This window comes from Stappia sp. P2PMeth1 (assembly GCF_900185735.1).
Classification (GTDB): domain Bacteria; phylum Pseudomonadota; class Alphaproteobacteria; order Rhizobiales; family Stappiaceae; genus Stappia.
The window spans coordinates 1-57,671 of record NZ_FYAW01000061.1 but is presented as its reverse complement, the minus strand read 5'-3'; the positions used below and the strand labels follow the sequence as shown (position 1 = coordinate 57,671).

Below are 57,671 nucleotides of genomic sequence, written 5' to 3'. Positions count from 1 at the left end.
CGCCGCTGGACGGCAGCTCGCCCTGCCTGCTCTACGGTTACGGCTCCTACGGCATCACCATCCCGGCGAGCTTCAACACCAATTGCCTGTCGCTCGTCGACCGCGGCTTCGTCTATGCCATCGCGCATGTCCGCGGCGGCAAGGACAAGGGGTTCCGCTGGTACAGGGACGGTCGCCGGCAGGAGAAGATGAACACGTTCACCGACTTCATCGCCGCCGCCCGATATCTGGCGGACGAGGGCTTCACCTCGTCCGACCGCATCATCGCGCAGGGCGGCTCGGCCGGCGGCATGTTGATGGGCGCGGTCGTCAACATGGCGCCGGAGGCCTTCGGCGGCATCATCGCCGAGGTGCCCTTCGTCGACGTGCTCAACACCATGCTCGACGACACGCTGCCGCTGACGCCGCCCGAATGGCCGGAATGGGGCAATCCCATCGCGTCGCAAGAGGACTATCGGACGATTGCCGCCTACTCGCCTTACGACAATGTAGCGGCGCAGGCCTATCCGCCGATCCTGGCAGTGGCCGGCCTCACCGATCCGCGAGTCACCTATTGGGAGCCGGCCAAGTGGGTCGCGCGCCTGCGCGAGCGACGCAGCAACGAGGCCGCCCTCTTCCTGAAGACCAACATGGAAGCCGGCCATGGCGGCGCCTCGGGCCGCTTCGACCGGCTCAAGGAAGTGGCCCTGGTCTATGCCTTCGCGCTGAAGGTGGCCGGCGCCACGGACTGAGAAGCGATCCGGCGCGGGCCAGCCGCCGTAAACGGTATCAAGGGCAGCAGCAGGCTGCCCAGGCCGGTTACGGAGGTTACCATGCCCGCGCTGATCTTCTGCCGCGAGGCGGCCCGCGCCAACATTCCCGCTCTGGCGGCCGTGCTCGCGTTTCTCCTCCTGCTCCCGGTGCTCGCTGCCGGCTCTGCCCATGCAGACGGCAAGCCACTGGTGCTGGAGGAGTTTTTCCGGGGACGCACTGTCGGGGAAGGCGTGTTCGAGAGCCGGATCGCCGGCATCCGCCGCCCCTTCACCGTGGTTACCCACGGCACCTGGAACCCGAAGACCTTCACGCTCCGGCTTCGCGAGGACTTTCGGTTCGCGGACGGCGAGCGTGACACCAAGGTCTGGTTCTTCCAGAAGGTGGCGGAGAACCGCTATATCGCCACCCGTTCAGACGTGCTCAACCCGGTGACGATCACCACCGGCGGGTCGAGCATCCGCTTCGACTATGCGGCCAGGCTGGAGACCGAGAGCGGCCCGGTGGCGGTGCGCTTCTTCGACACGCTGACCCGCGTCGACGCCCGCACCTTGCGCAACACGGCAGAGGTGCGGAAATACGGCATCACGGTCGGCACCGTCGATCTGACTTTCCGCAGATAACGCGTTCCCGAGCAAGACGCGTCACGTTGCTGTCACGAAAGGGGGGAAGGATTCTTTTCCCGAATCCGACCTGCCTTTCGCCAATGCCATCTTTCCAGTCCTACATTCTCTGCACCTCACCGCGCAGCGGCAGCACACTGCTGTGCCGGCTTCTGGCCGCGACCGGCGTCGCCGGCAGGCCGGCATCCCTGTTTCATGAGCCGTCGCTGGACGACTGGCGCGAGCGCTTCGGTCTTTCCGGCGAAAAGGAACGCGGCGAGCGCGACATGCTCGCCCAGATCTTCACCTCTGCCCTCGAGCGTGGGCGCGGCGGCACCGGCCTGTTCGGCCTGCGCCTGCAGCGGCACAGCTTCGCCTTCTTCAGCGAGAAACTCGCGGTTCTCCACCCGGACCGACCGGACGATGCCGCGCGCCTTGAAGCGGCCTTCGGCCCGACGCTGTTCATTCACCTGACACGTCTCGACAAGATTGGCCAGGCGGTTTCCTATGTGAAGGCGCAACAGAGCGGGCTGTGGCACAGGGCCTCGGATGGCACGGAGTTGGAGCGGTTGTCGCCGCCGCGCGAGCCGGTCTACGACGCCGCGCTGCTGCGCAGCACCCACGACACGATGGTGACCGCCGACCGGGATTGGGAAGCCTGGTTCACGGGCCATGGCATCGCCCCGCTGCGCCTCACCTATGAGGCGCTTTCGGCCGATCCGCGAGGGACGCTGCGCCATGTTCTTGAAGCGCTCGGTCTCGATCCGGCAACAGCGGACACCGTCACGCCGGACGTCGCCAAGCTCGCCGACGCAACGAGCCGGGAGTGGGCGGAGCGGCTGCGCACGGATCTCGGGTTCGCGTGACGGCACGGCTCCCGCCGCAGATGCAGCCGTGCTAAACCTGAGGTGGCAGGTGGAGGGTTTCCCTCGGAAGTCGGGTGGTTGCAAGATCAGGCAGGAGTCGCCATGCCCCTGAACATCGTCCGCCGCCTCATTCCCGACTGGGGCACGACCTATGGCCCGCCGGGCGATGGACCGTTTCCTGCCGTCATGATCCTGCATGGGTCGGAAGGCGCCTGGTCGGGCTGGAGCCATCGCAATGCGGTCCTGCTCGCCGCCCATGGCTTCCTGGCCTTTCCCTTCCCCTATTCGAAAGGCGGCAACGCGTGGAACGCCGGCAGCATCGCCGACGTGTCGCTGGACCGGACCGCCGAGGCCCTGGCGGCGCTTCGGGGATTTGCCCCATCGGGCGGCAAGGTCGGCATCTACGGCGTGTCACGCGGGGCGGAACATGCCTTGCTGCTTGCATCGCTGATGCTGCGGGACGGCGTTGCCGGCGTGCCGGATGCCATCGCCGTGCACAGCGCGCCGGATGTCATTTGCGGTGCCTTCGATGCCCGCCGCTGGCGGGATGCGGGCGACCCCGGCTGGCAGGTCTGGGACCCTGGCGAGCGTGCCTGGTCCTGGCGCGGATCGAGCGACGACCTTCTGCCCACAACGCCGATCGAGATCGAGCGCTATGGCGGACCGTTGTTTCTCAGCCATGGCACGGCGGACAAGGTCTGGTCGGTCGAAACGACCAGACGGCTCGCCGAGCGGCTGCGGCGCCACGGCCGCACGCCTGAGGTTCACTATTATCAAGACGAAGACCACCTGCCGCGGAGCGAGGCGGAAAACCGGCACCACGAGAAGCTGATCGCGTTCCTGGAGCGCAATCTGACCTCTTGCGACTGACCCGGCCCTCGTCTGGCCTTCCTACTTGCCGCAGGTATTGATGCCGAGCAGCGTGTAGGCCGGGCACCATTTCAGGAAGGCGGTCAGCAGCGGCACGACGCCGATCCAGCCGACCCATTTCCAGGTGATGTCCGCCGGTCCGAACAGGGCAAAGGCGATCAGTGCCAGCCCTACGACGATACGGGCGATCCGGTCGGCACTGCCGACATTGGTGGTGATCATCGACATATCAGCTACTCCTTCGGGGGCTGCGGCAGGAGGCGCCTCGCGCTTTCCCGCAGCGTTCCCCTGCCCCACTTCCTGTCCGGCGGTCCACGTGCGGCACGCCGGCAGATCCGAAATTTTCTATTATTCGAATATACTTGAAGCCCCTACCCGCCCGCAAGCCACCCTGCTGCGGCAGGTTGGCGCGCGATCTCGCCGAGGGGCGGCCGGCGGCAATGGACAGGAGCATCATGCCTCGGCTATGCGGAGGCATGCAATGCTCGCCTCCTTCGACACGTCCCACCGCGATGCCCGCCGTGACCGATCCAGTACCCACCCACGACCTGCGGATCGAGACCGGCCGGGGCGCACTGTTCGTGCGAACCTGGTGGCATGAGCCATCCCTGCGAGACGCGCCGCCGCCGGTGCTGCTGTTTCACGACTCGCTGGGTGCCGTCGAGCTCTGGCGCAGCTTCCCCCAAGCGCTTTGCGAGGCGACCGGCCGGCCGGTGATCGCCTATGATCGGCTCGGCTTCGGCCGCTCGGATGCCTTTCCCGGCGCGCTGCCTGCGGATTTCATCGCGGCGGAAGGGCGGGACACGCTGCCGCTGCTGCGCGATGCCTTGGGCTTCACGCAGTTCATCGCCTGCGGCCATAGTGTCGGCGGCGGCATGGCGGTGGAAACGGCTGCAAACCACCGCGCGACCTGCCTTGCGGTCATCACGATGGGCGCGCAGGCGTTCATCGAGGAGCACACGCTGGCCGGTATCCGCGCGGCGCAAGCGGTCTTCGAGCGGCCGCAGGACCTGGCGCGGCTCGCCCGATATCACGGCGACAAGGCGCGCTGGGTGGTCGACGCCTGGATCGGGACCTGGCTCTCCCCCGCCTTTGCCGGCTGGACGCTCGATGACGCGCTGGCGGGCGTCACCTGCCCTCTTCTGGCAATTCATGGCGAGGCGGACGAGTTCGGCTCGCCCGAACACCCCCGCCGGATTGCCGGGGCGCAGGGGCGTTTCGTGCTGCTGCCGGCGATCGGTCACAATCCCCATCGCGAGGCGGAAGCGGAGGCGGCCGGGCTGATTGGATCGTTCCTCGCCGAACGCCTCTGAGTTGCGTGCGAGGATGCTGCCCCACATATGCCAGTGTCGCGTAACCGGCCTTAAACGAAAGACGATTACACAATGGAGTGACCCGCCGCCGGTACCGGCGCATCATCATCATTCCGCCCCAGTCCTTGCGCCAGATGGCAAGGATGAGGGACCGCAGGGCACAGCTTGCAGGACCGGTTACCTGACATTGCCGCCCCCAGAAGACAGTCGAGGATCGTCATGCCCGCTTCCAGCCTCTCCTTCCGCAAGACCGGAACCAAGCCCGGCCGCGCCGTGGCCCTCGCTCTGGCAGCCACGCTTTGCCTGTCCCAGGCGGGACCAGCGCAGGCAAGCTTCCTCGGCGACCTGCTGTTCGCGCCGACCTATAACGAGGAATATGTGCCGGGCACCTACGGTACGCGGGCCGACTGCCGCAACCCAAATTCCGGCCCCTGGCGCGGCATTGTCGGCGGACGCAAGAGCGTCGACCTGCGCACCGTGCAGTTCTCGCGCGAAGGCTGCTTCCAGACCGAAGCCGAGTGCCGCGCATTTCTCAACTATATTTCCGCGTACCTCACCCTGGTCTTCACTGCCCAGTGCAGCCGACGCTGACGAGGACATCACGCGCGCAGGAATTGAAAAAGGCGGGCCCGCGCGGACCCGCCTTTTCCGTTTGATGCGTTGCGCCAAAGCTTACGAGGCAGCCTGGAACAACTCGTCGACATAGTCCCAGTTGATCAGGTTGTCGACGAAGGCCTCCAGATACTTCGGGCGGGCGTTGCGGTAGTCGATGTAGTAGGAGTGCTCCCACACGTCGACGCCGAGCAGCGGCGTTGCGCCATGCACCAAGGGGCTCTCCCCGTTCGGCGTCTTCATGACGGCCAGCTTGCCGTCCTTCAGCGCCAGCCAGGCCCAGCCGGAGCCGAACTGCGTGGTGCCGGCGGCGATGAAGTCGGCGCGGAACTTGTCGAAACCACCGAGATCGGAGTCGATACGCGAAGCCAGGCCGCCCGGCAGCTTGTTGCCGCCGCCATTCGGCTTCATCCACTTCCAGAAATGGATGTGGTTGTAGTGCTGACCCGCATTGTTGAAGAGACCGGCGTTCTTGCCGAAGCTCTCCTTGACCACGTCCTCCAGCGACTTGCCCTCAAGGCCGGAATCCTTCAGCAGATTGTTGCCGTTGGTGACATAGGCCTGATGGTGCTTGTCGTGGTGATACTCCAGCGTCTCGGCCGACATATAGGGTCCGAGCGCATCGTAGGCATAGGGCAGGTCCGGGAGTTCGAAAGCCATGAAAACCTCCTCAGGGCGGAACGAGAGATCAATGCCGTCCGGGCGGACAGCACCCGCAGGCGGAAGCCGAGGCGCCTTTGCCACGGCGGCCTTGCACGGGTTGTAAACCATTCGGTCCGACAGCCGGATGACGGCCGGGCCGGGATGTCGGCATCTTCCGCGAAACGCGGTTGCTGCCTGTCACACAAGGCAAAATAGGCACGTGACCGGCAATCGGCAACGGGCTTATACCCCTTTTTCCCAAGGCCCTGATCCGGCCCCGCCGACCATGGCCAGTTCTCTCGATGCCCCGCCGGTTACCATCCGCTCACCGCTTTCTTGGGCTCCGAGGCGATTTTTCCTCTCGGCGATCTACCACCCACGCTAGATTTGCCTGCCCGCCTTTCTCGCCACGTTCCCAAGGCCGTCTCCGCATGCCCGCCAAGCCTCGCCCTGCCTCCGCCTCCCCCGTGCTGCTCGCCTTCGGAGGCTTCTGCGCCTTGGCCGCAGCCATGGGCATCGGCCGCTTCGCGCTGACGCCGGTGCTGCCGTTCATGAGCGAGGCCATTCCGCTCTCCGCCTATGAGGCCGGCCTCATCGCCTCGTCCAACTATCTCGGCTACCTGATCGGCGCGCTGGCGGTCATGGCCGTCGACAAGGAGCGGATCGGTCTCGGCTTCCTGTTGAGCCTTGCCGGCAGCGTCGCAACATCCGCCCTGATGGCGATCGACGGCGGCCTCGTCTGGCTGGCTCTGGTGCGCTTTCTCGGCGGCATCGCCAGCGCGGGCGTGTTGGTGTTCTGCTCGGTGCTGGTGCTCGACCGGCTCGCCGCCGCCGGGCGCGGCGACCTTTCCCAACTCTACTTTTCAGGCGTCGGCATCGGCATCGCGCTCTCCGCCGTCACCGTCGGCTGGCTGGCCCGCGAAGGCGCCGGCTGGCAGGGCCTGTGGGCGGCCTGCGGCCTCGTCTCGGCCGTCCTGTGCACGGGGGCGGCCACCTTCGTGGTCACGCGGGCGCCGCGTGGCGCGGCGGCTCCGGCCTCAAGCCCGCCCCCGCCCCGCGCCCACATATCGCCGGCGCTTGTGCGCCTCGCCACCGCCTATGCGCTGTTCGGGATCGGCTATGTGGTGACCGTCACTTTCCTAACCTCCATCCTGCGCCAGTCGGAAACCCTGGCGCCGTTCGAGGCACCGGCCTGGGCGGCGGTGGGACTGGCGGCGGCCGGTTCCGTCTGGGTCTGGGGACGGGTGTCGGCCTGGATCGGAGGAGCCTGGGCCTTCTCGCTCGCCTGCCTCGCTGAGGCCATCGGCGTTGCCGCCAGCGTCCTGTTTTCCAGCATGGCCGGCATGGCGCTCGCCGCCGTTCTGCTTGGCGGCACCTTCATGGGCATCACGTCGCTGGGGCTGATCGAGGGGCGGCGCCTGGCCGGCGGTGATCCGCGCAAGGTGATGGCGCTGATGACCGCCTGCTTCGGCACCGGCCAGATGGTCGGCCCGACCCTTGCCGGGCTGATCGCCGATGCAACCGGCAGCTTCTACTGGCCATCGATGGCGGCGGCTGCCCTGCTGGTTGTCGCCGCCGCGCTGGTCGGCCCGCTGTCGGGCCCGCGGCCGGCGCGCCCTTCGTGAAATGAAAGCGGCGGCGCAGCCCATGCTGCACCGCCGCTTCGATCGTCCGTCCGGTTCGCCCGACCCGTTCAACCGTGGGCGAACTCCCAATAGAGGTCGCGGGCGCGCTGAGCGACCGGGCCCGGCTGCAATTCGCGATCCTCGATGCGCTTGACCGGGACGACCTTGTTGTAGTTGCCAGTCGAGAAGATCTCGTCAGCATCCAGGAAGTCGCCATAGCCGAGCGTGCGCTCATAGACCTCGGTGCCGGCATCGCGCAGCAGCTTGATGATCCGCTGGCGGGTGATACCGTTGAGGAACGTTCCGTTCCAGGCCGGGGTATGGACCGCGCCGTCCTTGACCATGAAGACGTTGGCGGTGGTCAGTTCCGCGACATTGCCGAGCATGTCGAGCACGATGGCATTGTCGAAGCCGCGAGACTTGGCCTCGACGATCGCCCTCGCATTGTTGGGATAGAGGCAGCCGGCCTTGGCGTTGACCGGCATGGTCTCCAGCGTCGGCCGGCGGAACGGCGAGAGCGTCAGGGTGATCGCCGCATCCTTCGGCGCCAGCGCCGCCTCGAACAGGCAGAGCGCGAAACGGGTCGAATCGGCGTCGCCGGCGATGGTGCCGATGCCATCGCCCTCGGCCCAGTACATCGGCTTCACATAGACCGGCGTGTTGGGAGCAAAGCGCGACAAGCCGTCCTTGGTGAGTTCCATCATCTCGCCCGCCTTCATCACCGGCTTGAGGCCGAGGGCGCGGGCGGAATCGTTGAGCCGCTGGCAATGCAGGTCGAGGTCCGGCGTCACTCCCTCGAAGGCGCGCGCACCGTCGAACACCGACGAACCGAGCCAGGCCGCGTGGGTGCGCGTCCCCATGATCGGAGCATTGCCCTCGATCCAGTTTCCGTCGATCCAGTTCCAGGTCTGCGACCACTCGCTCATCTTGTGCTCCCGATCCGTTTTCTCGCGATTGGAGGGGGATCGAACGCCCTTCGCCGGCGAAGGTCAAGGCCTCGCCTCGGTGTCTCCGGAAAAGGACAGATTTGTTCCACCGGTCCGGCGCTCCCTTTCAGATCAATCCGGATTCAGCAGATTTTCGGAATGTTGTTGCGCCCCCTTCCGCTTCATCACCAGGCCGCCACACGCAGCCTCTGGAATTATCGTTCTCGATATGTTCTAAATTCACTGCAACACACGCAAAAGGCCCAGAACTCATGGAACAGCGACTGACCCTGGTAACACTCGGCGTCGATGACGTCGCCGAAGCGCGGCGCTTCTTCGAGGAGGGGCTCGGATGGCGGGCGGCAGCCGTTGACAGCGACGAGGTCGCCTTTTTCGACTGCGGCTCCTGCGCGCTCGCCCTGTTCGGTCGCGGCTCGCTGGCGCATGACGCTACGGTCACGGATGACGGCGGTCGCTTCGTGCCGGTCTCTATCGCCTGGAACGGACGCAGCCGAGCCGAAGTGGATGCCGCCTTTGCCAAGGCGGTTGCGGCGGGCGGCGACCCGGTCAAGGCGCCGGAGGAGGTCTTCTGGGGCGGTTACTCGGGCTATGTGCGCATCCCGGGAGGCCATCTGCTGGAGCTTGCCCATAACCCGGACTGGTCTCTCGACGAGACCGGGCGCATGCAGCTTCCTGAGCCGGCTTCTTGTGCGCCGCACAAGAAGCCTTGACCTGCGGGCGGGATGGCTGTTTGCTTGGCAGGTGAACAAAATTGCGGCACCGCCGCCGCAGAGCTCCCGCCATCGGGCGCTCGTCCCGCCAAGGCCCCGACCTCATGTCCCGTTCTGCGACCCGCCCCGTCTCCGCCTATGTCTTCGATGCCTATGGCACGCTGTTCGATGTGCATGCGGCAGTGCGCCGTCATGCCGGCGACCTCGGGCCCGAGGCGGTGCACCTGTCGACCCTGTGGCGGCAGAAACAGCTCGAATATTCCTGGACCCGGGCGCTGATGGGCCGCTACCTGGATTTCTGGACCCTCACCGAGCAGGCCCTCGATACGGCGATGGCGATGACAGGCAAGAGCGATGCCGACCTGCGCCAGAGGCTGCTCGACGCCTATTGGAAGCTCGATTGCTACCAGGAAGTTCCGACCGTGCTGAAGCGTCTCAAGGACGACGGCAACCGGCTGGCAATCCTGTCGAATGGCTCCCCCGCGATGCTGGAGGCGGCCGCGCGCGCTGCCGGCATCGAAGACCTGCTCGACGAGGTGTTTTCCACCGATCTGCTGAAGACCTACAAGACCCGGCAGGATGTCTACGAACTGGTGACCAACCACTTCCGCATCTATCCCGAAGCGGTGTCGTTCCAGTCGTCCAACCGCTGGGACATTGCAGGTGCCACCGCCTTCGGCTTCCGGGGCGTGTGGATCAACCGCATCGGCGCGGCAGACGAATACGCCGATCTGCCGCCGGTCGCGGTGCTGGCGGATCTGGACGGCCTGCTGGCACTCGCGTGAGTGGGACGCCCCCCCGGCAACGCGCGGCACCGGCAACCGCGCGGCAAGCGCAAGCCGCCCCGGCCCTGATTGAGCCGGAGCGCGCGATGCACACGGGCCGCTGCCCGTCAGCAGGTCCCGTCGGTACGTCCGTCCGTCAATAGGTCATGGTCGGGGGCAGGCTCTTGGCCTGCTCCACCCATTTCTCCACCGCCGACTCGCTCGGAAGCTGACGAACGAGCTTCTTGGCCTCGTTCACTTCCTTCATCTTCGCGTGGAGGTTGGCCGGAACCCGGTGCTTGAGTTCCTTGACCGTGTCGACGCCGGCAGCCTCGAGCAGCTCGGAATACTCCTCGCCAACGCCGCTGATGCGCATCAGGTCGGCCATGTTGGCCCATTTGAGGATGCGCTTGTCGTCGATGCCAGTCTCCTCGGCCAGCGCCTTGCGCCCCTTCGGATCCTTCGCCCGCTCCAGATAGGCGTCCGTGGTCCTGATGCCGATGGCCTGAAGCTTGCCGGCATAGACCGGGCCGATACCCTCGATCTCGTCAATGGAATAAGACATCACCACCTCCACATTGCCCCGGCACTGATCGCCGAGCTTGACTCCGAGCCGCGCGGGGACCGCGAACCTCTCACAGAACCTGGCCGAGCCCCGGGATCGAGGCGACAACCCGGTCGACCACATCGGCCCCCACATGTTCGCGTGCCGCCTGGATCAGTTCCCGCGTGACGGCCTGAACCTCCCCCATGTCGAGGCCGGCGTCGGTCAGTTCGTTGAGGGCGGCCATGGCTCCCATGCCACCGCCAATGCTGCCGCCGAGCTTGCCGGCAAGACTGCCGAGCAACCCGCCACCGCCACCCTGCTCCGCCATCAGAGCAGATGCTCCCGGCAGCGCCGCAACGATACGGGCGACCGCGTCCTGCGGCCCATCTCGATTGAGAAAATTGAGGATGATGCCAATGGCCTGGCGCGCGAGGTCCTCGCTGATGCCGGCAGCCGAGGCAATGCGGCCAATAAGCTCGTCCATCTGTCCTCTCCCCCTTGAGGAATCATCGAGCGTCTGCCTGCCAATCTGGCACGAGAGCGCGCGCCGCGACAACCGCTATACACAGGTCCGTCCGCGGGTTACATGAGATTTCGGGCGCGCTGCCAGGGTTGGCGGTGCGCACGCCACGCAACGCAGCGGAGACGGCAAGGTGCAGCAGGACGCAGACAGGATCTTCATCGGCGCTTCGGACAAGCCGGAATATCTGACGCTGAAGCTCGCCAACCGGCACGGACTGATCACCGGCGCCACCGGCACCGGCAAGACCGTGTCGCTGCAGATCCTCGCGGAAGGCTTCTCCAATGCCGGCGTGCCGGTCTTCTGCGCCGATGTGAAAGGCGATCTCGCCGGCATCGCCGCGGCCGGCGACCCCAAGGACTTCCTCGAAAAACGCGCCGCCCAGATCGGCTTTCTGGAAGATTACATCTACGAAGACTTCCCCACCCTGTTCTGGGACCTGTTCGGCGAGCAGGGCCACCCGATCCGTGCCACGGTCTCCGAAATGGGCCCGCTGCTGCTGTCGCGTCTGATGGATCTCAATCCGACGCAGGAAGGTGTCCTCAACATCGCCTTCAAGCTGGCCGATGACGAGGGGCTGCTGCTGCTCGACCTGAAGGACCTGCAGGCGCTGCTCGCCCATGTGGCCGAGCGCTCGTCCGAACTCTCCGGCCTCTACGGCAATGTCACCAAGGCCTCGGTCGGCGCCATCCAGCGCCAGTTGCTGGTGCTGGAACGCCAGGGCGGCAACGCCTTCTTCGGCGAACCGGCCCTCGACATCCGCGACATGATGCGCACCACCCGCGACGGGCGCGGCGTCGTGTCGGTGCTGGCCGCCGACAAGCTAATGGGCGCACCGCGCCTCTACGCCACCTTCCTGTTGTGGCTCCTGTCGGAACTGTTTGAAGAGTTGCCCGAGATCGGCGACCCGGAGAAGCCGAAGCTCGTCTTCTTTTTCGACGAGGCGCACCTGCTGTTCTCGGAAGCCCCCAAGGCGCTGCTGGAGAAGGTCGAGCGGGTGGTCCGCCTGATCCGCTCCAAAGGCGTCGGCGTCTATTTCGTCACCCAGAACCCGCTTGACGTGCCGGACACGGTGCTGGCCCAGCTCGGCAACCGGGTGCAGCATGCCCTGCGCGCCTACACACCGCGCGAGCAGAAGGCCGTGAAGGCGGCGGCGCAAACCTTCCGCCCCAATCCGGACCTCGACACCGAGCGCACGATCATGGAGCTCGGCGTCGGCGAGGCGCTGGTCTCCATGCTGGAAGGCAAGGGCGTACCCTCCATCGTGCAACGGACCCTGATCCGCCCGCCCTCCTCGCGGCTCGGTGTGCTGAGCGCCGAGAAGCGGGCCGAGATGCTCAAGGCAAGCCCGCTTGCCGGCGTCTATGACGAGACGATCGACCGCCATTCCGCGTTCGAGATGCTGCAGCAACGGGCGGAGGAATCGGTGATGCTGGAGGAGCGCCAGCGCATGCGCGAGGAACAGGAAGCGGCACGTCGCGGCGGCGTTCCGCGCCGCACCCGCTCCGGCTTCGAGATCCCCGACTTCGACCGGGCTCCGCGGCCAATGCCGCAGGCGCCGGAGCCGGTGCGAACCCCGTCACGCACGACGTCGCGGCCGCCGGCCACCCGCCCCACCCGCTCGCGAACCGACAGCGTCGCCGATGCCGCGGTGAAGTCGGTGGTCCGCTCGCTCGGCTCGGCGCTCGGCCGCGCGCTGGCCCGGGGCGTGCTCGGCTCCATCAAGCGGGGAAGCTGAGCCGCACACTGTCCACACCTTCGTCACGCCCAGAAACTCCTTCACCCCCTGAAAACTGACTGCCGTTGCGGCGCCGCGACGGCAGTCGCGTGCCGCTGGCTGGCAGATTGCACGAGGCAGCGCAGGCCAAAACCAGACTTATTGACTCATGTTTTTGCAGGGGTTATGCCTCCCCTTGCCGAGCGGACCTGAGGTGTCCGCTCCCGATCCTCCGGCCCGCCCGAGCAAGCGATACGCAGCAAGGTCTGGCCCATCCCGGACATTTCAAAAAGAAGACCGCGCGGACCTGCGCGCCGCGGCCGGGCGTGTCTGCCCGGGCGCAGTCGCGCCCGTTTGCCCGGAAAAGGTGAGGCATGACGTCAAGCAGATCGAAGCTCATGCGCGCGACCGCGCTGTGCACCGCCCTGTGCGGTTCCCTCCTCAGCGCCATGCCGGCCGGCGCCCAGCAGGCAGCAACGCCGCTGCCCGAGGCTCCGTTGTGGGGACCGCATCTGGAGATCGGCGGCAAGGCAGGCACGAAGGGCAGTTCCAGCACCGGCGAGACGACCCTGTTCGTACCGCTGTTCCAGACCTTCGACCGGCTGATCTATACCGATATTCGCGGCACGTTCGGCGCGGCAGGATCGCAGGAAGTCAATGCCGGTCTCGGCATCCGCCAGATCATCGACAACCGTTGGATCGTCGGCACCTATGGCTTCCTCGATTACCGCCGATCGCACTACAACAACCACTTCCTGCAGATGACACTCGGCGCCGAGCTGATGACCGAGCGCTTCAACCTGCGGGCCAATGCCTATCTGCCGGTCGGCAAGACCAGGCATCAGCTCGCCTCCCACGACACGGCTCGCGTCGGCCCGGCCTCGATCACGGTGCGCGGCGGCGAAGAGCGCGCCCTGCGCGGTCTCGACCTGGAAGCAGGCGCGCTGACCGGCCTCAGCCTGCTGGGCAACGGGCGCGACGAGTTCTGGGTACATGGCGGCGGCTATGCCTTCTGGGAGGACAAGGCCGAGACGGTGTGGGGACCGCGCGTGCGGGCCGAATACCGAATGAACGACGTGCTTGTCGAAGGCAGCCGCGTCAGCCTGCTTGCCGAATATCAGTATGACAGCCCGCGCGGCTCGCAGGGCTTCTTCGGTGCTCGGCTGCGTCTGCCGCTGCAGCGGGTGATCGGCCGGGAGGAGAGCGGCACTCGCCTCACCGCACTCCAGCGCCGGATGACCGAAACGGTGGTCCGCGATGTCGACGTGGTCACTCAGGCAGGTGCCTTCGGGGCCGAGGTGACGGGCGTCGACGCCCGCACCGGAGCTGCGCTCGACAACCTCGTGGTGATCGATCCCGCGACAGGCGACATCGGACAGGCCATCGGAGCGGCGGCCCCCGGCCAGCAGGTGTTCGTCAACGGCACTGGCGCGGTGATCGAGATCGACGACACCATCTCGCTTGCCGCCAACCAGAGGGTTGCCGGCGCCTTCGATGTGCGCAACCCCTTGACCGGTCGCATCCTTCGCGTCGGCGACACCCGCCTGCATGGCAGCGACGCCACGCGCGACCTGTTCCAGATGGCCGACGACACGGCACTTTCGGGCTTTTCCCTGTCCGGCGGGCGCCATGCCATCACTTCCAACGGTGCCAGCAGGGTCTCGCTCACCGACCTCAGCATCTCGAACGTTGCCGGCGCGGGCATCAACTTCGAGAACGGCTCGGATCTCACCATCGCCCGCCTCGCCTTGTCGGAGATCGCCTTCGACACCGCCCATGGCTTCAGCAACTTCTCGCCGACCGCGACCCTAAGGGGTGTCGGCATCCGCCTCAATCGTGCCAACGGCGTCGCGGTGGAGGACGTTACCGCCGACCGGGTCGGCATGGGCATCTTCGCGAATGTGTCGCAGGACCTTGCCTTCAAGAACGTCAGCATCTCCAACACCGCCAAGGAAGGTCTTGTCTTCCATTACGTGCACCGCGCCGATCTCGACAAGGTCGACATTGCCCAGACCACGGCGGACGGCGCAGCCTTCGTCGCCTCCGGCGAGATCGCCTACCGAAACTCGGTGCTGACAGGCCTTGGCGCCCTTCCCAGTCTTGGGGTTCGCAGCGGCGTCAATATCAGTTCCTTCAGCGGCGACTGGTCGATCATCGTCGGATCCGAATCCAACCATGGCTACCGCTTCGACAACCTGACCATCGATGGCGCCACCAATAGCGGCATGATGATCATGGGCATCCGCGACTCCAGCTTCACCAATATCGACATCGCCAATGTCGACATGATCGGCATTCAGCTCATGCAGATGCTCAACCCGTCCGACGCCCTGACGTTCGAGACTGTCGCCATCGATCAGGCGGGCCGAGCCGGCTTCTGGCTGATGGGTGACTTCGCGGCTCTCAATGGCAACGTCACCGTGACCGGAACGGCGGAGGCCTGCGGCCGATCGCCGTTCATGCCGACGAGCCTGGCTCAATCGGGCGGTGCCGCCCTGGTGATCAACGGCGCGGAAATCACCACTGCGGACGTCATGAGCGCCTGCGCGCCGGTCAACAACTACTGACCCCTTCCGAGCGCCGTCGCACCCTTGCGGCGGCGTTCGCGGGCGCTCATCTGATCGAGTGCGACGACGGCACGGCGCAGGCTGCCCGGAGTGCGGGACAGCGACGCGCCGTGCCTTGCCTTGGCTCCTGATCTGTGTCCATGCTGGGCCTCCTCCTTGGCGTGCCGGCGGCAGTCATGCCGGCCCAACGCCCACCCTTTCACAGCGGAGCCCAACCATGTCCCATCTCGACCGGGTCCTGTCTCGAATCGACGCCGATTTCGACGCCTCCCTCACCCGCCTCTTCGATCTCGTTCGGATCAAGAGCATCTCCACCGACCCCGCCTTCAAGGCTGACTGCCGGCAGGCGGCGGAGTGGCTGGCGAGCGAACTGACGGCGATCGGCATTCCGGCAAGCGTGCGCGACACCACCGGCCATCCCATGGTCGTCGGCCATCGCAAGGAGGACGGCAAGAGCGGCCCGCATGTGCTGTTCTACGGCCATTACGACGTCCAGCCGGTCGATCCGCTCGACCTGTGGGAGCGCGATCCGTTCGATCCGGCCGTGGTGACCCGGCCCGACGGCTCGAAGATGATCGTGGCCCGCGGCGCCGCCGACGACAAGGGCCAGCTCATGACCTTCGTCGAGGCCGCGCGTGCCTGGATCGCCGAGACCGGCAGCCTGCCGGTGTCGGTCTCCGTGTTGCTGGAGGGCGAGGAGGAGTCCGGTTCGCCGTCGCTCCATCCATTCCTGACCGCCAACAAGGACGAACTCGCCTGCGATCTGGCGCTGGTCTGCGACACCGGCATGTGGGACCGCGAGACGCCCGGCATCACCACCATGCTGCGCGGCCTTGTCGGCGAAGAGATCACCGTCACCGCCGCCGACAAGGATCTGCATTCGGGCATGTATGGCGGGGCCGCGCGCAACCCGCTGCATGTGCTCGCCGATATTCTCTCCGGCCTGCATGACGAGACCGGCAAGGTCACCCTGCCCGGCTTCTATGACGGCGTCATAGAGATGCCGGAGGACGTGCGCGCCCTTTGGGACAAGCTCGGCTTCGACCACGAGGCCTTCCTCGGCGGCGTCGACCTGAAATACCCGGCCGGCGAGAAGGACCGCACCGCGCTGGAGCAGATCTGGACGCGCCCGACCTGCGAGGTCAACGGCGTGTGGGGCGGCTACAACGGTGCCGGCTTCAAGACCGTGATCGCCTCGCAGGCCCATGCCAAGATCTCCTTCCGCCTGGTCGGCGACCAGGATCCGGACAAGGTGCGTGCCGCCTTCCGTGCCTATGTGGAGGCAAAACTGCCGGCCGACTGCACCGTCACCTTCCAAAAGCATGGCGGCAGCCCGGCCCTGCGCCTGCCGTTCGACAGTCCAGCGCTCGCCAAGGGCCGCAAGGCGCTGTCCGACGAGTGGGGCCGCGAGGCTGCGCTGATCGGCTGCGGCGGTTCCATTCCCATCGTCGGCGACTTCAAGACCATGCTGGGCATGGACTCGCTGCTGATCGGCTTCGGTCTCGACGACGATTGCGTCCACTCGCCCAACGAGAAATACGAGATGACCAGCTATCACAAGGGCATCCGCTCCTGGGCCCGCGTGCTCGACGAACTGGCGAAGGGCTGACGGATATCAATGGCGACGGACATGAAATCCATCTGCGTCTTTTGCGGCTCCAGCATAGGATCGAAACCCGCCTATCGCGAGGCGGCCATCGCAACCGGCGCAGCCATTGCCCGCTCCGGCCGGCGTCTTGTCTATGGCGGGGCGAAGGTCGGGCTGATGGGTGCGGTCGCTGACGGCGCGCTGGCGGCCGGCGGCGAGGTCATCGGCGTGCTGCCGCTCTCCCTCCAGGAAAAGGAACTGGCCCATCCAGGCCTCAGCGAGTTGCATATCGTCGCCTCGATGCACGAGCGCAAGGCAATGATGGCCGACTTCTCCGACGGGTTCGTCGCGCTTCCGGGCGGCGCCGGCACGCTGGAGGAACTGTTCGAGATCTGGACCTGGGGCCAGCTCGGCTACCATCGCAAGCCCTGCGGCTTCCTCAATGTCGATGGCTTCTACGACGGACTGCTGACCTTCCTCGACCTGCAGCGCGACGAGGAATTCGTCAAGCCGGTGATGCGCGACATGGTGCTGGTGGCAAGCGATCCGGCCGAGCTGATCGCCAGGTTCGAGCGCTACGAGCCGCCGGCAACGCCCAAGTGGATCAAGCGCGACGAGACCTGACGCACCGGCACCGATCCGCGCGGACACAAATCAAACGGCCACCTGGAGGATCCTCCAGGTGGCCGTTTTCGTTCCGCTTATCGGCCGCCTTTCGGCAGAGCCTGTCGGAGCCGCCTCCGGCGTCAGAGCCGGATCTGGCCGTAGCGCAGGGCCTCGACCACCGTATGGGTCTTGTTGGAGGCGTTGAGCTTGGCGCTGGCGTTCTGCAGATGCGCATGCACGGTGCGCTGCGAAATGTCGAGCAGGCCGGCAATGTCGCTCGCCGTCTTGCCGAGCGCAGTGAGTTCCAGCACGCGCCGCTCACGCGCGGACAGATCACCGGGACGCTGCGTCGACAGCACACCGAGGTCGATCAGACGCCGGAAGGCGGTGTTGCAGAGCAGTTCCAGGTTGGACAGTTCCACCGACCCCGCCTCGAGGTGGACGCCGCCGCCCATCACCATGGCCTGGAAGGGATGCGTTTCCGTCACCGGCACCACCACAACGCGGGTGTCCCGCCCCAGCGAGGCGAACAGTTCGGAATGCTCCATATCGCCCTGGGTCACGTCCCAGAGGAACGCGCGGGTCCGCATCAGGCCGAGCATCAGCGCTCCATCTTCAGTATCGAGGTCGCTGCGCTCGATGCCGCCGGCCCGCTCGTCGGCCCAGCGGAAGCGATGCACCAGCCCGTCGATCGGCCTGTTCGGCATCGGCAGTCCGGTCACCAGAATATGTGTTGCCCCCAGTCTGCGAAGCTGGGCCTCGACAATGTCGAGAACATGCTTGCCCGTCTGGGCTTCGGCAATCGCCGCCGCCTTGGACTGCGTCTCCATCGGGTCAGCCATCTCTTCCCTGCCTTTCGTCTTCACAAGTGCCTTACCAGTTCGGGCTTGGCATCTTCGACCATGCATACAGCCGCAAATTGCGCCAGTTTGAAGGCCCGAGGCCGTCCGACGGCTGTTCGCGCCAGATTGCCTCGGTCAAACTGGCAAGAACTTCACCGCCTTACGGTCGTACTCCCTCGTCGAAAATCCCTGCCCCGAGAGACGAGAAAGCGACCGAAACATGGATATGCGTGCAGCACCGAGTGCCCTCCCTCCCCCGGGAAAGCGACCGGTCCCGATTTTCCGATTCCATGCCGAGCGGCGAACCTTGTCCGACTTGATCAGACCACGGAATACCGGAGCTCTGCAACCCTCTGTTACCAATAGTTTTTACTGCAACGACAGAAAAGCGCGAAGAACGCCTCGCGTTTCAGTCGCAACGCCACCTTTTCAAGAGGCGCGACAACCGAAACAGCCGCGAGCGCGGGCAGCCACTTTTCAAGGACTTGTCAATTGCGCGAAGGACAAACCCGCCAAGGGCTGCGACAGAAGGAACAGGCTCGAGGCTGCGCGAGGGGGTTCCGTGTCGGGCTCATGAATGCTATCTGCCGGGCCGGGCACAGTCGAGGAGATCCTGTTCAAGATGAAACTGCCATATCCCGCCCTCTGCCTTCTCCTGCCACTGCTTGCCGCATGCTCGCCGAGCGCAGATCTCGACACGGTCAGTTCGGTGCGCACGCAGCCCGGCCCGCAGGTGCGGATCACCGAGGCCGGTGCCGGCGGCATCAATGCCAGCACCCCCTACTCCGCAAAGGCCATTGCCGCCGCGCTGCCCGGCTTCACCACCGAGGGCTTCCAGGCCGCGACCGAGGACAACACCGAATGGGCCATCGGCGCCTATAACGCGCAAGGGTTCCAGGTCCTGCATTTCTACAAGGGCAGCGACGGGAAGCTGCGCGAGATGCATGGCGTGACCCATCACCTGCAAGGCCCCAATGGCGAGCGTATCGGCATGAGCTTCGCCGAGATCGGCACCGCACGCAGCGATTGCCGGGTCGGTCGCAACCTGTGGCGCGGCATGGCGATCTGCAAGGCGCGCGGCGCCAGCAACATCACGCTCGTCTATGCCATCCCGCAATATCCCGGCCCGTTCGATCAACTGGCACCTGGCGACCAGTTGCGCGAGGCCGTGCTGCAGCGGATCATCTGGACCCCCCTCGGCAGAACCTGACCGGTCGCATCTCCGCGCCATGACCTGCGTCCCATTTCGGGACGCAGATGTCGGCATGCCGCTTGCGTGGCTGCCGGCGGGGAGAGTGGATGGGCATGAAACGAGACAGGCAAGCACGAGTGCGGCAGGCGCCCTCCGAGGCGCAAGCGGAACCGACGCGCCGCGGTTTGCTGCGCGGCGGACTTGCTCTTGCCGGTCTCGTTTCACCTCTTCTTTTGCCGCAGGCCGCAAGGCCCGTGGCGGCTGCGGTGCGGGTCGCGGACCTGCGCGGCACCATCGAGGCGAGCGAGTTCGGCGTGCGCCCCGGCGCAGCCGACGACCAGAGCGCCCTGCTGCAGCAGGCCATCGATGCGGCGGCCGATCGCGGCCGGGCCCTGTTCCTGCCCGGCGGCCGCTATACCGTTGCCAATCTCCGCCTGCCCCCCGGCACCCGTCTTGTCGGCCTGCCCGGCCAGACCCGGCTCGACTACCAGGGCGGCGGCCATCTGGTGTTCGCGCAAGGGCCGGGCACCATCGGCATGGAGGGCATCCATTTCGACGGCGACAACCGGCTGCTCGGCGAATACACGCCGGCTCTGCTGCATTTCGCCGATGTCGACGACCTGTTGATCGAGGGCTGCGCTATTACCGGCAGTTCGCAGGCCGGCCTGGCGCTCGATCGATGCGGCGGGCGCATCACCGGCAACGCGATCTCCGGCGCGCGCACGGCGGGCCTGCGCTCCATCGAGGCGCGCGGCCTGTCGATCACCGACAATCACGTCCATGACTGCGCCAATGGCGGCATCCTCGTGCATCGCTGGAGCGAAGGCGAGGACGGCAGTATCGTCTCCGGAAACCGGATCGAGCGGATCTCCTCGCGCGATGGCGGCACGGGCCAGAACGGCAACGGCATCAACATCTTCCGCGCCCATGGCGTCATCGTTAGGGGCAACCGCGTTGCCGACTGCGCCTTTTCGGCGATCCGTTCCAACGCCGGCTCCAACGTGCTGATCGAGGGCAATTCCTGCCTCCGCTCGGGCGAGACGGCGATCTATTCCGAGTTCGCGTTCCAGGGGGCGGTGATCGCCAGCAACCTTGTCGATGGCGGCGCCATCGGCATTTCCATCGCCAACTTTCTCGATGGCGGCCGGCTTGCCACCTGCTCCGGCAACATCGTCCGCAACATCGCCGATACCGGCCCCTATCCGGCCGAGGTGCAGGGTTTCGGCATCGGCATCGCGGTGGAAGCCGACACCGCCGTCACCGGCAATGTGGTGGAAAAGGTGGCCCGCTTCGGTCTGAACCTGGGCTGGGGGCCTTACCTGCGCGACGTCAGCATCGCCTCCAACGTCATCCGCGACTGCCCCGTTGGCGCGGCGGTGACCGTGGTGGAGGGCGCCGGCACGGCGCTGATTTCCGGCAATATCTTCTCCGGCACGCCGGGCGGTGCCATTATCGGACATCGCTGGAAGGAGGCCGTCACCGGCGATCTCACAGGGCCGGACGCCGCAGACGGCTTCGGCCACCTCGCCATTCAGGGCAACATGGTGCGGTAAGGCGGCCTTACGGCCTCGGGCAAGGCGCCGGCCGCCAGATCTCTCAGGTCAGATCTCTCAGGCCAGATCTCTCAGGTCAGATCTCTCAGCGGAGCAAAGGCCTCCTCAACGGCGCGAATGTCGCCGACATGGCGGCCGTTCCAGTTCTCCAGCCGCGGGGCACGCCAGCGGGCAAGCGCCTGTGCCTCGTCCTCGTCGAGATCGAGCAGCGCGTCGATGACGGCCGCCATCATCGTCTCGGCCGCGCGCGTTGCCCCGTCGTCGCATTTCAGCGCCACGCCGAAGCCAAGTTCCGGGATCGCGGCCGTGAACACCCCTTCGGCGCCGGTCTTGACGAAGACGCGCCCGCCGAGCGCCGCCATCACCTCGGTGCAGAAGCGCCCGGTCCCCGCCACCATGAACGGGTTCCCGACACAGGCATTGTAGATCCGCTTCGCCGCCTCGGCCCGCAAGGGCTCCAGCCCGTCGCCGGTGCCGAGACAGGCGAAGCCGCGCGCCAGCGGCGCCAGCGGCATGGCATAGGTGGGGATCGAGCAGCCGTCGGTGCCGCGCGCCATGTCCGTCAGATCGACGCCGCAGATCTCGCCGATGGCCGCCCGGACCTCCCGTTGCACGGGATGGTCCGGCTCGACATAGCCGCGCGTCGGCACGCCGAGCGTGCGGGCCAGCCCGAGGAATCCGGCATGCTTGCCGGAGCAGTTGTTGTGCAGCGGACAGGGATTGGCGTCGGCGCGGTGCAGGACGGCGACGTCCTCCATGCGCTGCGGCCAGTGGCTGCCGCATTCCAGCGCGTCCTCGTCGAGGCCGGCCTTCATCAGCATCACCCGGGCAGCGCTGACATGCACCGCCTCGCCGCTGTGCGAGGCGCAGGCGAGCGCCAGTTCCGCGTCGTCGAGGTCGAGCGCATCCGCCGCCCCCGACTCCACCAGCGGCAGCGCCTGCAGCGCCTTCACCGAAGAGCGCGGGAAGACCGGGCGCGCGTGGTCGCCAAGCGCAGCAACGACACGGCCCGCCGCGTCGACCACCACCAGCGCGCCGCGATGCCGGCTTTCCACCGTCTCGCCGCGCAGCACCTCAACCAGCACGGGATTTCCCATTTCAGGCCCTTTCGGCTGCCGCCTGCACGGACCCGGGCGCGGCCAGCACGGCGGAGACGCCGCCGCCGCGCGCCGACAGGAAGGCGCCCAGCCGTTGCAGCGCCCCGTCCAGCACCTCGTCCTTCTTGCAGAAGCAGAAGCGCACGAAATTGGTTGGCGCATCGGCGACATAGAAGGCCGAGACCGGCACAGCGGCAACGCCCGCCTCCTCGACCAGTTGCCGGCAGATGTCGACGTCCGTGCCCTGAAGCCCGAGAGTGGAGACATCGCAGGTCAGGAAATAAGTGCCCTCGCAAGGCAGCACGCCAAAGCCGAGCGCGGCGAGCCCGCTGGCGAAGCGATCGCGCTTGGCCTGCATCTCCTCGCGCAGGGAGACGAAATAGCTGTCTTCCTTGCCGAACCCATAGGCCACCGCCTTCTGCAGGTTGGGCGGCGTCGTGAAGGTGACGAACTGATGCGCCTTGGCGATCGGGTCGAGCAGGTTCGGCGCGGCCGTGACATAGCCGACCTTCCAGCCGGTCAGCGAGAAGGTCTTGCCGGCGGAGCCGATCCGCACCGCGCGCTCGCGCATGCCCGGAAACGCCATCAGCGGCAGGTGCTGGCGACCGTCGAACAGCAGGTGCTCATAGACCTCGTCGCAGATCGCATAGACGCCATGCTCGTTGCACAGCCGCGCGATCGCCGCCAGTTCCTCCTCCCCGAACACCTTGCCGGCCGGGTTCATCGGATTGTTGATGAGGATCGCCTTGGTGTTCTCGGTGAAGGCGTCGGCGAGCTTGCCGAGGTCGAGCTTCCATTGCGGCGGGGTGACGCGCAGACGCACCGGAATGCCGCCCGCCCGCTTCACCAGCGGCAGGTAGCAGTCATAGAGCGGCTCGATCAGGATGACCTCGTCGCCCGGCTCCAACAGCGCCAGCAGCACGTCGGCCAGCGCCTCGGTCGCGCCCGAGGTCACCATCACCTCGCTCTGCCAGTCGACATCGAGGCCGTAGAACCGCTTGGTCGAGGCGGCGACCGCCTGGCGCAGTTCCGGCAGGCCCAGCATCGGCGGATACTGGTTGGGGCCGGCCATCAGCGCATCGGCAGCGGCCTGTCGCACATCCTGCGGTCCGTCCACATCCGGAAAGCCCTGGCCGAGATTGATCGCCCCATGGGCGATGGCGAGCCGCGACATGGTCTCGAAGATCGTCGTCGGCAGTCCGGTAAAGACGGGATTTGTCGGCTTCATGCTGTGCTTGCGTTCCCACATGGCGACGGTATCCGGGGGTTGTAGCCATTCGCGGCGGCTGCGTCGAGTGAGGATGCGCGAACGGCCCGCGCCGCCCTTCCTTCTGGAAAGATCGGCACGGGCCGCCGGAGTGTCCGTCCTGCTGCGAAAAGGTCAGCGCACCAGGATGTTGCGGAACTGCCAGGGATCGCTCTCGTCGAGATCCTCCGGGAACAGGCCCGGACGATCCGTCAGCGGCGTCCAGTCGGTGTAGTAGCCCTTGACCGGACCGAGATAGGGCCGCTGGACCTCCAGGCAGCGCCTGTAGTCCATCTCATCGGCCTCGACGATGCCCGAGGTCGGGTTCTCCAGCGCCCAGACCATGCCGGCAAGCACGGCCGAGGTCACCTGCAGGCCCGTCGCGTTCTGGTAGGGAGCGATCTCGCGGGTCTCCTCGATGGAGAGCTGCGAGCCGTACCAGTAGGCGTTCTTCTCGTGGCCGTAGAGCAGCACGCCGAGTTCGTCGATGCCGTCGACGATCTCGTCCTCGCCGAGCACATGCAGCGTCTCCTGCATCTTGCCGGCGGCGCCGAACAGTTCGTGCAGCGACAGCACCGCGTCATTGGCCGGGTGGTAGGCATAATGGCAGGTCGGGCGGTAGACGACCTTGCCGTCCTCCTTCAGCGTGAAGAAGTCGGCGATGGAGATCGACTCGTTGTGGGTGACCAGGAAGCCGTACTGGGCGCCCGGCGTCGGGCACCAGGTGCGCACGCGGGTGTTGGCGCCCGGCTGCTCCAGGTAGATCGCCGCCTTGCAGCCCTTCTTGTGCTTGCGGGCGTTCTTCGGCATCCAGGTCTCGTGCGTGCCCCAGCCCAGTTCGGACGGCTGAAAGCCCTCGGAGAGGAAGCCCTCGACCGACCAGGTGTTCCAGAACGCGCCCATGGGCTTCGGCTTCCTGGCCCGCTGGGTGTCGCGCTCGGCAATGTGCACGCCCTTGACGCCGACCTTCTTCATGAGCTTCGCCCAGCCCTTGCGGGTGGTCGGCTCCTCGAACTTGGTGCCGGTATCGCGGGCAATGTCGATCAGGGCCTGCTTGACGAACCAGGAGACCATGCCGGGGTTGGCGCCGCAGCAGGACACGGCGGTGGTGCCGCCGGGGCTCTTCTTCTTCTCGCGGCGCACGGTCTCGCGCAGGGCATAGTTGGTGCGCGAGGCGTTGTCGGCATTCTCGTCGAAATAGAAGCCGAGCCACGGCTCGACCACCGTATCGATGTAGAGGACGCCGAGTTCGCGGCACAGCTTCATCAACTCCAACGACGAGGTGTCGACCGACAGGTTGACGCAGAAGCCCTGGCCCTCGCCTTCCGTCAGGAGCGGCGTGAGAACCTCGCGGTAGTTGTCCTTGGTGATCGCCTGCTTGAGGAACTTGTAGCCGCGCTCGTCGACCAGCTTGCGGTCGGCATCGACCGGGTCGATCACCGTGAAGCGGGACGTATCGAAGCGGAAATGCCGCTCGATCAGCGGCAGCGTGCCCTTGCCGATGGAGCCGAAGCCGATCATCACGATCGGGCCGGAAATCGTTCCGTGAACGGGCCAGGACTTCTCCGCCGCGGTGGCGGTCGCGGCCGCCTCGAGCGCCGGGGCGGGCTTCGTCGTCTTCTTCTTCGCCGCCGGCTTCTTCGCTTCGGTCATGGCGGGTGTCCTTCTACTTGCAACTGTCTGCCTGGCGGCACCGGGCAGGCACCGTCCGGGCTGGACCATAACGCCGGCCGGCCGCTTTCGCGACCGGCCGGCCCGGATTTGTCAGGGGATTTATTGGGCCCGATTCGGGGTGACCGTCAGATGACGTAAGAGCGCAGGGGCTCGAAGCCGTTGAAGGCCACCGCCGAATAGGTGGTGGTATAGGCGCCGCAGGACTCGATCAGCACCTTGTCGCCGATCGAAAGGCTGACGGGCAGCTCGTACGGGGTCTTCTCGTAGAGCACGTCGACGCTGTCGCAGGTCGGGCCGGCGAGCACGCAAGGGGTCTTGCGGTCCGCATCCTTGTCCGTGCGGATCGGATAGCGGATCGCCTCGTCCATGGTCTCGGCCAGACCGTTGAACTTGCCGATGTCGAGGTAGACCCAGCGGATCTCGTCCTCGGCTTCGGACTTCTTCGAGATCAGGACGACCTCGGCCTCGATCATGCCGGCATCGCCGACCATGCCGCGGCCCGGCTCGATGATGGTCTGCGGGATGCGGTTGCCGAAATGCGTCGCGAGACCGCGCAGGATCGCCTCGCCGTAGCGCGGCACGCCCGGCACGTCCTTCAGGTAGCGCGCGGGGAAACCGCCACCCAGGTTGACCATCGACAGCATGATGCCGCGCTCGGCCATCTCGCGGAAGATCGCGGCGGCAGAGCCCAGAGCCGTGTCCCAGGCCTCGACATTGGCCTGCTGCGAACCGACATGGAACGACACGCCGTGGGCGATCAGGCCGAGACGGTGGGCGTGCTCCAGCACCTGCGGCGCCATGGAGGGCGCGCAGCCGAACTTGCGAGACAGCGGCCAGTCGGCGCCGGCGCCATCGCACAGGATGCGGCAGAACACCTGCGCGCCGGGCGCGGCACGGGCGATCTTCTCGACCTCGACCTCGCAGTCGACGGCGAACAGGCGCACGCCCAGCTCGAAGGCGCGCGCAACGTCGCGCTCCTTCTTGATGGTGTTGCCGAAGGAAATGCGCTCGGGTCCCGCGCCGGCAGCCAGGGCCATCTCGATCTCCGGCACCGAGGCGCAGTCGAAGGAGGAGCCGAGGCTGGCGAGCAGCGCCAGGATCTCGGGAGCCGGGTTGGCCTTCACCGCGTAGAACACGCGGGTGTCCGGCAGCGCCCGCTCGAAGGCGACATAGTTGTCCTTGACGATGTCAAGGTCGACGACAACGCAAGGCCCGTCGCCTCGTCGCTGCCGCAGGAAGTTCTTGATGCGCTCGGTCATGGCATTCACCCGCAAGTCCGAATTCCGGTACAGGTGCATATGCGATCGCGTCTCCCGCCCGCGTTGGAGACGGGGAGAAAACGGACGCCATATGCAACGGTCGGGTTCGACGCCTGCATACGCGCAAGCGTGTCGCCGTTCCGCGATTGCTGCCTTGGATTGGATCGGGTGTCCCGAACCGCACGGCCGGCAATGATGTAACAAGTGCCTCTTCAGTGACCCCGGGACTTGGAAACCCGGCAGAGACCAAAAAAGCCCTCTTACGTCGTTGCTTTAAGCCATCCGTTTTGTCGCTCTATTCCGGACAGGTCCGGGCCCTTTTGAGCGACTGCCACCTTTCGGTTGGACGACCACGGGCACGTGCGAATTTGGGCAAGCGGAGATATGAATCAGGAGCCTGTCTTAATCAAGGGGAAAATCCTCCGGCCGGGCGCATTTTTTGCGCTTTCCCGATGCATTCCCGCTTTTCGCTGTGACTTTTGCCGATAGGCGAAACGGGCCGGGCTGCACGAGACGGGCGCGGCGCCGGCGCCGCAGGGGAATCAGGCTCTCCCGGCCGGCACAGACGCCTCCTTGCGGACGTCTCCTTGCAGATGCGAACGGCGGGACACGAGGTCCCGCCGCTTGCACGGTTCAGTGACGAGGTCGCGCGGGGAAGGCGCGTCCTCAGTTGTTGCCGCCACGCGGGCCTTCACCACGCGGGCCTTCACCACGCGGACCGGCACCACGCGGGCCTTCGCCCTGCCAGCGCTTGCCGTCGCGATCCCGCATGCCGCCGCGCGGGCGGTCTTCACGCGACAGGGCACCGTCGCCGTTGCGGTCCATGCGGGCCACGAGGCCTGCGAAGGGACGCGCTGCTTCCTCTCGGGTGATGGCAAGGTCCCCATCGCGGTCGAGGCGCTGGAAGGCCCGAACCATGCGCCCGTCGATGCGCTCGGCCCACAGCGTTGCGAACTCCTCGAGCGTCAGCGCCTTGTCGCCATCGGCATCAGCCTTGGCGAAGGCCTCGGCGCGGGAGGCGCGGATCTCGTCGGCGGTCACGTTGCCGTCACCGTCCATGTCGAAGCGCTCCATCATCCGTCCGTGACCGCGCGGCCCCGGGCCGCGCTTGCCGCTGTCGTCGCCGCGTCGCTCCATGCGCGCCGCCATCCGATCCATCGGACGGTTGTATTCCGCCTCGGTGATTTTGCCGTCGCCGTCACGGTCGAGGCGCTGGAAAGCGCGCACCCGCTGCTCGCTGAACTCGTTCTGGTAGGCGACCTTGAACTCGTCCAGCGTCACCTTGCCGTCGCCATTGGTGTCGGCGGCTGCGAAGGTCGCCTCCACCTTGGCGTCGATCTCGGCCTGGGTCACCTTGCCGTCGCCATCGGTGTCGAAGCGCTCCATGAACATGCGCGCCATGTCGCCGCGGCGGCCGTGATGCCAGCCCTTCTTGCCACCACGATGGGACTGGTGCCAGCCCGGCTTGCCGCCATCGCGGCCCCAGCCGTACTTGCCGCCGTCGCGGTCGGCAAAGGCGGGCATGGCGGTGGTCCCGACCAGCGCCGCGGCGAGGGCGGCGAGCGTGATCTTCCTGAAAGTCGTCATCGCGTCATCTCCTTGTCGGTCACTGCGATGACACCGGTCTAGCGGCCGCTTGTCGCTGAAATGTGCCCGCAAGACCGCCTTTGTGTCGCAAGCTGTCACGTGCCGCGCACCCGTTACATCTGGATACAATTGCGGTTTCCCTGCTCGTTCGGGCGGAGATATCTAGAGTGGGAGGCAGACAGTCGAAGCGGAAGCAAGCATGAGCGAAAGCGGGCCCCACATTCTCGTCGTCGACGACCACCGCGACATTCGCGAGTCGCTGGCGCGCTACCTGCGCAAGAACGGGTTGCGCGCCTCGGTCTCGGAAAACGCCGCGCAGGCGCGCAAGTTTCTGAAGGCGGCGGCGGTGGACCTTGTCGTGCTCGACATCATGATGCCCGGCGAGGACGGCCTGTCGCTGTGCCGGTCGCTGGTGGAAAGCGGCACCATGCCGGTGATCCTGCTCACCGCCATGGCCGAGGACACCGACCGCATCGTCGGACTGGAGATCGGCGCCGACGATTATGTCACCAAGCCGTTCAACCCGCGCGAACTGCTCGCCCGCATCCGGGCGGTGCTGCGCCGCTCCTCGCAGGTGCCGAAGCCGCGCGATCCGGTCGAGGCCGAGACCCTGGCCTTCGCCGGCTGGCGGCTCGACGTGCCGCGGCGCCTGCTGACCGGCGAGGACGGCGTCGCCACGCCGCTGTCGAGCGGCGAGTTCCAGCTTCTCATCGCCTTCCTGAAACGCCCGCGCATGGTGCTGTCGCGCGACCAGTTGCTCGACATCACCTCGGGCCGCAGCCCCGCCGCCTTCGACCGCTCCATCGACAATCAGGTCAGCCGGCTGCGCCGCAAGATCGAGCCCGATCCGAAGAATCCGGAGCTGATCAAGACCGTGTGGGGCGGCGGCTACACCTTCACCGCCGAGGTGGAGGACATCGGAGCATGACGACCCGCTTTCGCCCCTGGCCGCGTTCCCTCGCCGGCCAGCTCGTCGCCCTGCTGCTGATCGCGGTGGTCCTTGCCCAGGCGCTCACGCTGTGGCTGTTTGCCGGCGAGCGGCGGGTGGCGCTGGTGGAGCTCGCCCGCAACACCATCGTCTCGCGCACCGTCTCCCTGGTACGCCTGGTCGAGGCCGCGCCCGAAAGCCAGCATCCGGACATGCTGCGGGCCATCTCCAGCCGCTTCCTCTGGTATTGGATCGACGAGACCCCTGCCCTGGCCGAGGCCGGCCGCGGCAAGACCGACCAGCGCATCGCCACCGTCCTTGGCGAGGAACTCGGCACCGACAAGACGATCCGGGTCGACGTATCCCGCCGCGAGGTGTCGCATGCGCCCCCCGCGCGCCGGCGCATCGATGTCGGCGACGGCGAGGGAGAGGACGACGAGGGGGAACTCTACGGAGATGACGGCGCGCGCGGCCATCCTGGCCCGCATCGCCACGGCCAGTGGCGCTCGGCCCCCGTCTCGCTGACCCTGTCCGTCCAGCTCTCGGACGGGCGCTGGCTCAACGGCGCCAGTCGTTTCCGCGTGCCGCGCAACACCATGCTGCCGGTGTTCGTCACGGTGGCGCTGATGGCGGCGGCCATCGTCCTGGTCATCGGGCTCACCGTGCGCCGCCTCACCCGCCCGTTGCGGGAGCTGGCGGCCGCGGCCGAACGGCTGGGGCGCGGCGAGGATGTGGAACTCTTGCGCGAGGGGGGGCCGCTGGAGGTGCGCGGCACCATTCACGCCTTCAACGTCATGCAGGATCGCCTGACCCGCTTCGTGCGCGACCGCACGCGCATGCTGGGGGCCATCAGCCACGACCTGCGCACGCCGATCACCTCGCTGCGGATCCGCGCCGAGTTCATCGACGACGACGAGAACCGCGAGAAGATGATCGAGACCCTCGACGAGATGCAGCGCATGGTCGAGGCGGCGCTTGCCTTCGCCCGCGACGAGGCTTCTCGCGAAGTCGGCGCGCCGACCGATCTCGGCGACTTCATCGATGCCATCGCCGAGGACTATCGCGATATCGGCCGGCCGGTCGCCTTCGATCCTCCGCAGCGGCGCTGCGTGGTCTCCTGTCGGCCGCTCAGCCTGAAGCGGGCGCTACGCAACCTGATCGACAACGCCGTGCGCTATGGCGGAGACGCTGAGATGGCGCTCGCGGTCGAGGGGGGGCAGGCGATCATCACCGTGCGCGATCACGGCCCCGGCATCCCCGAGGAGCGGCTCAAGGACGTCTTCGAACCCTTCGTGCGGCTGGAGGAATCGCGCTCGGAGGAAACCGGCGGCATCGGCCTCGGCCTCTCCATCGCCCGTTCCATCGTGCATGCCCATGGCGGCACGCTGACGCTCGGCAATCACCCGGCGGGAGGTCTGGAGGCGCGGATCGCGCTGCCGATGGACGACTGGCCCGGCCGCCGCTGAACGCCCGCCACCGCTGCTCGTCCAGGCGAAGGAACGCGCTCGCGGCAGTTTGCCACGTCGCCCCCGCCCAGCGTCGATTCCGCAGGGGAAAATATCGGATTCCGTCGCGGTAATTTAAAACTTTAGCTCAATTTTAATCTATATACGCCCCCAATATCAGCATTAAGTGAGCTTTCGCGCCGCTTAATCTCCAACGCACGGGTCAACCGGGAGGGAGCGCATCCCAGGCGGGAGAACATTCTCTCCTTTTCACAGTGCCAGGACATGGGAGGGCGGGGGCCCTGTCACCACGAAACCGCTACATGCCATCGACGATGGCGCAAAAGGAACGCCGACAGTCACCCAGGGTGGCAGGCGAGGTTCGGGTCGTCATCATGACCATGCGCGGGCCAATGGCTGCGAGCATGACCGATCTCAGCCTGACGGGATGCCGGATCCGTTGTGCCGACCTGCCGAACTTCGCGCTCAGCGTGCGCATCTCAATCTGCGGGCACGGGCTGGACCTGCGCGCCGAACAGCGCTGGCGGCGGGGCAACGAGACCGGCTGGCGCTTCATCTACAGCGACCGCGAGCAGGAGCGCCTGAAGGACGCGCTGCATCGGATCGAGAGCGGCCGCAAGACGGGGCAGACCATCGTCCAGCCCTTCCGCCCCTCCGGACGCTAACCCCTCGCCGGACTCAAAGCGCCTTGAAACGAAAAAGCCTCCCGACCTGTCGGCCGGGAGGCTTGGCGGGTTCTCGTGTCGTGGGACGGATCAGGCGCCGGCAGCGGCCTTCGCCTCCAGGCGGCGGGCATGCAGCACCGGCTCGGTGTAGCCGGACGGCTGCTCGCGGCCCTTGAACACCAGGTCGCAGGCCGCCTGGAAAGCGATCGAGCCGTCGAAATCCGCAGCCATCGGCCGGTAGAGCGGGTCGCCGGCGTTCTGGCCGTCGACCACCTTGGCCATGCGCTTCATCGTCTCCATCACCTGCGCCTCGTTGCAGACGCCATGGCGCAGCCAGTTGGCGATGTGCTGGGAGGAGATGCGCAGCGTCGCGCGGTCTTCCATCAGGCCGACATTGTTGATGTCCGGCACCTTGGAGCAGCCGACGCCCTGGTCGACCCAGCGCACCACATAGCCGAGAATCCCTTGCGCGTTGTTGTCGAGCTCGGCCTGGATCTCCTCCGCCGACCAGTTCGGCCGTTCGGCGACTGGGATCGAGAGGATGTCGTCGAGGCTGGCGCGGCCGCGCGCCCGCAGTTCCTGCTGACGGGCGGCGACGTCGACCACATGATAATGCAGCGCGTGCAGGGTGGCGGCGGTCGGCGACGGCACCCAGGCGGTGTTGGCGCCGGCCTTCGGGTGACCGATCTTCTGCTCCAGCATCGCCTGCATCAGGTCGGGCATCGCCCACATGCCCTTGCCGATCTGGGCGTGGCCCGGCAGACCGCATTCCAGGCCGATATCGACATTCCAGTTCTCATAAGCCTGGATCCAGGCGGCCTGCTTCATGTCGCCCTTGCGGATCATCGGCCCGGCCTCCATCGAGGTGTGCATCTCGTCGCCGGTACGGTCGAGGAAGCCGGTGTTGATGAAGCACACGCGCGAGGAGGCCGCACGGATGCACTCCTTGAGGTTGACGGTGGTGCGCCGTTCCTCGTCCATGATGCCCATCTTCAACGTGTCGGCGGCAAGGCCCAGCGCCTGCTCGATCCGGCCGAACAGCCGGTCGGCGAAGGCGACCTCGTCGGGGCCGTGCATCTTCGGCTTGACGATGTAGAGCGACCCGGCGCGCGAGTTCATCCGCCGTCCGCCGCCAGCCGGGCCACCCGTCCCGATGTCATGCATGGCGATCAGCGCCGTCATCATGCCGTCGAGAATGCCCTCCGGCACCTCCTTGCCGTCGCGGTCGAGGATCGCCGGCGTCGTCATCAGGTGACCGACATTGCGCACCAGCATCAGCGAGCGGCCGTGCAGCACCGTCTCGCCGCCCGTCGGCGTCGTGTAGGTCCGGTCGCCGTCCATGCGGCGCACCATCTCGCGTCCGCCCTTGGCGAAGGAGGCGGTCAGGTCGCCCTTCAGCAGGCCGAGCCAGTTGCGATAGGCGACGACCTTGTCTTCCGCATCGACGGCCGCGACGGAGTCTTCGCAGTCCATGATGGTGGAGACGGCCGCCTCCAGCACCACGTCGGAGATACCCGCCGGATCGGTCCTGCCGATCGGATTGTTCCGGTCGACGGCGACCTCGATATGCAAGCCGTTCTTGACGAAGAGCACGGCCTCGGGGGCGGAGGCCTCGCCGCGATAGCCGACGAATTGCGCCGGATCGGACAGGGCAAGGGCTGCACCGCCCTCGCCCGCGACGGTCAGCTTGCCGCCCTCGACGGAAAACCCGGTGACGCTCGCCCAGGGCGCCGACAGCGGCACGCGCGCATCGAGCAGTGCCTTGGCATGAGCGACCACCTCGGCGCCGCGCGCCGGATCGTAGCCGCCGCCCTGCGGCAGGCTGCCCATGGCATCGGTGCCGTAGAGCGCGTCATAGAGCGAACCCCAGCGGGCATTCGCCGCGTTCAGCGCGTAACGGGCGTTGGTGATCGGAACGACGAGCTGCGGGCCGGCGATGGCGGCGATTTCCGGGTCGACATTCTCCGTCGTCACCGCGAAAGCCTCGCCCTCCTCCACCAGATAGCCGATCTCGCTGAGAAAGGCCTTGTAGGCGGCAAGGTCGACCGGGCCGGGATGGGCACGGTGCCAGTCGTCGATCTTTGCCTGCAGCGCATCGCGCCTTGCCAGCAACTCGCGATTTTCCGGCGCCATATCGTGAACGATGGCCGACAAGCCCTCCCAGAACGCGTCCGCCGTCACGCCGGTGCCCGGCAGGGCCTCCTGCTCGACGAAATCCCGCAGTTCCGGGGCGATCTTCAGGCCGGCAATCTCGATACGGTCCATGGCGTCGGCACTCCCTGATGACATCTGGCGCGGGTGGCAACGCCAGCCCCGCGATCCTTGTTCGAACGGGCCCCGCACGGCAAGAGGCCGAGGCAGAGGAGCCCGCGCGAAACGGTTCGCCATGAAACCCAAGCCCCCTCACCCGGTCAATCTTGCACAAATCGAAAAGACTTGATCCTGAAAGGAAACAATCGCGAGATCCTCGCCGCCCCTGCTCATCCGGCAGGCAGAAGCGGTTTGCATTTCTCGAAAATACCGGTCCAAATTTCCCCATGGTGTGATCGCCGGATCATTGCCGCGGGGGGAACTGGATCGTGGAAGACGGGAGGCCGGATGCCAAGCCGGATAGGGCCGGGAGCGTCCTGAAACATATCGACAGCGTGCTGAAACTGTCCGCCGCAGCGCTGCTGCTGGTGGGTCTCTCCTCGGCCGTTCCTGGAGTGTCGGGCGCGGTCAAGGTCGTCTATGGCACGTTGTTCGGCATCACCGGTGCCGTCTTCTATGAGATCGGCCAAAACGGCAATCCAACAGGAGGCACCGAAGGCAGCCACCTGCATCTGCTGCGCGGCGGGGCACGCAGCTACGACGATCTTCGTTGGGGCGATGTCCTGCAGGCCGGTGGAACCCAGTATTTCCGCGATCTCACCACGCCCTCCGACAGCCCCTCCTATCGTGACCGACCGCGCATTTTCGTACTGAGGAGGGGCGAATGCGTCGTGGTTCGCCGCAGGATCAACGATGCTTCTGTGTCGACGTCGCCGAACTCCGGCGGCTGGCTGAAAGTGTCGACCGTGGCCTGTGGCCTCTTCAACTGAACCTGCTCCCGGTCCAGAAGCCCCGCGTTTCGCGCAATCCCCCCACCCGGCCAGGCGGCTTGCAACGCCTGCCGCAATTCGTCATACGATAGGGCTGTTTCTTCGCTCCCGCGCCGGCACGCCACGCCTACGGTGCGGGCCACCCCAGCAAGTCCGGAAGACGGAATGCCCCGGCACAACGGCCGGCGCGAATCCTGCTCCGGCGCGGATCCATCGGCCCATGTCGCACTCCGGTTCCTCCCTGCTCGCGCGCTTCTTCGACCGGCCGATCCTGCTGCTGGTGCTCACCACGATATTCTGGGGCGGCAACACCATCGCCGGGCGGCTCGCCATCGGCGAGGTCTCGCCGATGGCGGTGGTGCTGCTGCGCTGGATCGGTGTCACCGGGCTGCTGCTCGTGCTCTATGGCCGCCAGATGCAGGCCGAATGGCCGACCCTGCGGCGTCACCTGCCGCTCCTCATCGCCACCAGCGTGTGCGGCTTCACCGGGTTCAACGCCCTGTTCTATATCGCCGCCCACGGCACCACCGCGGTCAATCTCGGCATCATCCAGGGCTCGATGCCGATGTTCGTGCTGCTCGGCGCGCTGGTGATCCTGCGCAGCCCGATCCGGCCGTTGCAGGCGGCCGGCGTGGTGGTCACGATGGCCGGCGTCGCCTTCATCGCCGCCCAGGGCGACCTGTCGCGGCTGGCGGGTCTTCAGGTCAATATCGGCGATGCGCTGATGATCGTCGCCTGCGTTCTCTATTCGCTCTACGCGGTGCTGCTGCGCAAACGCCCGCAAGTGTCCGCCATGGTCTTCTTCACCTTCCTGGCGGTGATCGCGGCCATCACCTCCCTGCCCCTCTTCGCCATCGAGGTGGCGCAGGGCACATTGCAATGGCCGACCCCGAAGGGCTGGCTGGTGATTGCCTACATCGCGATCTTCCCCTCCTTCCTGTCGCAGATCTTCTTCATGCGCGGGGTCGAACTGGTCGGGCCGGGTCGGGCCGGCGTCTTCATCAACCTGGTGCCGATCTTTTCCTCGCTGCTCGCCGTCGGCCTGCTCGGCGAGCCGTTCCACCTCTACCACGCCGCCGCCCTGTGCCTGGTGCTGATCGGAATCGCCCTTTCGGAGCGTAAGCCGCGCAAGATCGCCCCAATCGGGTGAGCCTTCGCAAAATCAACATGGAAAATCTCGGGGGACGACGCGAAACCGTCGCGCGCTTGTCGAAATGTGGCAAGATAGAGAGGACATGCAAGCGCCTCTCTTCATCGCCGCCATCGCCGGCCTCCTCGTCGTCATCTCGCTCATCCAGCCGCTCGCACGGCGGCTGAAGGTGGCCCCGTCCGTGGTGCTGGCGCTTGTCGGCACCGCGATCGGCGTCCTGGCGAGCTGGCTGCTCTACACGCCCAGCACGGACGCCTTCAACCAGATCGCCTCCGTCTTCGTGAACCTGCCGCTCAACTCGCAGGGCATTCTCCACCTGTTCCTGCCGGTGCTGCTGTTCCAGACGACGCTGACCCTCGACGTCCGCCGGATGGCCGACGACGCCGGCGTCATCTTCGTGATGGCCGTGGTCGCGGTGGTTGTGGCGACTGCCTTCATCGGCTTCGCCCTTAGTCCGTTCACCGCCGTGCCGCTGGTCGCCTGCCTGCTGCTCGGCGCCATTGTCGCCACCACAGATCCGGTCGCCGTCGTCGCGATCTTCCGCGACATCGGCGCGCCCGCACGCCTCGGCCGGCTGGTCGAGGGCGAGAGCCTGCTCAACGACGCGGCCGCCATCGCCCTCTTCGTCATCCTGCTCGGCTCGCTGACCGGCACGTCGGCGCCGACGCTGGCCGGCGGGCTGGAACTGTTTCTGTGGAGCTTTTCCGGCGGCATCGCGCTCGGCTATATCGGCGGACAGGTCCTGGTGCGGCTGCTGCCGCTGGTGCGCGACTTCCGCCTCGCCCAGGTGACGCTCAGCGTCGCCATGCCCTATCTGGTCTACACGATTGCGGAAAACCTCGTCGGCGTGTCGGGCGTCGTCGCCGTCGTCGTTGCCGGCATCGTCATCAATCTTGCCGGCCCCTCGCGCGTGACCCCGGACGGCTGGACCTATCTCAACGATGTCTGGGACCAGATGGCGTTCTGGGCCTCGTCGCTGATCTTCATGCTGGCCTCGATCCTGATTCCCAAGCTGCTCGTGGATGTCGGCTGGTATGACATCGCGCTGCTGGCCATCGTCGTCGTCGCGGCCCTTGCCGCGCGCGCCGTGATCCTGTTCGGCCTGCTGCCGTTGATGAGCCTGCTGCAACTGTCCCAGCCGGTCAGCACGCCCTTCAAGACGGTGATGCTGTGGGGCGGGATGCGCGGCGCCATCACGCTGACGCTGGCACTCGGCGTCACCGAGAACCTCGCTATCGACCCGCAGGTGAAGCGGTTCGTGGCCGTGCTCGCAACCGGCTTCGTGCTCTTCACGCTGCTCGTCTACGGCACCACGCTGAAACCCTTGATCCGTGTGTTCGGCCTCGACAAGCTGCCGCCGCTCGACAGCGCGATGCGGGCGCAGGTTCTCGCGCTGGCGCTGACCAATGTGCGCGAGGGCGTGGCGCGGGCGGCGGCCGAGTACCATATCGCTCCCGCGGCAGTGGAGGAGACCGACCGGCGCTACCGCGACCGCCTCGCCGAGTCCTCCGGCGCCGGCAGTGGCCTGGACGAGATCCTCGACCGTGATCGGATCACTATCGGTCTCGTGTCCATCTCCAACCGGGAACGGGAGATCGTGCTGCGCCACTTGCGCGAGCGCACCGCCTCGATCCACACCGCCGAGGAACTGCTGGCCCGTATCGGCCGCATCGCCGACCGCGCGCGCGCCGGCGGCCGGATCGAGTACAACCGCGCCGCCCGTCAGGCTCTCGCCTTCCCGCGCACCATGCGGCTTGCGCAGTGGTTCCAGCGATCCCTGAAATACGACCGCTGGCTCGCCCGCCTGCTCGGCGATCGCTACGAGATGCTGCTGCTCAACCGCATCGTCCTCGATGAACTGATCGCCTTTACCGGCGAAAAGATCGAGCCGCTGCTCGGCCACCGCGTCGTCGAGATCCTGACCGAGATCCTGCTCGGCCGGCGCGAGGCGACGACGACGGCGCTGGAAGCCCTGCGCCTGCAATATCCCGACTATGCCGACAGTCTCGACCAACGCTTCCTGCAGAAGGCGGCGCTGCGGCTGGAGGAGGACGCCTATCGCTCGCTGCACGCGCAGAACCTCATCGGCACCGAGCTCTATTCCAACCTGTCGCAAAGCGTGCGGGACGGGCGCGAGGAGGCCGATGCCCGACCGCAGCTCGACATGGGCATGCGCACCGAGGACCTCACCGCGCAACTGCCGCTGTTCCGCGACCTCAGCGAGGACCGCATCCGCGCCATCTCCAAGCTGATGCGGCCGCTTTTCGCGGTTCCCGGCGAGGTGCTGATCCGCAAGGGCGAGCGCGGCGACACCGCCTATTTCATTTCCTCGGGCGCCGTGGAGGTCATCACCGAACACGTGCGCGTGCGCCTCGGCCGCGGCGATGTCTTCGGCGAGATCGCCCTGCTGACCGGTCAGCCGCGCACGGCGGACGTCCGGGCGCTCGGTTACTGCAACCTGCTCGTCCTGTCGCGCAGCGATTTCCGCAGCCTCATCGACAAGGATCCGGCACTGAAACAGCACATGGCCAACATGGCGGCCGAACGCCGGCAGATGAATGCCAGCGCCCTGGAGGACGACTCCGCGGACGAGGTAAAAACCATCGAGAACCCGCGCAAGGACAGTTGAGCCAAGATTTCCCCCAGAAGTTGCAACGGTACAACCTGAAACCTCGTCCCAATATTTTTGCGCGAAAGGTTGTATAAGCTAATCACTTCAAAGCAGCACCTTGACGGATCGACAGCAAGCGAGTCTAATTTCAATTGTCATGAAGTGATTTGCATGACTTTCGTGCGCCTCTGCGCCGCCATGTATTTGTTATCCGGTTTCCGCGTCGAAGGCGGCGGCAACTTTCGCCGTCCAAGGGGCCGGGGCGGCCGGCTGGCGTTTCATATTCGCAACTGTTTTCATGGGGCAATACATGACCGACGAACTCAAGAAGGTCGAGATCCACGATTACCGGGCCTTCGGCCGGTTGATCGCCGACTACGCCACCGGCGAAAAGCCGTGGCCCGAATCGCTGGAAGGGCTGAAGCGCGCCACGGAAGGCATTGCCACCATTCCCGATGACTACAAGGCGTTGCAGGTGATCCAGGCCAGCGAGGAGGTGCTGCTGCTTCGCCTGCCGCCGCAGCGCATGGTCGAGCAGTCGCTCGCCAAGTACGGCGACGGGCCGGCGGCGGACTATCCGCTGCCCGGCTTCTATGGCGACAAGGACGAGATGACGATGCGCGACTTCTTCCTGAGCCGCGTCGCCGACTACACGATCGCCGTCTGCACCTGAGGCCTGGCCTCGGGTCCCTTGCGACACTCCTGGGCCGCGAGATCTCGCGGCCCTTTTCAGTCCTGCGCGCCCGGCGGCGCCAGATCCGCCGGCAGCACGAGGCCCGCCAGCGCCAGACCGTGATGGATCTCGTCCCATGTGCGCGGCGAGGAGATCGGAAAGCAGTTGCCGATCCAGCGGGCAATATCCGCGTCATCCGGCGGTTGCGACAGCACCCAGCGGTCGGTGACCCGCTGCCGCAGGTGCCGGGCCTGCGCCTTCGCCTCTTCCACATCGCCGGTCAGCGCCAGCGACGCCACATACCAGGCCTCGACCCCGAGATAGCCGTCGCTCAGATAGCGGAACGCGGCAATCGAACCGGCATGGTCGCCGCACAGGCAGGTGATGCCGACGAAATAACTCCAGTGCAGCGGCGAGGTCAGAAGCCCGTTCTCGCGATGCCGATAGGCGATCGCAAGCGCCTCCTCGCGGTGACCGTAATAGGCCAGCCCATGCGCCGCGGACAGCGCCGTCCAGGGATCGTTGTCGTTGAGTTCCAGCGCCTGGCGGTGATGCGCCTCGGCCTGTTCGAAACGGCGTTGCAGGGCCAGCGTCCAGGCCGCGCACAGATATCCGCGCGAGTCGAACGGATCGAGCGCCAGCGCCGTGCGGGCCAGACCCGCCGAGCGCTCCAGCGTTTCCGGCGTCTGGACCTGGCCGGGAAAGACGATGTGGCGTGAATTGATGATCTGGGCCAGGCTCGAATAGGCCGGGCCGAAGCGCGGATTGTCCTTGATCAGTCGGTTCAGCACCTCTTCCGCCCGGTGCGAATCCTCGATCTTCCACGTGTAGTGCAGCCGCTGGCCCATCAACAGCCGGTCGTACTGGTCGAGCGAGGCGTTGGGAACGCGCGACATGTTGGCCAGGCGTTCGGCCGAGATGTTGACGTTCATCGCCATGGCGATCTCGGCGACCAGGGTCGACTGGCGGGCGAACAGTTCTCCGATCTCCACCGCCGAGTTGCGGCCCCACACATAGGCATTGGTCCGCGAGTTCTTGACCGTTACCGAATAGGAGACGGCGCGGTCCGCCCGCATGGCGCTGATCGAGACCCGGTAGATCGGCGCGGCGGAGCCCGAAAGTTCCTCCGTCACCTCGTCAGCGACAGACCATTCGCGGAAGCGCACCAATCGCGAAATCAGGTCGTGGCGGAACACCTTGGCGAGCCGGATATCCTCGTCAGCCTCGGTGACCTGCAGGATCTGGTCGACCACGATGACCGGGTTGACATGGCGGGCCGCGGCTTCCGCCCTGGTTCCGGCGGAAACGGCGGGACGGTCCCCCTTGCGCTCCGCCTCCTCGGCAAGCCGGGCACGCTCGCGCTGCAGCCAGTCGGAGAACTTGCCGAGCTTGATGTCGACGATCAGCGACTGGGTCTCGCTGGACGGCTGGGTATCGAACTCCTCCTCCAGCACGTTCCACAGGTCCTCGTAGGCTCGCAGCGCGCCCGTGTAATCGCCCTGAACCGCGCGGGCGGTGATGAAGGCGCGGCAGGCCGGCTCATGCGTCGGATCCAGGTTGAGCAGCGCCACCGCCGCCTGTTCCATCCGTGTCCAGTTGCCGCTGTCGAGCCGCACCATGGGCTCCAGAAAGGAGCGCAGGTGATCGTGAAACTGCTGGCGCCGCAGCCGCAACCAGTTGTGAAACGGCTCGGCCAGCATCTCGCCGCCCTCGAACAATCGCTCCGACAGGCGCTTTTCCACGAGCAGCCGAGCCGGCACCGCATCGGCGGTGCCGGAGATCAGGTCGTCCATGTCCAGCCTCACCCGCGACAGGTCGAGGTGGATGTTCATCTTGTCGCTGTCCAGACCATCGAAACCGGCATCTTCCAGCGCCCTTCGCAGGATCAGCAGGGTCTGCCGCAGCGAGGAGCGGGAATGGTGCTCGGAACTGTCCTGCCAGAACAGGTTCGCGGCCATCTCGCGCGACATGCGCCCGTCGCCGGTCAGGCACAGGCGCGCCAGCAGCCCCTCCGCCTTGCGCGAGCGGAAGGCGACCGCCTTCCCGCCCACGAGAAAACGCGGAACCCCAAGTATGGTGGCGTCAAGGCGAGATTGCCCCGATGCGGCATCCCGCAATCCGCCAGCGGATCCACCATGGCCCATCTCATCCACGTCAACCAGCCCCTGCCTTGTACGTCAGACCCCGAAGGACCCAGCCCCTGTTCCGAAACCTGGAAAAGACATGAAAGAAACAGCTTTCAGTAGAGCCGAACGCCGTCGCCGGGAAACCCCGCGCTTGGCCGCAATCCCCGCTGCCGTTCAAGGCGCGGCGTGGTCAGCGCGGCCGGATCGGGTTGCAGCCCGGGAACGAGCACCCGTGCAACGCTTATACCCGGATCGGTACGGGTAAGGTCAATTGCCAACACGCGAAAATTACGCAAGGACAAGCACGACAGCGGATCGACCGCGCCGCCGCTGGCTTCACGCAAACCGGCGGCACCTGCAGCGCCCGATCCAGGTGCCGCCGCCGGTTGCAGGGCGTCCCAGTCCGGCTTCACCAGGCTGCGGCGGGCCAGATGCAACCGGTCCGTGTCGTTGAGCCTGCCCTCGCCCGCTTCGGCGAGCTTGGCGTCCACCACCCGGTCGGCCAGTTCCACCTGCGCCAGTTCCGCGAAGGCGGAAACCAGCGCCTGCTCCAGGGTCGGGCGCGCCGAGAACCCGTAGGCGAAGCGCTTGCCCTCCCGGTCGACCGACAGGGCCGCGGCAACCGGCACGCCGAGATCGGTCGTCAGGTCGAGAAACCAGCTCAGCCGTCCGTCGCGCCCGCCGCGCCAGCGGGCGATCCGCCCCGCCACCTCGGGTGCCGTCAGGGTCTCCAGCGCCACTGCCCGCCCCTTGCGTCCGCCGCGCCACCACAGGGCGACCGCATCGCGCTCGATCCACTCCAGCATCGCGTGGCGGCAGGCCTCCCGGAAACTGCGCCCCGCCGCAACGCCAAGGCCTCGGGCCAGTGGCAGGGCATCGCCCGGCCGGCGGCGCCAGCACAAAGCCGCGGGCACCGTCCCCCGTGCTCCGCTCGCCAGGTCGACCGCCGGCACCCGCTCATCCGGCAGCAGCCGGCTCCGGTCCCCGTCGCCCTCCGCTGCCGCGCGCGAAGCGTTGCCTTCAGTGCCAGGACCAAGCCCCAGGGCCCGGCTTTCGGCCTCGGTCCAGAAGGCTCCCCCTGGCGCTGCAGCCAGGACATCGTCCCCGGACGTCGCCTCGGCCTCGGTCACCGCCGCCCCGGCCGTCTCTGGGCGAGGCTCGAATTGCGCAAGGTATTCCACCGCTTCGCCGACACAGGCGCGGAAGGCGGCAAGGCGCGTTTCGCCGACGCCGGAGAGCGAACCGCGCGCGCCCGGCGCCGCGCCGAACTCCTCCGGCCGCACCTCCGCGCCGAAGCAGTACAGTCCCGGCGCGTCGGGCAAGGCCAGTTCGAACAGGCGCTCGAGCCGCGCGGCCACCGCCAGCAGAGCCGCCAGGTCCCGGTCGCCGGCAAGCCGCGCCGGATCCCCTTCCGCCAGATAGGCAAGGAAGCGCAATGCCGCCTCGTCCCCATCCATCGGGCCATCCGGTGCTGCAAGATGCCCGGCCGCTGTCGCCAACGTCCGGCGGGTTTCGTCCCGCATGTCTCCGTCCCACGCCTCGCTGGTCCGGCGCGCCTCCCATCCGGAGAGCCCGGAAAGCGAAAATCACGCAAAGATAACGCTAACTGGTGTTGCATCGAAAAATCAATCGGATGGATGTCCGAAGCGGCAGGGTGGGCCGATTTTTGGACGCTTTCGATGACACCCGGTTGAAGGCCAGGCGGACAGGTGATCCGGAGCCTTCGCGCCAGAAGCGGGCGCGGCTCCGGTGAAGGATCGGTGACCTCGCCGGCCTGACCGGAACGGAATTGACGAGTGCCCTTGCGGCGCCTTCTCGGCCTGCCTTGCGCGGCCATTTCGGCAGTTCGCCCTGCCGTGCGGGCTCTGCAAGTCACAGCGGGCTGCCCGGAGCTTTTCAGGCTGCGGATCGCACGTGACCCAACTGGCCGGGTCCGCAAGATGATCCGGCCCATTTTTCCCGCCTTTGGGCGGGACGGGCACATGCCGGATCGGTTGGCGGGCCTGCTTGTGACGGGGCAAACGTGGTGCGGGACCGAAAGTGCGGCGCGGTCCCTTAGGGGTCCGACCGCTGACGCACGGGGTTCCGATCGCCGATGCGCGGGGGCCAGATTATTGACGCTGGGAGCGCGAACGGGGGATGCGTTCCGGCGGTTGCTTTCGCCGACCAAGCGGTCGGTACGTGGTTTGCGGTGCTTCGGTTTCTGACGCTACGGCGTCCAAATCATTCGGCCTGGCGGCACAAGAATATAAGAAGACCTAGTTCAGTGCTTTTTTAACGACTCCCGCCCGTTCGCGCCTGCACGCGGACGGGCGGTTTCGTTAGAAGCTCGCTGCTGCGACCTCGGGCGATCCGATATGACCGGAGCACTCCGAAGTCGCTGCCGCGGTCACGCGACGCGCTGTCTCGCGGTTCCGCCGACGGGCGTGGTCGCGGTATCTGCCCTGGCGCGGTTCTCGGTCGTCTGGCGGATTTCGGCGAAAAAGCCGCGGATCTGCTCGGAAATCTGGCCGGACTGGCCACGCAGGTCGGAGGACACCAGCAGGAAGTCGCGCGCTGCGCGCTCGGTCTTCTCGATCGCCTCGTTGACCCCGCCGACATTGCGGGTCAGCGTCTGCGTACCGGTTGCCGCCTGCTGAACGCTCATCGAGATTTCGCGGGTCGCCGCCCCCTGCTGCTCGATGGAGGAGGCGATGTTGGAGGTCAGCGTATCGATCTCGCCGACCGTCGCGGCGATCGAGCCGATCGTGTCGACCGCCTTGGTGGTCGCGGCCTGGATCTCGGCGATCTGCTGGGCAATGTCTTCGGTCGCCTTGGACGTCTGGCCGGCCAGGTTTTTGACCTCCTGCGCGACGATGGCGAAGCCGCGCCCGGCATCGCCGGCGCGTGCCGCCTCGATCGTCGCATTCAGGGCCAGAAGATTGGTCTGCTCCGCAATCGCCTGGATCAGGCCGATGACATCGCCGATCTTCTGCGCGGTCACCGACAGTCGCCCAACCTCGTGCGAGGCGCTGTCGGTCACGCTATTGGCCCGGCGAGCGACATCGGAGGCGCCACTGACCTGACGGGCGATCTCTTCGATGGAGCCGGCGAGTTCCTCGGCCGCCGAGGCAACCGTCTGAACGCTGACCGAAGTCTGCTGCGAGGCAGCGGACGCGGAGACCGCCTCCTGTGAGGCGGCACCTGCGACCGATGCCAACGTGTCGGCCTGCGACTGCATCGTGTCGGCCGCCTTGCCGACATCGGCGAGCGAGAGTTCGACCCGGCCCTTGAACCGGTCGATCGCCTCGCTGAGGCTGCGGGTGCGCGCCTCCTGCTCCTCCATCAGGATCTGCTGGTAGGTCGAGATGGCGTAGTCGAGATCGAGCAAAACCGCCTTGTTGAGCGCCTGCAGCGCCGCTGTCGCGGCGGCGGGCGAGAAGCGGTGGCGGCGAATGACAACGGCGGTCAGTTCGTTGAGCACGAACTGGTAGCCGGCGATGTACCAGCGGGGTTCGAGGCCGATGCGGCCATGCGCGCGGCCGATCCGATTGATGCTGCTTTCGTAGTCTTCGTCGAAGCGCGCGCTGAACAGACGCTGCCAGTGAGCTTTCTGCGCTGATTCCAGCGCCGCCTGGCGGGTTCCAAGAAGTTTCGCCAAGCTCGGCTGCGTCAGGAGATGCTTGTAGAAGCTTGAGAGAATACCATCCAGTTTTGGCTCGACGTCCTTCCAGAGCGCGCGAAGTTGCCGCCTGGTCTCCTCATCGATCCTCGCAAATCTTAATCTCTCCCCCGAATTCGATCCATCCACGCCCGACATGGGACTCATCCTCTCAGCCAAAACCGCTCGCATCTTGCGCAGCAGCCATAGGGTGAAGCGATTCCGCTTAACGAACGCTAACCGGGATAGGCAGATCTGCGAATTGCGGCGAGGGCCCGCTGGCAACAACCTGAAAACACGGGAGAAATCTCGCGCAAGACCTCCGCGACATATTGGCGCAATCGCTCGCCGGCCTGCCATGGGAGGGGGACACCGCACCGTCAGGCGCGCGAAACGCGGCCGCCGAGCCGCGCCGAATTTCGAGAAAAATTTTGCAAAATCCCGCCGCAAAAACGCTCGAAATTGAGAATCGCGCGCCAATCGCCCCAAAAATCGCCCGGCACAGTCCCCTGCCCCGGACAGCCACGGTCCGCCTGCGCCATCGCACGGATATCCCCGTTGCCCGGCGGCGCAGACGCGGCGCGAAGGGGCTGCTCCTCCCAAGGGCGGAGACGGCGGATGTCGAACAGGGAGCGGAAGGAGGATGCGCCGCGCGCGATCCGGCGGGGCGGATGCGATCTGGCTGGGGCGGCAGGATTCGAACCTGCGCATGGCGGTACCAAAAACCGCTGCCTTACCGCTTGGCTACGCCCCAAATCGCAGGCCGCCTGTATAGCGAGCGCGCCGATGCCGCGCAAGAGCGCCGCGCCGGCGGGCGGGCCGCCGCGGCGTTTTCCGTGCCGCCCGCCGCTCATCCACAGCCGAAGCAAAATCGCTGCAAGGACAGGGTTGCGGAGGCCGATGGCCGGTGATATGAACCCGCCACACCACGGATGAGCGCCGGTCTCCCGGCCCGGACAATCGCTCTCCACCCGACCGGCCACGCCGGTGGGTCATCGGTTCGGAGTGTAGCGCAGCCTGGTAGCGCACCTCGTTCGGGACGAGGGGGTCGCAGGTTCAAATCCTGCCACTCCGACCATTCAGTTTCATGACATCCTTCAGTTTAATGGCGCGTGTCCGACCGGCGACGGTTTCGGATGCATCCGGCGCGCCTCACCCGGCAGGCAGCGTCGCCACGAAGCCGGCGACCTGGAACCGGCGAGCCACGGCGGTTGCGGAAGCGTCCGGGAGCGCGGCCGAGAGGCCCCCGGCTCCCCGATCCCGCATCTCCGCTTCGCTGCGTGCGGGATGACGCGGGGAGATGTTGACGCGTCCTCGCCACCGCTCTGGCAGCCAATAGGCCCCGGCTCTGCGCTGCGCGCGGCCGGGGTGGCGTCCGAGGAGATGGTGTGACGACCGAGGGGATGCGAGGCGGCGCCTCTCACTCAGGATGTCGTCCCGGACGAGGCCGAAGGCCGAAGAGCCGGGAACCAATGGCAACCCCGGCAGGCGTGAGGCGGGAGAGCGTCGCCACCGCCACGGCTGTCATACCTGCGAAGGCAGGTATCCAGTATCCGCCGGAGCTGGCGGTGGGGCGAAGCTAGCCGCCTCCGGCCATCGCGAGGGTCGTTCGCGGCAGCGCCGAGGCTTCAGTCGCGACCGATCGTGGTTACTGGGTCCCTGTATGTCCGGGCTGTGTCATGATGCTTGCGGGACGGAGGCCGTTGGGCCCCTGGTCGTTGTGAGACCGTAGACCGGTCTTCGGCAAGCCGAAACCGGGACGACAGGCAGGGAGTGGAGGACGGTTCCGGTGCCCCCGCAACCGCTCTGGGAACGAATAGGCCCCGGCTCTGCGCTGCGCGCGGCCGGGGTGACGGCCTGTGGGTGGGGCGATGGCGGCGGCATGACGGCGGCGGCCGGGGTGACGGCCTGTGGATGGAGCGAGGCGGCAGCATGACGGCGGCGGCCGGGGAGACGACCGAGAGGAGGCAAGGCCGCGCCTCCCTCTCGGATGTCGTCCCGGACGAGGCCGAAGGCCGAAGATCCGGGAACCATTGGCGCCCTTGGCGGGCATGAGGCGGAAGGCGCTGGCGTTGTCCCCTCCCCGGCTGTCATACCTGCGAAGGCAGGTATCCAGTATCCGCCGGGGCGGATGGTGGCGTGAAGCTAGCCGCCTCCGGCCATCGCGAGGGTCGTTCGCGGCAGCGCCGAGGCTTCAGTCGCGACCGATCGTGGTTACTGGGTCCCTGTCTTCGGCAAGCCGAAACCGGGACGACACTCTGTGTGTGGAGCTCGGCCAGCGCGTCCTCGCCGCCGCTCTGGCAGCCAATAGGCCCCGGCTCTGCGCTGCGCGCGGCCGGGGTGACGGCCTGTGGGTGGGGCGATGGCGGCGGCATGACGGCGGCGGCCGGGGTGACGGCCGAGAGGAGGCAAGGCGGCGCCTCTCACTCAGGATGTCGTCCCGGACGAGGCCGAAGGCCGAAGAGCCGGGAACCAATGGCAACCCCGGCAGGCGTGAGGCGGAATGCCTCTCCTTGCGTCTTCCCAGACGAGCATCGCGCGACCCGGAACCGACGAGCCACGGCGGTTGCGGCGGCGTCCGGGCGTGCTGCCGCGAGGCCCCCGGCTCCCCGATCCCGCATCTGCGCTACGCTGCGTGCGGGATGACGCGGGGGAGATGTTGGCGCGTCCTCGCCGCCGCTCTGGCAGCCAATGGGCACCGGGTCGCGCTAACGCGCGCCCGGTGTGACGACCTGTGGATGGGGCGGGACGCCGCGCGGTTACTTCAGCTTGAGGAGCAGGCCGGCGATGAGCTTGCCGCGCTCGACGAGGCTGTCGACCTCGATATGTTCGGTGAGCGTGTGCAGGCCGGCGCCGCGCACGCCGATGGAATCGAGCGTCGGGATGCCGAGCGCGCCGGTGAAGTTGCCGTCCGAGCCGCCGCCGGCGCTGCAATGGGTGAGGTCGAAGCCGAGCTCACCGGCAATGCCGCGCGCGGTCTCGTAGACAGCAAGCGTGCCCTCGTCCGGCTCCCAGACCGGGCGGGTGACGCCGCGCGTCACCTCGATCACCACGTCATTCTCCTCGCCGTTCAGCGCCAGCATGCGCTTGACGCCCTCGTCGAGGTCGTGCTGGCGCTTGGCCATGGACAGGACCTGCGCCTCGCAGGAGGAGGAGACGCAGTTGACCCACTGGCCGGCATGGATGACGCCGACGGAGAAGGTGCAGTCCTCCGTCGTCATCGCCTCGATCTCGAGGATCTTGCGGGCCATGGCGGCAATCGCCGAGCGGCCGTCCTTCAGCGCCCAGCCGGCATGGCTCGGCCGCCCGAAGGTCCTGACGTTGAAACGGGCGATGGCAAAGCGGCCGGTGACGGCGGAGCCATCGTGATGGGCGGGCTCGGGCACCAGGACATATTTGTTCTTGCGCGCCTCCATCTCGATCAGCTCGCGGGTCGAGGGGGTGCCGACCTCCTCGTCCGGCGTGAACAGGACGGTGACCGGCAGCGGCGTCTCGATGCCGGCGAGCGCGAGCTGGCGCAGCACCTCGACGGTGACGTAGCAGCCGCCCTTCATGTCCTGGATGCCGGGGCCGTAGCAGCGCCCGTTCTCGACGCGCCAGGGGTTCTGTTGCAGCGTGCCGACGGGGTGCACGGTGTCGAGATGGCCGGAGACAAGGATGCCGGGCTTGCCGAAGTCCTTGTGCGGCATGCGCGCACGCACCGAGCCGCCGAAGCCCATGCGGCCGGGAATGCGCTCGATCTCTGCGCCGGCGGCGGCAAGATCATAGGCGGCAAGGTCCATCATCCGGTCGACGGCGGCGGCATCATAGGTCGGGCTCTCGCATTCGACCCAGGGCCGGAGGGCGGCAAGCATCGTGTCCGTGTCGAACGGCAGATCAAGATAGCTCATGGAAAGATCCTGAAAGGTTGCTGGGGGCGAAAACTCACAAGGGCATGCGTTTTTCGACGATGCGCGCCATGATGCTGGCCCCGACGGGAAGCATGTCGTCGTCGAGCAGGAAGCCGGGATTGTGGACCGGCACCTCGCCCTTGTGGCCGAGGGTGCAATAGGCGCCCGGAACCACCTTGAGCATGTCGGCGAAGTCCTCGCTGCCGGTCACCAGATCCCTGGTGACGGTCGCCTTGGCGGCGCCGACGATCTCGCTCGCCGCCTCGCGATAGGCCTCGGCAAGATCGGCATCGTTGACCAGCACGTCGAAGGTCGGGCGCAGGTCGGCGATGATCTCGACCTCATAGGCCTCGGCAAAGCCGGCGCAGATCTTTTCCGCGCGCCGGTGGATGACGTCGCGCACATGGTCGGAGAAGTAGCGGATGGTGCCGGAGATCACCGCCTTGTCCGGCACCACATTGTAGGCCGAGCCGGCATGGATCTGGGTGACGGAGAAGACGGCCGGCTCGGTCGCCTCGACATTGCGGCTGACGACGGACTGCAGGCTCTGCACCAGCGCGCTGGCGATGACGATGGGGTCCCGCGCATGGTGCGGCATGGCGCCGTGGCTGCCGATCCCGTTGATGGTGATGTCGAAGAAGCTGGCCCCCGCCATCGCCGCGCCCGGCTTGATGCCGAACTGCTCCGGCGGGGCGAGCGGGTTGTTGTGCATGCCGTAGATCTCGTCGCAGGGGAAGCGCTCGAACAACCCGTCGGCGATCATGGCGCGGGCACCGCCCAGCCCCTCCTCCGCAGGCTGGAAGATCAGCACCGCCGTGCCGGAGAAATTGCGGGTGGCGGCGAGATAGCGCGCCGCGCCCAGCAGCATGGCGGTGTGGCTGTCATGGCCGCAGCCGTGGAAGGCGCCGGGGGTCTTGGACGCATACGGCAGGTTGGTCAGCTCGTCCATCGGCAGGGCGTCCATATCGGCGCGCAGGCCGACGGTGCGCCCGCCCTCGCCATTGCCCTTGACGATGCCGACGACGCCGGTCTTGCCGATGCCGGTATGGACCTCGTCGACGCCCCACTTGCGCAGGAGCTCGGCGACGATGCCGGAGGTGCGGACCTCCTGGAAGCCGATTTCCGGGTGCTCGTGGAAGTCGCGGCGGATGGCGGTGAGTTCGTCGGCATAGCCGGCGATCTGCGGCAGAACGGGCATTGGAACCTCCAGACAGGGTTGCCGGCGCGGGATCAGGCCGTCCGCAATTCGCGGAAATTGGCGAAATCCCAGGCGCGGCCGGGGGCGGCCTCGATGAGGGCACGGGTATAGGGATGCTTGGGGTCGGCGAGGACCTTTTCGGCCGTGTCGTGCTCGACGACGCGGCCATGCTGCATCACCACCACCTCGTCGCAGATCTGCGCGGCAACGCGCAGGTCATGGGTGATGAAGAGGATGGCGATGCCGAGCTTGGCCTGGAGCTCGTCGAGAAGCTCCAGCACCTGCGCCTGCACCGACACGTCGAGGGCGGAGACCGCCTCGTCGGCGACCAGCACGTCCGGCTCCATGGCGATGGCGCGGGCAATGGCGATGCGCTGGCGCTGGCCGCCGGAGAACTGGTGCGGGTAGCGGCCGACCGCATCGTCCGGCAGGCCGACCAGCTTCAGCAGCTCGCGGGCGCGGGCCAGCGCCGCATCCTTGTCGGTGCCGAGGTTGAGCGGCCCCTCGATGAGGCTGCGGCCGATGGTCCAGCGCGGGTTGAGCGAGCGGAACGGGTCCTGGAAGACGATCTGGATGTGCCGGCGGAACGGCCGCAATTCGCGCCGCGAAAGCCTGGCGATCTCCGTGTCGGCGACGCGGATCGAGCCGTCGGTCGGATCGATCAGCCGCATGACGCAGCGGGCGACGGTCGACTTGCCCGAGCCGCTCTCGCCGACGATGCCGAGGGTGCGGCCCCTCGGGATCGCGAAGGTGACGTCGCTGGCGGCGAGGGTTTCCTTGGTCTTGCGGAAGACGCCATGCGAGCCGTAGACCTTCTGCAGCCCGTCGACGGAGATCACCGGGGCGCCTTCAGGCACGGGCCGGGCGGCGCGCGGCGTCAGGCTCGGCACCGACTTCAGCAGGCGGCGGGTGTAGTCTTCCCTCGGCCGGCGCAGCAGCTCCTCCACCGGCGCGTGCTCGACCAGCTTGCCGAACTGCATGACATGGACGGTGTCGGCGATCTCCGCCACCACGCCCATGTCATGGGTGATGAACAGCACCGCCGTGCCGTGCTTTTCCTGCAATTCGGCGATGAGGCTGAGGATCTGCTGCTGGGTGGTGACGTCGAGCGCGGTGGTCGGCTCGTCGGCGATCAGGAGCTTCGGCTCCAGGATCAGCGCCATGGCGATCATGATGCGCTGGCGCTGGCCGCCGGAGAGCTGGTGCGGATAGGAGCGGTAGATGCGCTCCACATCCGGCAGGTGCACCTGGTTCATGATGTCGAGGACGCGGGCCTTCTTCTCCCGCGCCGGCAGCCTTGCATGGGTGTCGAGCACCTCCTCGATCTGGGCGCCGACGCGCATGACCGGGTTGAGCGCGGTCATCGGCTCCTGGAAGATCATCGAGATCTTGCTGGCGCGCATGTCGCGCATCGCCTGGGGCGAGAACTCCAGGAGGTTGCGGCCCTCCAGCTCGATGCGGCCGCCGGCGACCTCGAGCGCGCCCTTGGGCAGCAGGCCCATGACGGCGAGCGAGGTGACCGACTTGCCCGAACCGCTCTCGCCGACGAGGCAGACAGTCTCGCCCTCGCGGATCCGCAGCGAGATGCCGTCGAGGATCGGCGTGGCGGACGCATTGCCGGCAAGGCGCACGGTGAGGTCGGTAATGGTGAGGACGTTGGCGGCCTCGTCGAATGTGCGGGTCTTGAACAGCATGGTCAGGCCTCCCGCTTCTTCAGGCGCGGGTCGAGCACGTCGCGGGCCGTGTCGCCGAGCAGGTTGATGGACAGGATGCACAGCGACAGCATCAGGCCCGGCCAGAAGATCAGCGAAGGCTTGAGCTGGAAGTAGACGCGGCCCTCGGCCATGATGTTGCCCCAGGTCGGGATCTCGGTGGAAACGCCGGCGCCGAGGAAGGAGAGGATCGCCTCGGTGAGGATGGCGGAGGCGCAGATATAGGTGCCCTGCACGGTCAGCGGCGCCAGGGTGTTGGGCATCAGGTGCTGCCACAGGATCTTGGGCATCGAGGAGCCGAGCGCGATGGCCGCCTCGACATAGGGCTCCTCGCGCGCCGACAGCACGACGGAGCGCACGAGTCGCACGACGCGCGGGATCTCGGGAATGGTGATCGCCGCCATCACCGACCAGATGCTCGGCCCGTTGAGCGCGACCAGCGCGATCGCCAGCAGGATCGAGGGGATCGCCATCAGGCTGTCCATCACCCGCATGATGACGGCATCGGCGGTGCGGAAGAAGCCGGAGACGAGGCCGATCATCAGGCCGATCAGCACGCTGACGACGGCGGCGCCGACGCCGATCAGCAGCGAGATGCGCCCGCCGGTGACGACGCGGGAGAGCACGTCGCGGCCATAGGCGTCGGTGCCGAGCGGAAAGGTTTCGCTCGGGCCCTTGAGCCGCTGGACAGCGTCCATGGTCATGGGGTTGTGCGGCACGATGAGCGGCGCGAGCAGCGCCGAGGCGACGATCGCCACCAGCACGATGGCGGCGATGATGGGGCCGACGCCGAGGCGCCAGCCGGCCGGCAGGGCGATCGCCCCGAACAGCCACTGCATGCGGGAGGCGGGGTGCCGGTCAGCCTGCATCGCGCGCCCTCCCCCTCGTGTGGGCGCTGGAGGCGCGCTGCTGGAACAGGGGGGACATCAGTAGCGGATCCTCGGGTCGAACAGGGTGTAGGACAGGTCGATCAGCAGGTTGATGAAGACGTAGAGACCGCTGGTCAGCAGGATCATCGCCTGGATCACGGGATAGTCGCGGGCGAGGATCGCATCGACCGTCAGCCGGCCGATGCCGGGGATGTTGAAGACGCTCTCGGTCACCACGACGCCGCCGATCAAGAGCGCGAAGCCGGTGCCGATGATGGTCATGATCGGCACGGCCGCGTTGCGCAGCGCATGGCGGAACAGGACGATGCGCTCGGCGACGCCCTTGGCGCGGGCGGTGCGGATATAGTCTTCGCCGAGCACTTCCAGCATCGAGGCGCGGGTCATGCGGGCGATCAGCGCCACATAGATCGTCGCCAGCGTCAGGCAGGGCAGGATCGCGCGTGCCAGGAAGCGGCCGAAATCGTCGGACGGGGCGGTGTAGCCCTGCACCGGCAGCCAGCGCAGATTGATCGAGAAGACCTGGATGAAGATGTAGCCGATGACGAAAACCGGGATCGAGAAGCCGAGCACCGAGAAGCTCATCACTGCGTAATCGGCCCAGGTGCGGTGCCGCCAGGCGGCGAGCACGCCCATCGGCACGGCGATCGCCACCGACAGCAGGATGGTCATGACGGCGATGTTGATCGTCGGCCAGATCCGCTGGCCGATCATCGTCGTGACCGCGGTGTTGGAGATCAGCGAGGTGCCGAGATCGCCCTGCAGCAGGAGCCCGACCCAGGTGAAGAACTGGACGTGCAGCGGTTCGGCGAGGCCGAGCGAGGTGCGGATGCGCTCGAGCTGGGCGGGCGTTGCCATGTCGCCGGCGATGATCGCGGCCGGATCGCCCGGCGTCAGCCGCAGCAGCAGGAAGACGAAGACGGCGACGATCACCATCACGGGAATGACGGCGAGGATGCGCCGCAGGATATAGCCTAGCATCGCGGGTTGCTGCTCCTGACGGTTCGGTGTCCCGGACGGGGCCGGTGACGGGAACGGCGGCAATGCCGCGCTCCGCCACCGGCCGGATGCGGGATCGGCGAGGCTGGCCGCCCGGCCGAAAGGGCCGGGCGGCGGGCGTCGCGGCTTGGTCAGTCCGCCTTCTTGACGTTCCAGAACACCGGAACCGGCGACGGCAGCATGTCGGTCAGCTTGTTGCTGCGCGCCTGGGGCGACGCATACTGGCCGAGCGGGATGTAGAGGACATTGTCCAGCGTGTGCTTCTGGATCCGGACCGCCACCTCCTTCTGCTTCTCCGGCGTGTCGGCGGCGATGAACTCGGCCTTGAGGGCCTCGATCTCCTCGTCGGACGGCCAGCCGAACCAGGCGCTGTCGCCGCGGCCGTTGAGCATCGGGCTGATCAGGGGCGAGTTGACCTCCGGCACCAGCCAGTTGGTGAAGAAGATGTTCCAGCCGCCCTCGGAGGGCTTGGCCTGGCTGGCGCGGCGCGTCACCAGCGTCTGCCAGTCCATCGGCTGCATGTCGACATTGAAGCCGGCATTGCGGAAGGCCTGGGCGGCGACCACCGGCTGGGCGGTGAGGCTGACGACGTCGGTCGGCTGCATCAGGACGACCGGGGTGCCGTCATAGCCGGCTTCCTCCAGCAGCTTCTTGGCGCCTTCGATGTCGCCGCCGGAGACCAGCGTCTCGGCGCCGGACTCGTCGGCGAGCGGCGTGCCGCAGCCGAAGATCGCGCCGCAGACCGTGTAGTAGTCCGGGTTGCCGATCAGCGTGCCGAGCACGTCGGCCTGGCTGAGCGCCATCTGCGCCGCCTGGCGGATCTTCTTGTTGTCGAAGGGCGGATGCTTGAAGTTCATCCGGCCGATGGCCTGATAGCCGAGATCGTCGCGGGTCTCGACCGTGACGTCGTCGCTGGCGGCGAGAATCGGCAGAAGGTCGATCTGCACCTGCTCCAGATAGTCGATCTCGCCCGACATGATCGCGTTGATGGCGGTCTGGGCGTCCGGCATGGTCACCCACTTGACCTCGTCGACATGGACCACCTTGCCGCCGGCCATCCAGCTCGCCGGCTCGTCGCGCGGGACATAGTCCTCAAACTTGCGATAGGTGACGGAGACGCCCGGCTGGTACTCGGACTCGATGAAGATGAAGGGGCCGGAGCCGACATAGTCGGTGACCGCCGTGTCGGCCGGGCCGCTGGCGACGCGCTCGGGCATGATGAAGGGCGGCAGCGCCGACTGCTTGCCGACCGTGTCGAGCAGCGCCGGGAACGGGCTCTTCAGCGTCCACACGAAGGTCTTGTCGTCCTTGGCCTCAAGGCTGTCGGTGATGTCGAAGATCAACTGGCCGCCGGAATCGCGCTTGCCCCAGCGGGTCAGCGAGGCGATGGCATCGGCCGAGGTGACCGGGGCGCCGTCATGGAACTTCAGCCCGTCACGCAGGGTGAAGGTGTAGACGAGACCGTCGTCGGAGATCGTCCAGTCGGCCATCTGCGGGCGCGGGGTGAAGTTCTCGTCCACCGCGACCAGCACGTCGTAGATCATGTAGGCATGGTTGCGGCTGATATGCGCCGTGGTGATGATCGGATCGAGCACGCGCAGGCCCGAATGCATCACCGCGGTGATGGTCTTGCCGGCGGCATCGGCCGGGGTCACGAGGCCGGTGCCGGCAAGCAGCGCGCCGGCAAGCAGGCCGGCGACGGTGTGGCGGGCCTTCATCGCCCAGCCCTTGCGCCGGGTGGAGCAGGTGGTGGCAGTGTCATGCAGCATGATGCTTCCCTTTTCTGGTCAGGTGATTTTGTTTTTCTTCTTGTCGAAGCGGAAACTCCTCCCGCTCCGCAACGCAAGCCCTGCAGGCGTCCTCGCAGGTTCCGGATCAGCCCTCCATGGCTTGCGGCATCTTCGCCGCGGCGCCTGCCGGCACGAAGGCCGGTCCGCCGGGCGACAGTCGCATGCCGGGACGCAGCTTCGTCCATGCGAGATCCGCCGGATCGAGGGGCATCGGCCCCGGGGCGGTGCAGACGAGAACGGTCTCGGCAATCGGGTCGAAATCGGCGCGGAAATGCACCGAGCTCTTGTTGACGAGGATGTCCATGCGTGTCGGTTCGATCCCAACATAGCGGTACATCGCCAGATCGGCCATCTGGGTCTTGTGACTGGCGACGACGATCCGCACCCCGTCGATGGCAAGGCAGGCGGAGGGCCCGACATTCATGCGGGTGCCGCCGTAATAGGGGCCGGTCGCATGCAGGGCGCCGTCCGACAGCGCCTTAACGCGGAATGTCGCCTCCAGCGGGCTGTCGCCGGCAACGTTCGACTGGCCGCCGAGCGGAATGGTGATCTCAGCCCCCTCCCCGGCCGCATGGGCGGCGCGGGCGGCGGCAGGATCAATGATCAGGCCGATGGCGGCGTTCTCAGCGCCGTTGCGCAGCAGGGCCTTGAGCATGCCCATGGTGTTGGAATCACCGCCCGCGCCGGGATTGTCCTGCGTGTCGGCGATGACCACCGGGCGGCTGGCGTCTTTCGCGATGCGCATGGCCTCGCGCACGCCTTCGTCGGGCGTGAAGGCGCGGCCGGCAAAGGCCGCCTCGCTCTCCATGATGCGTGCCACCAGATGCTCGGCGGCGCGGTCGGCCGCCGCCTGCGTCTCGCCATAGGCGAGCACGGTCTGGCCGCAGTCGGCAATGTCGGCGGCGGGAAAGCCCATCCAGTAGGAGAGGCTCGCGACCTCGCCGCCCTCCAACTCCGCCAGCTCGCGGTAGAGGGTGCGGGCCGGCTCGATGACGGTGCACTGCCAGGGGATCGGGATCAGGAACGGCAACCGGCGGAAGGCGCGGGCGAAGGGGCGGCCGCGCTGCATCAGGCGGTCGAGGCCCTCCGCCGCGCGGCGGCCGGTCTGCGCCATGTCGACATGCGGATAGGTGCGGAAGGCGACCAGCAGGTCGGCCTGTTCCACCATCAGCGGCGTGGTGTTGCCGTGCAGGTCGAGGCTGACGGCGATGGGCACATCCGGCCCGACCGCCTCGCGGACACGGGCGATCAGCTCGCCCTCGCCGTCGTCGAGATGTTCGGCGACCATGGCCCCATGCAGGTCGAGGCAGACACCGTCGAGCGGGCCGCTCGCCGCGATGCCCGCGACGATCTCGCCGGCGATGCGCTCATAGGCCTCGCGCGTCACATGGGCGGAGGGAATAGCGCCCGTCCACAGCACCGGCACCATGTCCCAGCCCGCCGTGCGGCCATGGGCGATGGCGCCGGAGATGCCGAGATTGACGCCCTCGGCGCGGGCGAAGATCTCCGCGCCGCGCGACAGCGGCAGATAGCCGCCGCCCTGCTCGAACTCGGCCAGGGTGGCGAGCGAGGGGGCGAAGGTGTTGGTTTCGTGCAGGAAGCCGGCAAGGGCGACGCGGCGGCTCATCAAAGCCCCCGCCACGTGGTTGCAGCGTTGGCGGAGCAGCCCGGCGCAGCGCCGGATGCCGTCCTGCCCGGACCTGTTGGAGCCGTCTTGCGCCCGCGAACCATACGCCCTCCTGCGTATTGAAATATAATACGATCGTATTATTTTTTTACGATACGAATGGTAAAGTTGACGAGTCAATGCTGTTTTGTAAGCAGTACGTTTTTCGAGGGACCCCGACATGACCAGTTGGTCGCCGCGCGCCAGGCCGAAGGCCGGAACGCCCGAGGAACAGGCGCAGGATCCGCTGTTCGTGCGCTCCATCGCCCGTGCCGCCGACGTGATGGCCGCATTCCACAAGGCCGACGCGCCGCTGACGCTGACCGAGATCGCCGCGGCCGCCGGCATGGGCAAGAGCACGGCGCAGCGCTTTGTCCACACCCTGCGGCAGCTCGGCTATATCGAGCGGGACCCGACCGACCGGGGATATGTGCCGGGCCTGCGGCTGCTCGACCATTCGCTGGACTATCTGCGGCTCAATCCCCTGGTGGAGCGGGCGACGCCGGTGCTGCTGGAATTGCGGCGCAATGTGCGCGAGCGCGTCGACCTGAGCCTCTTCGACGACCTGCGTGTGGTCTACGCGGCGCGCAACCAGAGCAAGCGCGAAACCTTCTTCGCCACTTTGGTGGGCCATGCGGTGCCCACCTTCTGTGCAAGCGGCGGGCGGGCGATCATGGCGCTGTTGCCCGACGCGGAGGTCGACGACATCCTCGCCCGCTCGAATCTGACGCCGATCACGGTGAAGACGATCACCGAGCCCGAGCCGATCCGGCAGAAGGTGCGCGAGGCGCGCGAACTCGGCTACGCGATGGCGCTGGAAGAGGTGGTGCCGGGGGAGATCGCCATCGGCGTCGCCATCACCGGGCCGGACGGCCGTCCGACCGCGGCTATCCATGTCGCCGGCTCGCTGTCGGAATGGCAGGCGGAGGACTTCGCCCAGCGCTTCGCGCCGCTGGCGCAGTCGGCGGCGCGGGCCCTCAGCCGGGCGTAAGGGGGATTCGTCGCCCCCCATTGGCGTCATTCCGGGGGGTGCGCGGGTGCCGCGCGGGGACCCATTGGCACCCTTGGCGGGTGTTTTCTCCAACCTCCCCCCAGGCGTCATTCCGGGCGAGCATCGCGAGACCCGGGATCGGGGAGCCCCGGCGGTCGTGGTGGTGTTCGGGAGTGCCGTCGACAGGCCCTCGGCTCGCCGATCCCGTCTCGGCGCTGCGCGCCGTCCGGGAGGACGAAAGAGAGGGCGGAGCGCAGGAGGACGCCGGAGGGGGCGGTGCGCGGGATGCAACCGGCGTGTAGGCGCACGAGAGGCTCGGCCAGCGTCTCCTCGCCGCCGCTCTGGCAGCCAATGGGCCCCGGCGCGCGCTGCGCTTGGCCGGGGTTGTTTGTTTGCATTGGTGGTAGAGTTTGGGTGGTCTCCCGGACACACCCGTCCGGGAGACCAGCGGCCGGCGACCGTGCCGGGGTCGGGTTTGCACCCGTAGTCATCAAGGTTCCCGG

46 protein-coding genes and 2 tRNA genes (1 of these 48 running past the window's edge) are annotated in these 57,671 nt (G+C 67.0%); 24 read left to right on the top strand and 24 right to left on the bottom strand.

The window, feature by feature from the left end:
• The 4 genes from P2PM1_RS24935 to P2PM1_RS24920 form a co-directional block, all read left to right on the top strand.
• Positions 1-731, top strand: partial view of a S9 family peptidase gene (locus P2PM1_RS24935; RefSeq protein WP_186400963.1) — the end only. The gene continues 1,417 nt to the left of window position 1, outside the view; only the last 731 of its 2,148 coding nucleotides appear in the window; its start codon lies off the left edge, out of view; the stop codon is at positions 729-731.
• An 81-nt stretch (positions 732-812) separates the two neighbouring features.
• Positions 813-1,373 (top strand): DUF3833 family protein, encoded by a 561-nt coding sequence (locus P2PM1_RS24930; protein WP_186400962.1) that lies wholly within the window; start codon positions 813-815, stop codon positions 1,371-1,373.
• 83 nt (positions 1,374-1,456) lie between these two features.
• Positions 1,457-2,218 carry a Stf0 family sulfotransferase gene (locus P2PM1_RS24925; protein ID WP_186390032.1) on the top strand — a complete coding sequence of 254 codons (762 nt, stop codon included), beginning with the start codon at positions 1,457-1,459 and terminating at the stop codon, positions 2,216-2,218.
• 102 nt (positions 2,219-2,320) lie between these two features.
• Entirely contained in the window at positions 2,321-3,088 is a 768-nt protein-coding gene (locus P2PM1_RS24920; RefSeq protein WP_186400961.1) for a S9 family peptidase, read from the top strand.
• A gap of 21 nt (positions 3,089-3,109) precedes the next feature.
• Here the strand turns inward: P2PM1_RS24920 and P2PM1_RS24915 are convergent, their stop codons facing one another.
• Complete coding sequence (locus P2PM1_RS24915) at positions 3,110-3,316, bottom strand: DUF2892 domain-containing protein (RefSeq protein ID WP_371328839.1); 207 nt, start codon at positions 3,314-3,316, stop codon at positions 3,110-3,112.
• Positions 3,317-3,609: 293 nt separating this feature from the next.
• Between P2PM1_RS24915 and P2PM1_RS24910 the strand changes: the two genes are divergently transcribed.
• The gene (locus tag P2PM1_RS24910) at positions 3,610-4,401 is read left to right on the top strand and encodes an alpha/beta fold hydrolase (RefSeq protein ID WP_208985418.1); all 792 of its coding nucleotides are present in this window, start codon (positions 3,610-3,612) and stop codon (positions 4,399-4,401) included.
• 219 nt (positions 4,402-4,620) lie between these two features.
• A complete protein-coding gene (locus P2PM1_RS24905) occupies positions 4,621-4,992 on the top strand; it encodes a hypothetical protein (protein ID WP_186390035.1) in 372 nt (123 codons plus the stop codon).
• An 81-nt stretch (positions 4,993-5,073) separates the two neighbouring features.
• Here P2PM1_RS24905 and P2PM1_RS24900 read toward each other — a convergent pair whose 3' ends face one another.
• On the bottom strand, positions 5,074-5,673 hold the full coding sequence (locus tag P2PM1_RS24900) for a superoxide dismutase (RefSeq protein ID WP_186390036.1): 600 nt from the start codon (positions 5,671-5,673) through the stop codon (positions 5,074-5,076).
• A gap of 413 nt (positions 5,674-6,086) precedes the next feature.
• On the opposite strand from P2PM1_RS24900, the gene P2PM1_RS24895 reads away from it, so the two are divergent.
• A complete protein-coding gene (locus P2PM1_RS24895) occupies positions 6,087-7,280 on the top strand; it encodes a YbfB/YjiJ family MFS transporter (protein WP_208985417.1) in 1,194 nt (397 codons plus the stop codon).
• Positions 7,281-7,348: 68 nt separating this feature from the next.
• Here P2PM1_RS24895 and P2PM1_RS24890 read toward each other — a convergent pair whose 3' ends face one another.
• Positions 7,349-8,206 (bottom strand): branched-chain amino acid aminotransferase, encoded by an 858-nt coding sequence (locus P2PM1_RS24890; protein ID WP_186390037.1) that lies wholly within the window; start codon positions 8,204-8,206, stop codon positions 7,349-7,351.
• 272 nt (positions 8,207-8,478) lie between these two features.
• Between P2PM1_RS24890 and P2PM1_RS24885 the strand changes: the two genes are divergently transcribed.
• Positions 8,479-8,937 (top strand): VOC family protein, encoded by a 459-nt coding sequence (locus P2PM1_RS24885; RefSeq protein WP_186400959.1) that lies wholly within the window; start codon positions 8,479-8,481, stop codon positions 8,935-8,937.
• A 104-nt stretch (positions 8,938-9,041) separates the two neighbouring features.
• Positions 9,042-9,722 (top strand): haloacid dehalogenase type II, encoded by a 681-nt coding sequence (locus tag P2PM1_RS24880; RefSeq protein ID WP_186394203.1) that lies wholly within the window; start codon positions 9,042-9,044, stop codon positions 9,720-9,722.
• Between the two features lie 136 nt (positions 9,723-9,858).
• Here the strand turns inward: P2PM1_RS24880 and P2PM1_RS24875 are convergent, their stop codons facing one another.
• On the bottom strand, positions 9,859-10,266 hold the full coding sequence (locus P2PM1_RS24875; RefSeq protein ID WP_186390040.1) for a DUF4332 domain-containing protein: 408 nt from the start codon (positions 10,264-10,266) through the stop codon (positions 9,859-9,861).
• A gap of 70 nt (positions 10,267-10,336) precedes the next feature.
• On the bottom strand, positions 10,337-10,732 hold the full coding sequence (locus tag P2PM1_RS24870) for a DUF2267 domain-containing protein (RefSeq protein ID WP_186390041.1): 396 nt from the start codon (positions 10,730-10,732) through the stop codon (positions 10,337-10,339).
• Positions 10,733-10,901: 169 nt separating this feature from the next.
• Between P2PM1_RS24870 and P2PM1_RS24865 the strand changes: the two genes are divergently transcribed.
• The 4 genes from P2PM1_RS24865 to P2PM1_RS24850 all read left to right on the top strand — a co-directional run bounded on the left by P2PM1_RS24865 (position 10,902) and on the right by P2PM1_RS24850 (position 17,264).
• Positions 10,902-12,506 carry a helicase HerA-like domain-containing protein gene (locus P2PM1_RS24865; protein ID WP_186400958.1) on the top strand — a complete coding sequence of 535 codons (1,605 nt, stop codon included), beginning with the start codon at positions 10,902-10,904 and terminating at the stop codon, positions 12,504-12,506.
• A gap of 353 nt (positions 12,507-12,859) precedes the next feature.
• Positions 12,860-15,052: an inverse autotransporter beta domain-containing protein gene (locus P2PM1_RS24860; RefSeq protein WP_186400957.1), complete on the top strand. Its 2,193-nt coding sequence runs from the start codon at positions 12,860-12,862 to the stop codon at positions 15,050-15,052.
• A 217-nt stretch (positions 15,053-15,269) separates the two neighbouring features.
• The gene (locus P2PM1_RS24855) at positions 15,270-16,661 is read left to right on the top strand and encodes a dipeptidase (protein WP_186400956.1); all 1,392 of its coding nucleotides are present in this window, start codon (positions 15,270-15,272) and stop codon (positions 16,659-16,661) included.
• Between the two features lie 21 nt (positions 16,662-16,682).
• A complete protein-coding gene (locus P2PM1_RS24850; RefSeq protein WP_186400955.1) occupies positions 16,683-17,264 on the top strand; it encodes a TIGR00730 family Rossman fold protein in 582 nt (193 codons plus the stop codon).
• A gap of 122 nt (positions 17,265-17,386) precedes the next feature.
• Here P2PM1_RS24850 and P2PM1_RS24845 read toward each other — a convergent pair whose 3' ends face one another.
• Positions 17,387-18,088, bottom strand: coding sequence for a LuxR C-terminal-related transcriptional regulator (locus P2PM1_RS24845; protein ID WP_186390046.1), 702 nt, complete (start codon positions 18,086-18,088; stop codon positions 17,387-17,389).
• A 622-nt stretch (positions 18,089-18,710) separates the two neighbouring features.
• Between P2PM1_RS24845 and P2PM1_RS24840 the strand changes: the two genes are divergently transcribed.
• Together P2PM1_RS24840 and P2PM1_RS24835 are read left to right on the top strand one after the other, a co-directional pair.
• Positions 18,711-19,298: a DUF1131 family protein gene (locus P2PM1_RS24840; protein ID WP_186400954.1), complete on the top strand. Its 588-nt coding sequence runs from the start codon at positions 18,711-18,713 to the stop codon at positions 19,296-19,298.
• Positions 19,299-19,393: 95 nt separating this feature from the next.
• The gene (locus P2PM1_RS24835) at positions 19,394-20,833 is read left to right on the top strand and encodes a TIGR03808 family TAT-translocated repetitive protein (RefSeq protein ID WP_186400953.1); all 1,440 of its coding nucleotides are present in this window, start codon (positions 19,394-19,396) and stop codon (positions 20,831-20,833) included.
• A gap of 71 nt (positions 20,834-20,904) precedes the next feature.
• Here the strand turns inward: P2PM1_RS24835 and P2PM1_RS24830 are convergent, their stop codons facing one another.
• The 5 genes from P2PM1_RS24830 to P2PM1_RS24810 form a co-directional block, all read right to left on the bottom strand.
• Positions 20,905-21,930: an asparaginase gene (locus P2PM1_RS24830; RefSeq protein WP_186400952.1), complete on the bottom strand. Its 1,026-nt coding sequence runs from the start codon at positions 21,928-21,930 to the stop codon at positions 20,905-20,907.
• 1 nt (position 21,931) lies between these two features.
• Positions 21,932-23,158 carry an aminotransferase gene (locus P2PM1_RS24825; RefSeq protein WP_186394226.1) on the bottom strand — a complete coding sequence of 409 codons (1,227 nt, stop codon included), beginning with the start codon at positions 23,156-23,158 and terminating at the stop codon, positions 21,932-21,934.
• 153 nt (positions 23,159-23,311) lie between these two features.
• Entirely contained in the window at positions 23,312-24,697 is a 1,386-nt protein-coding gene (locus P2PM1_RS24820) for a homospermidine synthase (RefSeq protein ID WP_186390123.1), read from the bottom strand.
• Positions 24,698-24,975: 278 nt separating this feature from the next.
• Positions 24,976-26,109 (bottom strand): type III PLP-dependent enzyme, encoded by a 1,134-nt coding sequence (locus P2PM1_RS24815; RefSeq protein WP_186400951.1) that lies wholly within the window; start codon positions 26,107-26,109, stop codon positions 24,976-24,978.
• A 666-nt stretch (positions 26,110-26,775) separates the two neighbouring features.
• Positions 26,776-27,696 carry an EF-hand domain-containing protein gene (locus P2PM1_RS24810; RefSeq protein WP_186394210.1) on the bottom strand — a complete coding sequence of 307 codons (921 nt, stop codon included), beginning with the start codon at positions 27,694-27,696 and terminating at the stop codon, positions 26,776-26,778.
• A gap of 199 nt (positions 27,697-27,895) precedes the next feature.
• Between P2PM1_RS24810 and P2PM1_RS24805 the strand changes: the two genes are divergently transcribed.
• From P2PM1_RS24805 to P2PM1_RS24795, 3 genes are all read left to right on the top strand, one after another.
• Entirely contained in the window at positions 27,896-28,624 is a 729-nt protein-coding gene (locus P2PM1_RS24805; RefSeq protein WP_186390052.1) for a response regulator, read from the top strand.
• Positions 28,621-30,090, top strand: a complete 1,470-nt coding sequence (locus P2PM1_RS24800) for an ATP-binding protein (RefSeq protein ID WP_186400950.1) — start codon at positions 28,621-28,623, stop codon at positions 30,088-30,090. Before P2PM1_RS24805 ends, P2PM1_RS24800 begins: the two co-directional genes overlap by 4 nt.
• Before the next feature lie 302 nt (positions 30,091-30,392).
• A complete protein-coding gene (locus P2PM1_RS24795) occupies positions 30,393-30,755 on the top strand; it encodes a PilZ domain-containing protein (RefSeq protein ID WP_186390054.1) in 363 nt (120 codons plus the stop codon).
• A 90-nt stretch (positions 30,756-30,845) separates the two neighbouring features.
• Here P2PM1_RS24795 and P2PM1_RS24790 read toward each other — a convergent pair whose 3' ends face one another.
• Entirely contained in the window at positions 30,846-33,020 is a 2,175-nt protein-coding gene (locus tag P2PM1_RS24790; RefSeq protein ID WP_186400949.1) for a malate synthase G, read from the bottom strand.
• Positions 33,021-33,334: 314 nt separating this feature from the next.
• Here P2PM1_RS24790 and P2PM1_RS24785 point away from each other — a divergent pair, with 314 nt between their 5' ends.
• The 4 genes from P2PM1_RS24785 to P2PM1_RS24770 all read left to right on the top strand — a co-directional run bounded on the left by P2PM1_RS24785 (position 33,335) and on the right by P2PM1_RS24770 (position 38,269).
• Complete coding sequence (locus tag P2PM1_RS24785; protein WP_186400948.1) at positions 33,335-33,835, top strand: hypothetical protein; 501 nt, start codon at positions 33,335-33,337, stop codon at positions 33,833-33,835.
• Positions 33,836-34,055: 220 nt separating this feature from the next.
• Positions 34,056-34,985, top strand: coding sequence for a DMT family transporter (locus tag P2PM1_RS24780; protein ID WP_186394214.1), 930 nt, complete (start codon positions 34,056-34,058; stop codon positions 34,983-34,985).
• Positions 34,986-35,070: 85 nt separating this feature from the next.
• Entirely contained in the window at positions 35,071-37,614 is a 2,544-nt protein-coding gene (locus P2PM1_RS24775) for a cation:proton antiporter (RefSeq protein WP_186400947.1), read from the top strand.
• Positions 37,615-37,906: 292 nt separating this feature from the next.
• Positions 37,907-38,269, top strand: a complete 363-nt coding sequence (locus P2PM1_RS24770; RefSeq protein ID WP_186390059.1) for a hypothetical protein — start codon at positions 37,907-37,909, stop codon at positions 38,267-38,269.
• A 56-nt stretch (positions 38,270-38,325) separates the two neighbouring features.
• Here the strand turns inward: P2PM1_RS24770 and P2PM1_RS24765 are convergent, their stop codons facing one another.
• The 5 genes from P2PM1_RS24765 to P2PM1_RS24745 all read right to left on the bottom strand — a co-directional run bounded on the left by P2PM1_RS24765 (position 38,326) and on the right by P2PM1_RS24745 (position 44,789).
• Positions 38,326-40,320, bottom strand: a complete 1,995-nt coding sequence (locus tag P2PM1_RS24765; protein ID WP_186400946.1) for a BTAD domain-containing putative transcriptional regulator — start codon at positions 40,318-40,320, stop codon at positions 38,326-38,328.
• A 188-nt stretch (positions 40,321-40,508) separates the two neighbouring features.
• Positions 40,509-41,852, bottom strand: a complete 1,344-nt coding sequence (locus P2PM1_RS24760; RefSeq protein ID WP_186400945.1) for a YcaO-like family protein — start codon at positions 41,850-41,852, stop codon at positions 40,509-40,511.
• A gap of 932 nt (positions 41,853-42,784) precedes the next feature.
• The gene (locus P2PM1_RS24755; protein ID WP_186390062.1) at positions 42,785-44,194 is read right to left on the bottom strand and encodes a globin-coupled sensor protein; all 1,410 of its coding nucleotides are present in this window, start codon (positions 44,192-44,194) and stop codon (positions 42,785-42,787) included.
• A 221-nt stretch (positions 44,195-44,415) separates the two neighbouring features.
• On the bottom strand, positions 44,416-44,577 hold the full coding sequence (locus P2PM1_RS24750) for a hypothetical protein (RefSeq protein WP_186390063.1): 162 nt from the start codon (positions 44,575-44,577) through the stop codon (positions 44,416-44,418).
• A 137-nt stretch (positions 44,578-44,714) separates the two neighbouring features.
• Positions 44,715-44,789: transfer RNA gene (locus P2PM1_RS24745), tRNA-Gln, on the bottom strand.
• Positions 44,790-45,036: 247 nt separating this feature from the next.
• On the opposite strand from P2PM1_RS24745, the gene P2PM1_RS24740 reads away from it, so the two are divergent.
• Positions 45,037-45,113 (top strand) — tRNA-Pro (locus P2PM1_RS24740).
• A gap of 1,681 nt (positions 45,114-46,794) precedes the next feature.
• Here P2PM1_RS24740 and P2PM1_RS24735 read toward each other — a convergent pair.
• From P2PM1_RS24735 to P2PM1_RS24705, 7 genes are all read right to left on the bottom strand, one after another.
• Positions 46,795-47,925: a M20/M25/M40 family metallo-hydrolase gene (locus P2PM1_RS24735; RefSeq protein WP_186400944.1), complete on the bottom strand. Its 1,131-nt coding sequence runs from the start codon at positions 47,923-47,925 to the stop codon at positions 46,795-46,797.
• 34 nt (positions 47,926-47,959) lie between these two features.
• On the bottom strand, positions 47,960-49,123 hold the full coding sequence (locus P2PM1_RS24730) for a M20 aminoacylase family protein (RefSeq protein WP_186400943.1): 1,164 nt from the start codon (positions 49,121-49,123) through the stop codon (positions 47,960-47,962).
• Between the two features lie 32 nt (positions 49,124-49,155).
• Complete coding sequence (locus P2PM1_RS24725) at positions 49,156-50,817, bottom strand: ABC transporter ATP-binding protein (RefSeq protein ID WP_186400942.1); 1,662 nt, start codon at positions 50,815-50,817, stop codon at positions 49,156-49,158.
• A 2-nt stretch (positions 50,818-50,819) separates the two neighbouring features.
• Entirely contained in the window at positions 50,820-51,674 is an 855-nt protein-coding gene (locus P2PM1_RS24720) for an ABC transporter permease (protein WP_244292986.1), read from the bottom strand.
• An 87-nt stretch (positions 51,675-51,761) separates the two neighbouring features.
• Positions 51,762-52,703, bottom strand: coding sequence for an ABC transporter permease (locus P2PM1_RS24715; protein WP_186400941.1), 942 nt, complete (start codon positions 52,701-52,703; stop codon positions 51,762-51,764).
• A gap of 149 nt (positions 52,704-52,852) precedes the next feature.
• The gene (locus tag P2PM1_RS24710) at positions 52,853-54,439 is read right to left on the bottom strand and encodes an ABC transporter substrate-binding protein (RefSeq protein WP_186400994.1); all 1,587 of its coding nucleotides are present in this window, start codon (positions 54,437-54,439) and stop codon (positions 52,853-52,855) included.
• Positions 54,440-54,596: 157 nt separating this feature from the next.
• A complete protein-coding gene (locus P2PM1_RS24705; RefSeq protein WP_186400940.1) occupies positions 54,597-56,138 on the bottom strand; it encodes a M81 family metallopeptidase in 1,542 nt (513 codons plus the stop codon).
• Positions 56,139-56,358: 220 nt separating this feature from the next.
• Here P2PM1_RS24705 and P2PM1_RS24700 point away from each other — a divergent pair, with 220 nt between their 5' ends.
• Positions 56,359-57,168 carry an IclR family transcriptional regulator gene (locus P2PM1_RS24700; RefSeq protein WP_186386721.1) on the top strand — a complete coding sequence of 270 codons (810 nt, stop codon included), beginning with the start codon at positions 56,359-56,361 and terminating at the stop codon, positions 57,166-57,168.
• The last annotated feature ends 503 nt before the right edge of the window (positions 57,169-57,671 follow it).

Bases quoted from the DNA above. Each gene is read 5' to 3' on its own strand.
- P2PM1_RS24930 (WP_186400962.1), top strand. From the start codon at position 813: ATGCCCGCGCTGATCTTCTGCCGCGAGGCGGCCCGCGCCAACATTCCC.
- P2PM1_RS24925 (WP_186390032.1), top strand. From the start codon at position 1,457: ATGCCATCTTTCCAGTCCTACATTCTCTGCACCTCACCGCGCAGCGGC.
- P2PM1_RS24920 (WP_186400961.1), top strand. From the start codon at position 2,321: ATGCCCCTGAACATCGTCCGCCGCCTCATTCCCGACTGGGGCACGACC.
- P2PM1_RS24915 (WP_371328839.1), bottom strand. From the start codon at position 3,316: ATGTCGATGATCACCACCAATGTCGGCAGTGCCGACCGGATCGCCCGT.
- P2PM1_RS24905 (WP_186390035.1), top strand. From the start codon at position 4,621: ATGCCCGCTTCCAGCCTCTCCTTCCGCAAGACCGGAACCAAGCCCGGC.
- P2PM1_RS24900 (WP_186390036.1), bottom strand. From the start codon at position 5,673: ATGGCTTTCGAACTCCCGGACCTGCCCTATGCCTACGATGCGCTCGGA.
- P2PM1_RS24895 (WP_208985417.1), top strand. From the start codon at position 6,087: ATGCCCGCCAAGCCTCGCCCTGCCTCCGCCTCCCCCGTGCTGCTCGCC.
- P2PM1_RS24890 (WP_186390037.1), bottom strand. From the start codon at position 8,206: ATGAGCGAGTGGTCGCAGACCTGGAACTGGATCGACGGAAACTGGATC.
- P2PM1_RS24885 (WP_186400959.1), top strand. From the start codon at position 8,479: ATGGAACAGCGACTGACCCTGGTAACACTCGGCGTCGATGACGTCGCC.
- P2PM1_RS24880 (WP_186394203.1), top strand. From the start codon at position 9,042: ATGTCCCGTTCTGCGACCCGCCCCGTCTCCGCCTATGTCTTCGATGCC.
- P2PM1_RS24875 (WP_186390040.1), bottom strand. From the start codon at position 10,266: ATGTCTTATTCCATTGACGAGATCGAGGGTATCGGCCCGGTCTATGCC.
- P2PM1_RS24870 (WP_186390041.1), bottom strand. From the start codon at position 10,732: ATGGACGAGCTTATTGGCCGCATTGCCTCGGCTGCCGGCATCAGCGAG.
- P2PM1_RS24860 (WP_186400957.1), top strand. From the start codon at position 12,860: ATGACGTCAAGCAGATCGAAGCTCATGCGCGCGACCGCGCTGTGCACC.
- P2PM1_RS24855 (WP_186400956.1), top strand. From the start codon at position 15,270: ATGTCCCATCTCGACCGGGTCCTGTCTCGAATCGACGCCGATTTCGAC.
- P2PM1_RS24850 (WP_186400955.1), top strand. From the start codon at position 16,683: ATGAAATCCATCTGCGTCTTTTGCGGCTCCAGCATAGGATCGAAACCC.
- P2PM1_RS24845 (WP_186390046.1), bottom strand. From the start codon at position 18,088: ATGGCTGACCCGATGGAGACGCAGTCCAAGGCGGCGGCGATTGCCGAA.
- P2PM1_RS24840 (WP_186400954.1), top strand. From the start codon at position 18,711: ATGAAACTGCCATATCCCGCCCTCTGCCTTCTCCTGCCACTGCTTGCC.
- P2PM1_RS24835 (WP_186400953.1), top strand. From the start codon at position 19,394: ATGAAACGAGACAGGCAAGCACGAGTGCGGCAGGCGCCCTCCGAGGCG.
- P2PM1_RS24830 (WP_186400952.1), bottom strand. From the start codon at position 21,930: ATGGGAAATCCCGTGCTGGTTGAGGTGCTGCGCGGCGAGACGGTGGAA.
- P2PM1_RS24825 (WP_186394226.1), bottom strand. From the start codon at position 23,158: ATGAAGCCGACAAATCCCGTCTTTACCGGACTGCCGACGACGATCTTC.
- P2PM1_RS24820 (WP_186390123.1), bottom strand. From the start codon at position 24,697: ATGATCGGCTTCGGCTCCATCGGCAAGGGCACGCTGCCGCTGATCGAG.
- P2PM1_RS24815 (WP_186400951.1), bottom strand. From the start codon at position 26,109: ATGACCGAGCGCATCAAGAACTTCCTGCGGCAGCGACGAGGCGACGGG.
- P2PM1_RS24810 (WP_186394210.1), bottom strand. From the start codon at position 27,696: ATGACGACTTTCAGGAAGATCACGCTCGCCGCCCTCGCCGCGGCGCTG.
- P2PM1_RS24805 (WP_186390052.1), top strand. From the start codon at position 27,896: ATGAGCGAAAGCGGGCCCCACATTCTCGTCGTCGACGACCACCGCGAC.
- P2PM1_RS24800 (WP_186400950.1), top strand. From the start codon at position 28,621: ATGACGACCCGCTTTCGCCCCTGGCCGCGTTCCCTCGCCGGCCAGCTC.
- P2PM1_RS24795 (WP_186390054.1), top strand. From the start codon at position 30,393: ATGCCATCGACGATGGCGCAAAAGGAACGCCGACAGTCACCCAGGGTG.
- P2PM1_RS24790 (WP_186400949.1), bottom strand. From the start codon at position 33,020: ATGGACCGTATCGAGATTGCCGGCCTGAAGATCGCCCCGGAACTGCGG.
- P2PM1_RS24780 (WP_186394214.1), top strand. From the start codon at position 34,056: ATGTCGCACTCCGGTTCCTCCCTGCTCGCGCGCTTCTTCGACCGGCCG.
- P2PM1_RS24775 (WP_186400947.1), top strand. From the start codon at position 35,071: ATGCAAGCGCCTCTCTTCATCGCCGCCATCGCCGGCCTCCTCGTCGTC.
- P2PM1_RS24770 (WP_186390059.1), top strand. From the start codon at position 37,907: ATGACCGACGAACTCAAGAAGGTCGAGATCCACGATTACCGGGCCTTC.
- P2PM1_RS24760 (WP_186400945.1), bottom strand. From the start codon at position 41,852: ATGGATGGGGACGAGGCGGCATTGCGCTTCCTTGCCTATCTGGCGGAA.
- P2PM1_RS24755 (WP_186390062.1), bottom strand. From the start codon at position 44,194: ATGTCGGGCGTGGATGGATCGAATTCGGGGGAGAGATTAAGATTTGCG.
- P2PM1_RS24750 (WP_186390063.1), bottom strand. From the start codon at position 44,577: ATGGCGCAGGCGGACCGTGGCTGTCCGGGGCAGGGGACTGTGCCGGGC.
- P2PM1_RS24735 (WP_186400944.1), bottom strand. From the start codon at position 47,925: ATGAGCTATCTTGATCTGCCGTTCGACACGGACACGATGCTTGCCGCC.
- P2PM1_RS24730 (WP_186400943.1), bottom strand. From the start codon at position 49,123: ATGCCCGTTCTGCCGCAGATCGCCGGCTATGCCGACGAACTCACCGCC.
- P2PM1_RS24725 (WP_186400942.1), bottom strand. From the start codon at position 50,817: ATGCTGTTCAAGACCCGCACATTCGACGAGGCCGCCAACGTCCTCACC.
- P2PM1_RS24720 (WP_244292986.1), bottom strand. From the start codon at position 51,674: ATGCAGTGGCTGTTCGGGGCGATCGCCCTGCCGGCCGGCTGGCGCCTC.
- P2PM1_RS24715 (WP_186400941.1), bottom strand. From the start codon at position 52,703: ATGCTAGGCTATATCCTGCGGCGCATCCTCGCCGTCATTCCCGTGATG.
- P2PM1_RS24710 (WP_186400994.1), bottom strand. From the start codon at position 54,439: ATGAAGGCCCGCCACACCGTCGCCGGCCTGCTTGCCGGCGCGCTGCTT.
- P2PM1_RS24705 (WP_186400940.1), bottom strand. From the start codon at position 56,138: ATGAGCCGCCGCGTCGCCCTTGCCGGCTTCCTGCACGAAACCAACACC.
- P2PM1_RS24700 (WP_186386721.1), top strand. From the start codon at position 56,359: ATGACCAGTTGGTCGCCGCGCGCCAGGCCGAAGGCCGGAACGCCCGAG.